Origin of the sequence: Mediterranea massiliensis, assembly GCF_900128475.1 — a bacterium.
In the GTDB taxonomy this organism is placed as follows: Bacteria; Bacteroidota; Bacteroidia; order Bacteroidales; family Bacteroidaceae; genus Bacteroides; species Bacteroides massiliensis_E.
Window position 1 is genome coordinate 1 of record NZ_LT635836.1, and the last position, 57671, is coordinate 57671.

The following is a 57671-nucleotide window of genomic DNA, read 5'->3' on the forward strand; positions in this document are numbered from 1 at the left end:
CGGTTGAAAAAGTCCGCCAAGCGATATGTGCTTTCCCGGGAACTACACCTTCCTATGTAATCTATCAAATCAATCATTCACTACCGTTATTTTTTTACATTTGTTTATTTGTTTGTAAGTTGCTGTATATTAGTTGTTTTAATTTGCCTTGAATTTGTTTATAAATACACCTGTAGGTATAGGATATTTCGATAACCGACACCCGGCAGGTGTGTTTCCTGATCTCTAATAGCCGCACCCTACGAATCATCCAGCGAATCAAGCGGATTTGGGATTTTAGCTTTGTGTGCATTCGATGTATGAAGATATATGGCTGTAGTCTTTATGTCGTTGTGTCCCAACAGTTCCTGTATCGTGTGCAAGTCTGTCCCTTGTTCCAAAAGGTGTGTGGCAAACGAGTGGCGGAGCATGTGTACATGCACTCGGTGCTTGATGCCCGCACGTTGTGCGGCTTCTTTCAGCACTTTCACCAATGCGCTTGCCGAGTACGGTTGTCCGGGCGTTTCGCCCTCAAACAGCCATTTCTTCGGTCGGTATTCACGGAAGTACTGCCGCAGCTCTTCCAGCAGTTTGGGCGAAAGCAGCGAGTAGCGGCATTTCTTGCCCTTACCCATGATACGCACGGACATCATTTCGCTGTTGATGTCTTTTGGTGTGAGGTTCAGCAATTCACTACGCCGCAATCCGGCTGAATAAACCAAGGAAATCATGCAGTGATGCTTGATGTTAGACAGTTGGTCGAGGATGCGTTTTATCTCGTTCTTGCTCAATACTTCCGGGACGGTCTTGTATTCTTTGGCTCGTGTGATGCCGCCGTAATACTGCCGTTTCCCGCCTTTCACCTGCTCGTAGTAGAACTTGATGGCGTTGATGCGCATATTCTGCTGTGAAACAGAAATTTTCTTTTCGTTTACAAGATAAAGAATGTACCTGTTGATGTCCGCCACTTTCAGGCGGTCGATGTTGCGCCCTTTGTGGTACTCCACGAAGTCGCTGAAATAAGCCCGGTAGGTCTTTATGGTGGATGGGCTGTAGCGTTTCTGTTCCAGCAGTTCCAGATAGCCTTCCGGCAGCGTGTATTCCCTCTTGGGTCTGGGATGCCGCACATATACCCGGCTGTAATCAATATAGGCATGGGGAGAATAGCGGTCGTAGAAATCCGACAGCTTGAAAACAGCAGCCGCCATGCAAGCGGAATCCTTGCCGGTCATTTCCACGCCTGTATCCTGGGCGAGCAGCAGGGGGATTGCCCCGTTTCCTGCATACTCTATCCGGACATAATCCACACCATCCTTTTCTTCCTTGTGAAGAACGATGCTTCCTCTTTGCCTCTGAGCCTTGTCCATGTCGTCGAAAGATTAATCATAAGCGCAAATATAGGAAAAGGATTGCAAAAACAAACCAGTTGGTCTGTTTTATTGTGTTAAAACACCTAATTTTAGATGATATGCGGGTGTGAGCGGGCGGAAAATCGGTTTCAGGCTTTCAACAAGGAGTAAATAAAATGCAGTTTCTTCCTCAGTTGTTTGATATTCAGACCTTGAAAAAATGATTGTTCAAAAGAGGTGCCGAAAAAGACTTGCCAGAACATTGAGGCCGTTTCTTCCACATCCAGGTCCTGACGCATTTCCCCGTTTTCTTTTGCCTTTTGGATGGCGGTCTCCCACAGCTGGAGATTCTGCTCGAATATGTTGGCCAGCTTTTTCTCTACATTCGGATAATTTAATCGCACTTGCATCAGCAGATGGTAGTAGTAGAAATTGAAGCAGCACCCGTTGGGATTGTTGCCGTCGTTAAGCATGTGCACAAGGCGGTTCATGGTATTTTCCACACCTTCTACATATTGGTCGATAAACTCCGAAAACGAACCTCCCGTGAATTTGAACTTGTTTTCCAACTGCTGGGTGTTGAATACGTATTTGTCCACTACTGCAACAAACAGGTCAAGTTTGAGAGGGAAATAATAAATCAGTCCGGCTTTTGACAACCCACAGGCTTTGGCTATTTCCATTTGGCTTGCTTTTTCGTAATTCATTTTGGCGAATACCCGTAATGCATTTTCCAATACTTCTTCCTTGTTGGTAAACATACTTCTTCTGTTATTTTGCTTTCTGTAACAAAGATATGTATTTGAAACCATCTCACAATGGTTTTAATCTTTTTTTTGTATGGCTGATTATCGTTTTTTTTGGGAGTATGATTAAAAAAAAGTCTCGGCACACATCTTTCTATTTGCAAAACTCGAATCTGCCTTTCGATATGCGGAGTAATGATAGTTGGCCCGCTCATGACAGTTTTCCCATGATTCTGGAAAATAGAAACAAACTGGATGTGGACGGATATTGTTTCCCCCGATTTCCTTCCGGTTCAAAGATATGGAGGCTGCGGGTATGATAAGAAAAGAGGGAACAGAATATTTGCACCTCCACAGGAAGAAAAAGATGGTAATCCCATCATGCTGTCCATCCATTGATGGATAGGCAAACATATTCATCATGTTCACATTCTTTTGTATAGTAATGAATTAAACAGATATGGCGCATTTTGTATTGAATCAAACGTTTAAACGGTTAAAGTCAGCATACTTTTTTGTGGAATAATAATAAAGTAGTACCTTTGCATAAAATATACGATTATGGCCATAACGATTAAGAACATCCCGGTTTTGGAAGGTGCTACGGCAGAGGATTTTGTGCGTAGTGCTGACAAGAATGCTGTAAAGGCAACGCCCCGTTTGTCGGCTACAGCCAAGAAACGGTTACAGAAAGTATTAGAGAAATCCCGTTCATTCCGTTTCAATTAAGCATGGACGAGATTTCCTTGTATGATGATTGCGTCATGCTTGCCTGCAATAAAGAGGTGCGTGATAATTGTCTCTCTTTCAGTTGTGGCGTGGACGACCTTGATGATTTTTTCATCAATGATGCCGATTTGTATGCGGAAGAATTGTTGGGGAAGACTTATTGTTGGGTGACGACGGAAGCCCCGCACCGTATTGTGGCGTTGTTCACATTGTCGAATGACAGTATCAAGACCAAGCTGATGCCCTCCAATGACAAAAACCGCTTCCAACGCAACATCGTCAATCCCAAGAGAGGACGCAGCTACCCGGCCGTGTTGATTGGCAGATTGGGGGTTAATCGTGATTTTCAAAACTCACCGAGCCATGTCGGTCGACAGTTGATGTCTTTTATCAAGGACTGGTTCCGACATGAGGACAACAAGACCGGATGCCGCTTTATCGTGGTGGATGCCTACAATGAGGACAAGGTGCTTCGCTATTATGAAAAAAATGGCTTTGTCCCCCTGTACAAGACAGAGGAAATAGAAAAGCAATACTATGATATTCCGCAGGACGAACATCTGAAAACCCGCTTGCTGTATTTTGATTTGAAAAAGAAATAGAGCACCTTGGCGGATATGGTTTCCGATGTCCTTACTGGAAAAAGGTTTCAGCGACACGCCTATTTCTCAAAAAGCAGCATATATTCCACCTTCCTTCTTTTCTCTATGCTCGGAATTACCCGGCCTTTGTAACACCGGAAAGAAATGTACTCCTTGTAAATGTCCCTGTTCCCAGCCTCCAGTTTTTGTATGAGCCTGCTTTTGGGCAGGTCTTTGCTGCCTAACAGACGGTAGGCTCCCACCTGGTAGGCGAGGCAGGAAAGCAGCGTCGAATCACGCCCGAACCGGCGGAACAGGCGGCACAGCTTCATCAGGTCGGCCCGCAGGATGGAATCGCCCTGCGCCCGGGTGATGTTGTTGGTAAGCCGCTCGCCGGGGAGCACATGGTGTCCCCAGCCCACATAGGGCCAGTGCTTCTTCTCGCCATGCCAGCCTTCATGGTATTTCGTGCATAGGATGGCCCTCTCCAGCGGAGGAAGCCGGTACAGGGACAGAGCGGCGGATGGTGTTCCTCCTCCGTGCTTTCCCTGCCCGTACAGGGCCGCCGCTGCGCACAGGAGCAGCACGACGGCCGTTGTCGTTCTTGCATGTCTCATTTCGCCCCCCGTTTGTTCAACACGTCCTTTATCATCTCCTTTACGTCCTGGCCTACCTGCACGAAGTTCTTGTACAGGATGCGCTCCCGTTCCTCCCTCGACGGGAAGGTGTAGAACTTCGGCAGGGGCACATACCCGGCTTCCTCTTTCTTTATCTCCCTCATGTCGAAATCGGTCTTGCAGAAGAATTTCGTGGTCTTGAACTCCTCCGCTTCCTGTATGTTCATCGAGCCGCCTGCACCGGTCTTGGTCTTGGTGAAGTCCCTCGCCGTCTGGCCGCAGATCCAGCCGGTTGCCATGTCGGAGATTTTCGAGGCGGGAACCAGGCTGTCCATGTTCTCGTTGAGATTGATGGAGGTCTTGTCGCGGTCTATGGTTACGCCCTTCTTTATCTGTACCACCTTGCCGAAGATGTCGTTGCTCAGCCATTCCAGGGTCTCCTTGCTTCGGGCAGAACCGCTCACCACGTTGCCTACGGTAGTGATGATTTTCTCCATGCCCACCTTGCCGTAGTCGGCTTCCAGCTGCGGCAGTTCCTGAAAGCCCAATGCCACGCTCACCTTGTTGCTTCGGGCCGTTCCTATCAGGCGGTCTATCTTGTGGAAGTACAGGGTCGGAAGCTCGTCCACGATGATGCTCACGGGGATGTTCTTGCCTTGTCCGGTGTTCACACGGGTTACAAGGCGGTTCAGGATAAGGGCGTTCAGGGCGCCGATGATGCTCTCCATTTCCGGGTCGTTGGCGATGAGCAGGTAGCTCGGATTCTTCGGGTCGCTCACTTTCAGGTCGAAGTCGTCACCGTCCTTGTGGAATATCCAGTACGATTCCTTGGTCGCCAGGCGCGAGGTATAGACACGCAACGTTCCAATCATACCTTCCAACTGTTCCATCGCTTTGTTCTTGAAGGCGGTCTGGAACGGACCGAGCAGCGGTGCCACCTCGTTGTCGGTCTCCAATACTTCGAAGATGGTCTGGTAGCTCTCATTCAGGAACGACAGGATGTGCGGCATGTCGCTGTACTTGCCCAACCAGTAGGCGGGTTCCACAATGTTCCCGTCCTTGCGGTCGCGCACTACGCCCGTCGGCTTCCAGAACTTCGTCTCCGGGTCCTGCCGCTTCTCCGCATACAGCTTGTTTCCGTCCTTGTCGTAAGGCTCTTTCTCGTAGTTCACGAAGAAGTAGATACACGCGGCGAGGAAGTTCACCGCCGAAGTCTGGAAGAACTGGTCGCTGCCGCCGCCTCCCTCTTTCTTGCCTTTCTGCAGGGATTCCAGCAGGGTTTCCGCCGTCTCGCTCGCCGCTGCAAGGTTGTTGATGTACTTCGACTGGATGGGGTTCACCCTCCGGCTGTATTCCACATCCACGAAGTTGATGATGTTGAACTTGCAGCCTTGTGGCAGCTTGCCCAGCTTCTGGTTCTTCCTGTAATGATAGTACAGCTTGGTCGCCAAAGTGGGGAACTTATAGTCATACACGACCATCACGAAGCCCTTGGCGGAATGTTGCCTGATGAACGGCTCGATGATGGAGAAGGTCTTTCCGCTTCCCGGCGTGCCGACCACCCATGTACCTCTGAAAGGGTTGCTGATGTTCACCCAACCCTTACGGAACTTGCCCTTGTAGTAATAGCGCATCGGAATGTTCACGCTGTAGTTGTTCTCCACTTTTTCCTCACATTGTTCGAAGCTCTCGTTCTCGAAGTTGAAGCGGTCTTTCATCAGCCCGTCCTTGATGTATTTCGAGATATTGTCAAGTGCCACATGAACCAGTATCACGCCTGCAAGGGAGGCTGCCATATAGAGGATGATGTGTACGGGCAGCGTGTACAGCTGCATCCCCATCGGGTGGCCGAACAGCCATACGGAGAGGACGAGCAGTGCAAGGCCCGCCGTCAGGGGCAGGACGACCTGACGCTTGGCGTTGAACTCCAGATGTTTCTTGTTCCGCGTGCCGATACAGGTGATGCAGATCAGCAGGACGGTCGCCAGCTTGCTGTACACGAGATGCCCGTCGCTGTATATCGCCCACCGCTTGATACGTCCGTGCAGGTCGGCGAGGATGCCGCCCCAGTCCCCGAATACGGAGGGGTCGAAGGCATACTCGAAAAACTCCAGCAGCACGGACACATAGACCGCCGCGCGGAATATCCGGTAAAATCCCTGTAACTCCTTGCTTTCTTCCATAAGCCTGTCTGTCTTTTAGTCCGTTTTTCTGCGATACCAGCGGTTATCCACCCGGATAACGTCCATGTCAAGATATGCGCCGTTCTCGTTCAGTTTGGTCTTTATCCGCTCGACGGTTGCCGGGCCGATTCCCCATATTTCCATGAGGTACTGCTCGTCACGACGCACCAGGTCGCCTACATATCTTAACCCGTATGCGGTGAGGTGGTTCTGCGCCGATGGCTGGATGCCCAAGCTGAATAGCGGCTGCGAGAGGTAAGGTATTTCTTCCGCCGGTTTGTTCTCCACGGCAATCTCCAAGCCTTCCTTGATTCTTCTCAGGGTGTCGATGCGCTGCTCCAGCTCGACGACGGCCTGTCCGTCCTGCACTATGGCATTCCGCAGGCGGGCTGCCTTCTCCGTCAGGTCGGCATTGCTCCGCATCAGTTCGTCGTGGGTTCTCGCCAGGGACAGGTTCTCCCGGTCAAGCTCGTCCCGTCTGTATTCCAGCGAATCGACGGTATCCTGCAGTTGCCCTGCACGGTATTGCAGGGCGGAACATTTTTCATTGTCGGAGGCTATTTCACCCGACAGGGTTTCCAATCTCCTGACCTGAAGCTCAAGGCTGTCGTGGATAGAAAGAAGTGTATCCGCAAGTTCGTTCATCCGCTGGCGGCGGGATTTTCCCCGTGCGCATCGGTAAAGGATGACCAGTGCCGATACCATCAGCACCAGTCCGATAAGCATAGTAATATCCAATGTTTCCATATTGTTGTTATTTTTAGTTGTTCAAGGTAATGATGGGCCTTATCCGGTGTGCCTGTGTCTTCGGGGTCTCCTGCATGGCTCCGCTGCCTATCGAGTAGAGCCACGCTTTGGCGGTCTGTTGCCCCTCTACTTCCGTCGAGGTCCAGTACCAGCAGTCGCCTGTGCTGTCTGTGGGCAAGATGTCTCCGCCGCATTTTTCCAGTACGGGATTGACGACCTCCCGTGCCGCATACAGCAGGCGCATCTCCGCCACCGAGGGGATGTATGCGCTCTGTCCGTAGCACCACAGGTCGAATACCGCTTCCGCCATCGGCGAGGCGGTCTCCCGGGTGTCATATAGGGCAAAGGTGTTCGTGTTCCCGTCGAATGCTTCCGTGTCGGCGGATGTTCCTTGCTCCACGCCCAGAGTGTCCGCAAAGGCTTTGGGAGCGATGTCCCACAGATAGACGGCACGACCGTTCTCTTCTGTGTCGCCGTGCTTGCCGGTGTCGAATACGATGGCCACGGCCCGCTTGCCGGAAGTTTGGTACAACTCGTAGGAAAGGACCGTGCCGTCGTCGCAGAGGACATGTCCGGGCCGTACCGTCATGTCCGGAGTCTCGATGTGTGCGTCGCAGGCGGCCAGAGTTAAGACTGCCGCCACCGCAATGATGATATGTATCTTGTTTATTGTCATCTGTTCATATTTTTATTTTCCCTCATTTCATCAGTTATTTTACCGGCAGTTTCACGCCGAGCACGACACCTGCCCGCAGCAGGTCGGCTCCCTTTATCATCACGTCGCCCTTCGCCTGCCAGAAGAACACCCATCCCGACCGCAGCACATAGTTGTGTTCGTAGCCGAGGTGGATGCCGCCGAGGAATCTCTTCGTGTCACTGCCGCCCGATGCCCCGATGCGCAGGTTGCCGTAGTGGTTCCTGCCGCGTACCACGCAGGGCTTGTAGGCCACGCCGAAGCCGTAGGTGCGGTAGTTCCGCCAGAACGATTCCGGGCAGATATGCCCGCACGTCTCACAGTCTTTCCATTGCAGGTAGCCGTTAGCGAAGAACTCCCAGGCATTGTTGTAGTTCGTCTCATGTTCGTAGGCAAGGGTCAGATCCATGCCGTTCCGGTACAGCAGCCCGGCTCCGAGCGAGAGCCGTCCGGTGTTCCGCTGTGCCGAAGCTGTTACAGACAAGGTGAACACGGCCACCGCCAAGGCAAGCAGTCTGTTTCTTGTCCTTCCCTTATTTTTCAATGCTTCACTCATCATTTCCAATTCTTAATTCGTCACTCTTAATTCTTCATTGACATCATTCCTCCTCCAATAGCGATTGGTCAAACGAATCGGCGGCAAGCACGTCCTCGTAGTCGATGTGCAGGCTGATGTTGCGCCCGCTGATCTGTTTCTCCGTCATCTCGATGGTCAGCACCTTGTCGTTGGGGAAGGTCATCTTCTTGACGACTATCACATTGCGGTAGCCCCGCTTGAATGATTTTCCCGGTTCCAGCACCATTGCCGGAGTCAGCTCAATGACCTGCGAATTGGTTGCTTTCGACACCTTCTTGTCAGCGAGCTTCACACGGATTTCATCGATGTCAAACCGGATATGGGTCTTGTTCTCTATCGAGAAGTCGATGAAGAAGTAGTCGCCGGCCGCATAGATGTTGTTCAGCCGCATGGTCAGGCGGTGTGCCTTGCTCGCCACGTTCCGTATCTTGGCCGGGGAGTTCCAGATGCGTCTGGCCAGTCCGGTCATCTCCGCTGTGGACATGGAGACGGTGGGATTGTGGTAGGCTTCCCGTTCCGCAGGCAGTATCTCCTTGTCGGTCACGGCTTCCTTCAGCCGGGTAGTATAGAGTAGCGCGTACTGCGTGCGGTAGCGTTCCGTCACGATGGTGACGATGGCGAGCACTTCGCCGTCCTCGTGTCCGGCCTCCTTGGGCTTCAGGCGGATAATGTTGTCCAATGGCTGGTCACCCGCCACCTTGTCGGTGGAGATGTCCACCAGTCGGACGGGTTCCGATGCCGTGATGACGGTCGTCACCTGCTCGTTCACGGTGAGCAGCTCCATTTCCTCGTAGGTTTTCTGGGCTTTTGCCTCGTATGCGGCGCACAGTCCGGCCGCAAGGAGAAACAGGCCCGTCATTCGATGTCTGTTCATGTCTATGCTTTTTTATTGTTTATTCCCGTTGTTCATTCTTTCCCTCTGTTCGCCTTCCTCCCGTATTCGCTGCTCGGCAATTTCGCAATAACTCTTGTCGATTTCGAAGCCGATGTAGTGCCGGCCTGTCCGCAGGGCGGCGATGGCGGTCGTCCCGGAGCCGATGCAGTTGTCCAACACGAGGTCGCCCTCGTCTGTGTAGGTCCGTATCAGGTATTCTATCAGGGCTACTGGCTTCTGTGTGGGGTGGTAGAAGGCTCCCTTGCAGTGTTCCTTGGGTACGGATACTACCGATGTCGGGTATTTGTCATCGGCTATGCGCACTGGGGCGAGCTTCATGCCACCGTAGCAGCGGTTGGTGAAACCTTCCGTCTTGCGGCGGTCATGGTTCCGTTTTTCGGGCGGGCACGGGGTCATCTGTGGGTGGTACACCGGCAGTTTCCGGTAGAACACCACGATGTCCTCATGCTGGCGCATGGGCATCCGGTTGGCGTTCAGGTGGCCGCTCACCCTGTCCTTGTGCCAGACGAGGTTGTATCTCCACAGCTTGGGCTGTGACAATACCAGTTCCGCCGTGAACATGCCTTGTGCGAACAGGATGATGGGGCTGTCCGGCTTGGTGATTCTCAGGTACTGCTCCCATAAGGGTGCAAGCGGGATTTTTTGGTCCCACCGGGCAGCCCCGTTCTGCCGGTTCAGCACGCCGTAAGGCAGATCCGCAATCACGGCATCGACGCTTCGGTCGGCTATCTGCTTCATCCCTTCCAGGCAGTCCATGTGGTATATCTTGTCTTGCTCCATTTTCGTCTTGTCTATTGTTTCTGGTTTCCGTTTACTAAATACACGAAGGTGCCGTACTTCAGTTTGACCTTGTTCTTCTTGATGGCCTTGCTGATGGCGTTGCTCGTTTTCTGGTAGGCGTTCTGCACGGCCTGCATTCCCCATTGGGCGAGGTTGTTGCCATAGCCGCCGGTGTTCATGCTCAGGTTGCCCGACATGGCGCTGCTGGCCACGTCCTTGCTCGTCTCCCGGAACTGGCTTTCCGGCACATACAGTCCTTCCAGCCCGTCGGTGTCGTACAGCGAGAGGCTGACCTTGACCAGCTTGTCACCCACGAGGATGCTGCTGATGCTGCCTTTCACCCTTCCGGAGGAAAAGCCGCTGACCGTGGCATACAGGTAGGTGCCCTTTCGGAGGGTGCTTCCGTCTATCTCCACATCGTCCAGCAGGCGCAGCCGCACACGCGAGCCGTCCACGGCCTTGATGTCCTCGTCGATGATGGCCTGGATGAGCTTCGGCTCATCGCTGCTGCGGTCGAGCGTGTGGAAGTAGTCCGAGGATGCCTTGGCTTTCTTCACCACCTCGCTGGCCTTGTCATTCTCACCGGGAGTTTTCACGGCACGGCTGTCCTCGTCGATGCGGCCCTCTGCCTGCGGTTCCACTGGTGGTACCTCTGTTTGGGCCGTGTCCTCTTTTGCCGGCGGGGTCACTTCCTGCTGTCCGCGCAGCCTGGCTTCGGCAAGGGCTTTCTCCAGTTCCGCGAGGGCTTCTTCTTCCCGTTTCTTGGCGTCGGCAGCTTCCGCCGCCATACTCTTTTCCTGTTCGACTTCTCCGAGCAGGGCGATGTCGTCATCGGTGTATTTCGATTCATATTCTTCCTTGTTTTCATCGGGTTCGTCCCTTTCAATGTTGTCCACGGCGGTATAGTCCTGTATCCGGCCCCATGATTTTGTCATGTTCTCGTACTTGCTGCCTATGCCGTCCCCGTTCTTAAGGGTGGCTTCCGGAAGTTCCGGGTTCAGGAACTCGGTGGTCTGCAGCGTGGTGTCCTGCACTTCGGCCTTTTCGGTGCGGAACAGGTCGAAGATGAAGTACGACGCGCCGAGCAGCGGCAGGTAGAGGATGGCCGGAAGCATGTACTTCGGTTGCCTGAAATTGATTTTCTCCAATATGCTCATCGTCATTGTTCTTTTGGTGGTTGTACATACAGCTCGGATGACCGGTGCCTTTCCCGCAGGATGCTGTCCTGCATCTCGGTGGCTGTCCGCTTTACGGGTTGACGGTGGTACACGACGGTCAGCCGGTAGATGTTCCATGCCAGCCCTGCGGCGACGAAGGCAAATACGATGACAAGGAACAGGGTGCGGTGCACGTTGGCAAAGCCCTGCACCTTGGCGGCCGCCTTGTCTATCCGGGTCGCCTTGGCGAACCTGCGCCCGGCATTCACCTCCCGCTCGTAGCGTTCCTTGTATTTCGGGTCGTTCCTGTCCGGCATCTTCTCGCCGAGCAGCATGCGTCTGAATCCTTTGATGTTCATGGTCGTTCCTCCTTTAATAGTTGTTCTTTGTCTTCTGCTCGATGTCCTTGTTCAGCAGCGTGCGCCAGTTCACGATGAGCAGCCCGTGCGGGTTGTTCTCCGTGCGCGGCACCCGTTTGAGCTGTCCGGCTGTGACCAGTTCGCGCATCAGGATGTTGCTCCGGCGTTCGATGCGCTGCCGTCCGTAGTAGGTGAACTCCATTTTGGCTGCATCGAATCGGATGCTGTCGCAGAAGATGGAGAACACCGCGCTCGTTCCGAGAATGTTGCTGTAGAAACCTTTCTCTTTGAGCGTATTATATTGTGCCAGTCCGGTCTCGTCCACCAGGTACATGGCCTTCTCCATCGTGTAACGGATGTACTTGTCATCCGGCGCAAGGGTGAAAAAGTAATGGTGGAACATTTCGACATGGCTCTTGGCCTCGACATCGAGCGTTTCGTCCATCGTGGTCTGGCTGACTAATATCGGCACGTTGCCGTCCAGCACATAGACTTTCTTGTGCGCGTCCGCGACCATTGTCCGGGCAGTCCAGATGCTCGACACGCTGATGATGACGCATCCCACAAGGAAAGCCGTGCAGACGATGCCTGTCAGCCTGATTTTGTTCTCCAGATTCTTTATGACCATTGCCTGCCTCTTTTTTCGCTGTTCAACCTACGTACATATTCGTCATGCAGCATGGGGATGATGCAGTCCTGCAGCTCGTCCAGCAGAGGGTCGAAATGTTCGGAGAAGACATGGGTGTAATGCCCCTGCATGAACACATGCACGAACACCCACCAGATGCCGCGTCTGCGCTTGTGCGGGTTCCTGCAAAGCCTTGCCAGATGCAGGCGGTAGGCGAGGTATTCCACAAGGGGCGAGATGTACCGGTCGTCACACTCGAAACCTTCGTCGAGTTCCTCGTACTTCCGGTCAAGCGTATGGTTCTCCGGCACTTCCGTAATCTCTTCCTGCATCCGTTTCTCGGCATACCGGCGGAAATTCTCGTCCGCCAGCCATTTCTCGATTCTTTTCTTGGTTTTCATATCCTTTTTGTTTTATGATTGATGATAGTTCTTAATGGGTCAGAGTTTCCTTATCGCGTCATGGTTCCGATGGCGCCCGTGGCTGTCATCTTCGCCTGTTGTGCCACGCCCTCACCGAAGTTACGGGTCGAGAAGGCGGTGTCTCCCTCCGGTATCATCCATGCGGCCAAATCCGGCACAAGGTTCAGGCATTTCAATGCCACGATGCTCGCCGCCATCAGGTAGCCGGCGGAGAAGAACGAGTTCTGCAGGTAGGCGGCCATCGTCTGCTCGCTCGCCGTTATCGCCGTCAGGTTCTCCACCTGGATGCACAGCACGATGTCGAACAGGAGCAATACGTAGAAGCCCACGAAGTAGAGCATCGCCCCGTAGAAGTGTACCGTCAGATACCTCGTGAGCCACTTCGCCCACGCGCCTTCCCATTTGGGCAGCAGGCTGAAAGCCCACTGTATTGGCCCGAATATCGTCAGCATCCCCAGCAGGATCTGCTGGCAGTATATCGTCGCCCACCACCCGATACGGAACACCACAAGGGCGATGAGCATGATGATTTTGTCGATGCCCACGACGATGCCGGAGGTCAGCGAGGTGAACCACAGCTTGGCCGCGTCTTTCTCCATGCTGGTCACTTCGTCCACGCCGGTCTGTTCCATCGTGGCCTCTATCAGGTTCGGGTCGGATGTTCCGGTATGGGCCACGTCCGCCTGCGCCTGTAGGCTGGTGTACATCGTGTCCCTGACAAAGATGAGTTCCTGCGCTTCCTCGAACTTGTCGCTGATTTGCGCGGCTTCCGCCTGGTAGAGGTCGTGGGTGTACGAGCCGATGCAGTTGGGGATGTAGGACAGGAAGTCCAGGAAGCACCAGTTGCTGCCGCTGCCTGCCATGCCCGTGTCTGCCGGGGGATACCACCAGCAGAGGACCAATGACACGGCCAGCGGCCTGAACAGTTTCATCACGTCCAGAGGCTCGTGCTTGACCATCATCTTGTAGGCCATGCCCGCCGTCATGATGATGGCGAACAGGGCGGCGAGTGCCATGCACATCTGCAGGATCCACCAGAATGGCCCTTGCGCCCCGGTAAACGTGGCATCGGTCAGAAACTCGTTGGTCTGAAAGATGACATCATCTATTTCCTCTTCCAGAAGGTCTATGCCGAAATTCGATAGGATATTTCCGTCTGCCATTTCCGTTTCTTTTTTAGTTCCTGTTCACGGTTTCTTCTCCGTCGCTTCCTCCGCTGCCGCCACCCGTCTGCGAGCCACGCACGGCAAACCGGGATTCGTTCCACCGCTCCACGGCATCGCGCAGGATGCTTCCTTTGTCGATAGGCTGTGCTTCTTCTGCGTTCAGCAGTCCCTCCGTCACGGTGGCGTTCTGTTTCCGGGCGAGGTAGAGGACAAGCGTCCCGTTCTGCCGGGCCACATCCTCGCTGATGCGCAGGTACTCTTTCTTCCGCTGGGCGTTGGGCATGTAGGCATCCTTGGTGGCGTTGATGGCGCACTGGTACACCTGATAATATTCTTCCCAACGTTCCCGTTCGTCCGGCGTGCCGCCACACAGGAGGATGCGGTCGATGTTGCGCCGGAAGCGTTCCATCTGTCCGTTCACCTTGTCGCCCTCAGCGAGCCAGGCCAGATCCACCTGCCTGTCGGCCACGTTCAATGCCTCGACAGCGGCCCGTTTGACCAGTGCCGAGTCGATGGCTTCCGCCTCGTCCGTCTGGTTGTAGAGGTTCACTCCGGCCAGCGTCCGGAACGACAGCTTGTTCTTCGCCGCCGCCGTCTTCTTGTACTTGTTGTGCAGCAGCGTGTAGTAGATTTCCGGGGTGAATGCCCCGGTGCCGGTTTCCATCACGGTAATCTGGTTCTGCTTGGGCGAGTCGTGGTTGTAGGTCACATACTGCGCATGGGCGGCATGTGCCGTCAGGACTGCCGCCGCAAGAAGTGTCATTGTTCGTTTCATGTGCATATCCTTTTTCTTTTTTCGTTAATAATCCAGTCTTCCGGCACCGCGCCAGCGGCCAAAGGCTCCGTCGATGATTTCCTGACGGCTGCGTGCCTGGTATATCTTTTCTTTCCAGTAGCCGATGCGTACCTGTATGTATCGCCATGTCTCCATATAGGCACGGTTCAGGTGCCGCTCGATGTCGTCGAGAGAGCCGTTGATGGCTTCCATGACCATCAGCAGGTCGGAAGTCGAGCAGGCAGCCGCTCCGGTGGCGTACAGCACAAGGTCGTTGAGCGACTTGTACAACTGTTCCCCGTCATTGGCGATGTCTTCTATCGCTTTCTTGTTTATCGTGAGTATCAGGAGGTCTTCCGGCTCGGCCTTTCCGCGCTTCAGCACCTTGTCGTTGAACTCGGTCAGCATCTCCTTGTAATCGCCGATGCGGTCGCTCACAGTCGTATAGGTGTCCTTGGCGTTCAGCACCGTCCGCAGGGACTGGTACATCACGTCGATGACATCAAAGGCGCGTGTGTACCGGTCAAGGTCCACGTTCAGCTCCTTGTATTCCACGGTAGCGTCCTTGCTGTACTCGTGCAGCAGCTTGTTGCTGTATTCCAGGGTGGAACGTGCCAGCAGCAGGCTGCGCTGTTTCTTGTGGTCGTTGATGTAGGCTTCCACCGATACGATGTCGAAAGTCCATTGGGCTTTGGCGACATACGGCAGAAGAGCCAGCAGCAGGAAGGTCAAAGTCAGTCTCTGTCTCATCTTACGTCCTCCTTTCTGCCGTTCCCGTTGCGCAGGTTACGGGCATTTTCCACCCACCGTTCGTGGCATTCTTCCACAAGCGTGAGCCTGCGTCCTTCATCCGTGTCCAGTTCGGGCAGCACATCCTTCAACAGGTCGATGATGCTGTACTTGTAATGCATCATCTTCTCCAGCGACACGAGGTCGGCGTAGATTCTCGTGAGGCGGGTGTCCACCTCACGGGCGATTTCAAGGCGGTCGCTCGACCATAGCAGGTGGTACACATCGCCCGTAGGCGTGTCTTCCATCGGCGGCGTACTGGCATATTCGGTAGTAATCTTGCAGGAGGGGTATTCCCTCGCTATCTCCGCGATACGGTCGTTCACTTGCTTGGCCTTTTCCGCGTCCGACAGGTTCGGGTCGAGCGTCAGAACATCGGCCACATGGGTGTCGGTGTATTCCGTGGTCAGTTCCCATGTTATCTGCAGGATGGCACGGTGTATCTTGATGCCGAGGAAGTATTTGGGCTTCCTCGCGATCGAAAGGGTCGCCTTGAAGGTGATGACGCCGTTGATGTCCGTCATGGTGGCCTTGCGCACGAAGGTGTAACCGTTCCATGCTCCGCCGTCCTGCCACGTCAGGTTGTAGGCGGTCTTGCAGTCCTGCATGATGGCCGGGATGCGGTAGTAGTCGTCCGTCGCCACGGCATTGTCGCCGGCAGCCTCCGATTTTGCGTTTTCGTAGTCTGCCAGTTTTTGCTGCCACTCAGCCAATTCGCTCTTCAGTTCCTGTATCCGGGTCTGGTTGGCGTTGTACTGCTGCCGGTAAACGGCGGCGTCTTCCACGCTCGATTCGGAAATCTTCTTCAGCAGGGCGGCGTTCTCATCCTCCAGAGCCTTTATCTGCGACTGGAGGGCGGCGACCTGGTTCTCGGCTTCCTGTACCATCCCGTCCAGTTCCGAGGTGTCCAGTTCATTGTCCGTCACGGTGGTCTGCATGGCGCAGTCTTTTGAATGGCTGTTCAGCGAACTGCCGCACTTGCGGCATTTGTATTGGGTCGAACCCTGTCCGAGGGTCGCGCCGTCGGAACAGGTCACGCTGATGGTCACGCTCTCACAGCCCTGCAGTTTGGCGGCGTCCGTCGCCTGGTAGTAGTTCCGGGCGTCGGAGGCGATGTAATAGGTATAGCCTTCCTCGTTCTCGTTGATTTCCGACAGGCGGGCGTTGAGCTGCGCCTTGAAGGTGTTCAGGTCCATCGAATAAGAGTCAAATACATCCTCATAGATGACTTCCTCCCGGTTCCAGCTCTGGGTCACGTGGATTTCGTAGGCGTATGCCTTCTTAGTCTGTTTCCCGCCACGGCTGATGACATAGGCCTTCTGGCTGTAACGGATGGAGTAAGTGAAGCCGTCGTTTTGGTTGTTCAACTGCTGCACCCGGTCGCGCGACCATCCGGCATACCGCTCCGAGTTGGAGAGGGCCTGCTCGCGCTGCGAGGCGTTGGGATAGAACCCGGCGTCGGTGGTCTCGAAACGGGTCCATTCGCCGCCGTTCAGGATGCTGTTGTCGTCCGTGGGCGGATAATAGTCGCACAGCGACACGCTGCCTTGTTCCCGGCGGGCGATGTACCACCGCTGGGTGTAGTAATTCCCGGCGGCTTCGTCCATGTAGTCGGTAATCCACGAGGTCAGGTCGTAGTTGCTGAAGTCGAACAGCCCGGCCACATTCTCCGGACCGCCCACCATGTCGAGCAGGAGCCGTCCGGCATCCTGTTCCGCAGCTTCGTACAAGTAGCTGTAATGGTCATACAGGTGGAATATCTCTTCCACCTTGCCGTTCATCAGGTCATGGAACGAGCTGGTCTGCAGCAGGGCGTCGCCGATATTCCCGATGCCCGCCGTGGCCAGCCCCACACCCATGTTGTACAAATTGTCGAGGTCGCTCTGCAGGTTTTCTTTCGTGAAGTTGCCCGGTATGCGGGCCAGGTCGTCCAGCATCCGCTGCCAGTCAATGTTTCCCAGTTCGCTGAGCCGCAGCAGGGAGGCGAACTCTTCCTTGATTTCGAGAAAAGCCACGTCGGAAAAAGTCAGCGTGCTGTTGGTCACGATGCTCTCGAACTGCATGCACAGGCTCTTGGTGTCGTCGCACACTTTCATCAGGTAGCTGCCCCAGTAGAGGGCTGTCTGCGGGGATTGCAGCATCATCTTGGCCACCACCCAGATCTTCGGTATGATTTTCCGGGCGACCATGTTGTAGATACGGCGGTAATAGTAGTTTTCCGTGCTGCTGCTCCAGATACCGAGTTCGGACAGGGCCTTGTGTTCAAGGAATTTCGACGAGAAGATGCCGGCGGCGGCGACCTCCGCAGCCGTGTAGTGCTTGAGGATGTCGTCCACCTGCTCCCGGTAATAACTCTCGGCGACCGTCTCCGTACCGAAGGCGGCGGCCATCGCCGCCACGGTGCGTGTGTCGTAGTTCACGCTGTAATACTGGGCGTGGACATGCTGCACGGTGGCGAGCGACAAGAGCATTAGTATGAACGACAGCCGTTTCATGGTCATTTATTGCTGATTGTTTTTATCCCTCTTTTTCAGATTCAACACATGCCCCGCTGCATTCACCTTCTGGGCGAAAGGCAGGGACTTGCTTATGCCGCTGACATCCCAGTCGTGGCAGTAGGCTTCGATGGCTTCCTGGTGGCTGCAACGGAGTTCTTTCTTGTACAGTTTCAACGCTTCCTTCTCCGCGCGTTCGGTGGTGTAGGTCATATAGCATTCGTGCGGCTCCTCCACGCCGTACACGCCGCTGGTCGAACCACGCCGGATGAAAACCTCGCGGAAGAAGCTGCGCCCTTCCTTGTTCTCCAGACGGTTGATGGTGAATATCTTCTTGCAGTCCACGTCGGTCAGGCCCAATATGGCCTTGATGCTGTCGAACCGTTCCTTGAACTTGCTCTGGTCGAGCAGCATCACCACATCGGAGTTGTTGATGATGGCTTCCTTTACTATCTCGCTGCCGATGATGTCCTGTATCTCCTGCGTCACCACGCCCACCGAGGCCCAGAACTTTCTTGCGGTCTTGTACATGAACTTGATGTATTCGGCCATGAGCGGCGAGGCGATGGCCTTCCACGCTTCCTCTATCACAAGGACTTTCCGGTTCTTCTTGATGCGCATCTTCTGCAGGAACACGTCCATGATGATAAGCGTTACGATGGGAAACAGTTTCTTGTTTTCCTTGATGGCATCTACTTCGAAGACGATGAACGTTTCCGAGAACAGGGTAGTGTCCACGTTCTCGTTCAATATTTTGTCGTAGTTGCCGCCTTTGTAGAACGGCTGTATCATGTAGGTATATTTGTCGTAGTCTATCTCCGTGATGTTGTTTTCCAAACAGATAAGTTCCAACCGTTCACAAGAGTATTCATAGAAGGTATTGAACGACAGCGAGTTTACTTTCAAGGCTTTCCGCCGTTCCTCCAGCAGGCGTATCTTGCCGTCCACCTTTTGTTCCAGTTCCGGCAGGTTCTCTGCATTCCATCTGCCTTTCCGCTTCTCGGCGGCTATCAAGGTCTTGTGCAGGTTCTCGCGCTGCACGGGGTCGTAACCGTCGAAGCCGTGGAAGTAAACGTCGTAATAGTCCGTCACCATCTGCTCTACGATGCGGAACTCCAGTTCCGTGATTTTCGTGTCCGAACCTTTCCATATCAGCAGGATCAGATTTTTCAGGAAGTCTATCTTCTCGATGTTGAGTTCTGCCTGCGTGATGTTGAACGGATTCATGGTGATGGGCTTTTCCTCCGTGTAGCTGATGTACTTGCCGCCCAGGTATTCGCACAATCCTTCGTAGGAATTACCCGTATCGACCATCACCACGTCCGTGCCCTGCTCATGGAGCTGGCGCACCACGCTGTTCATGTGGAAGCTCTTTCCGCTGCCCGAAGGCCCCAGGCAAAAGAAGTTCGAGTTGTCCGTCAGCTTGTTCTTTCCCTCTTTTCCGGTGATGTCGATGGCCACAGGGACACCCTGACGGTCGGTGTAGTAGATTTTCAGCGGCGTATCCTCGCTGTGCTGGATATGTTCCTTATACATCAGGCACATGGCTGCGTCGCTCAGGGTCAGGAAACGGTCGTAGTCCTCGTTCAGGGCATAGCAGTTGCCTGGAAAAGAGGCGACGAACAGTTCCAGTTGGTTATAGGCGTGCTTGCTGATGTGGATGCCCATGCGACCGAAGGCATTCTCCAGATAATTGGTGCATTTCTGTATGTCTGTGTCGGCAGATACCCCTACAACAAGATTGAAATGACTGTACACGAGCATCTTGCTCTCCCTGGCAACTATCTCCTGCACACGCTTGATGTCCTCCACGGCCATCTGGTTGCCGGGATTGGGGATACTTGCGTGACGGTTCTTCTTTTTGTCGAGTGCCGCCAGTTCTCGCTTTTGGTTGGGCAGGAAGATAATCTGGTTATAGACCACTGTCTCGGCTTCCGGTATGCTGTCGATGACGGACAGCAGGTCAACGGGCATCTCCGCATTGTTCACCTCTATATTGGTATAGGGCCTGACAAGCGAAGGCAGCGCGGCACAGTCCACGTCCACGAGGCTGTACACCTTGCAACGCTTGCCGCCCATCGAGACCGTCTCATCGTCCACCTTGAAATTGGTCATCGAGACAATCCTGTCCTTGAAGTTCATGGCGAAGTAGCGGTCAACGAACGCATTCGCCTGGGGCTTATCCAGGAACTCCGCTTGTATGCCCGCGTCATGGAGCTGGTCATGCACCTTGCGTATCTTCACGAGGAAGTCGCGCCACTTCTTGCCGTCGAAAGAGAACAGGCTGCTTTTTCTTGATTCCTGCGTAATGGTCAGGTAGCATACGCTGTCCGTGTACATCCGGCCTTTGAAGTACCGGAAATAGGCGGAGGATAGGAACTCGTGCCGGTCGCCCGTCACATCCTCGAACTGCTTGCGCACGAACACGTCCTGCTTGTGTATCGCATAGCCTTCGCCCAGCGTCTGTGCGACGGCGGTGAGCAGGCTTGTGAAATCGTAGTAGCTGTCGATGTTGGCCGAATACTTCTGCACAGGGTTCTCCATCCGCAGGACGGCCGAGTATTCCCCGGTCTTGGTGTACAGCACCCCGATGCCGTCCACGTCCTCCACGGTGAAATAGATGTCCTGGAAGATGCGCTTGCGCTTGCCGCCCGTGCCGAAGGCATGGACCGAAATGGCCATGCCCGCACAGAGGGCGATGAAAATCAGTATGATGTACAGTGTCATTGTCGGTTGCTTTCTGCTTAAGTAAGGGCAGACTCGCCTGTTCCAAAGCGGGCCTGCCCGGGTTCAACATTCAATAGGCCACGCGCTCTCCGTCATGGCTTTTTTTTTCATTTCTTCTTCGAGCGGGCATAGACATACACTCCTTTCTGGTTCTTCTTGGTGTGAAGGCCTTTCCTTTGCTTGAGGATGATGAGCGAGATGCCCGCAGACAGGATGACGGCCAATACCACCAGTCCGGCCACGAAACCGGCAAGGCAGTAGGCAATGACGAAACCGACAATGGCTCCGCCTGCCGAACCCGCCGCCCAGTAGATATACCGTCCTTGTATGCCCATGAACTCAAGGGGCCGCTGAAGCCCCTTGAACAACGGGTAGTCCGGATAGCGTTCGTCCCTGCCTTTCATCGCATCTCCTTTTTAGCCGCCGATACCGAAAAACAGCGGAAGTGCCTGTGCCGCCGCAATCAGGAAGATGCAGGCGCCCACGACCATCATGATTTTCTTCTTGACATCCTGCTCTTCGTTGTTCATCGCGATATAGACGCTGATGGCGCCCACGATGGCCACGACTCCGGCGATGGCATAGCACAGCTTCACCATGATGGGTACATACTTGGCGATTTCCTCCGCCACGGTGGTCAGGGCGTTGGTTCCGGCCGTGTAGTCGCCTGCGGTGTTCTGCGCCATCAGTGCGGCAGGCCCAGACACCAACAGAATGGCGAGCATCGCAACCTTGTACAATACTGCGCCTACGATTCTTTTCATTGCATTCTTTAACTTCTTCATTCTCGTTACTTTTAGTGATTACTATCATTGATATTCTGAATCTCTTTTCTATATGCGGTAGCCGAAAAAGGCCGGGAATACGATGGAGGCGCCTATGATGAACATGCATGCCCCGAACAGCATCAGGATGGATTTCACGATGCCGTCCTCTCCCGTGTTCCATTTGATATAGATCTGGAGCGCGGATATGACGGCCAGCACGGAGGCGACCGCATAACAGATGTAAAGGACGTACATCATCATCGTCACCACGAAGTCGTGCATGGTGGCAAGCGCATCCGCTCCCCATGAATAGTTTACGGCTCCGCTCTTGGCGAAGGCGAAGCAGGGAACCGTGAGCATCAGCAAGGCGCATACTGTCTTCTTCGTTTTCATCGCTAAATTTTGTCCATCGGTTTCCACGCCATTGCGGGACGGTTCTCCAGACGGCCGCCGGAAACCATCGCCTTGTACATATCGTCCGCTGTGAATGCCTCTGACAAGTAAGGGGTACTGTCCTCCATTTTCGCCTCGGCTTCGGCCTTCATACGGGCAAACCGCTCTTCGGCCGATTCCTTGTCTGTGTCTGCCGCGCCGTCCTGTATGGAAGTGCCGGAATTATCAAATGCGGTCTCGTACTTCTCCGTCCCGACGTTGAATCCGGTCTCGCTTTCCGTCACCGCCACGCTGTCCTGCCCGTCATCGGGGTCGAGTTCAAAGACTTCCTCGTCCGTCCTGCCCTGGCTTCTCTTTCGGTACAGGTCCCTGGCGATGTTGGCCGCATAGTAAACGACGTAGATTGCCGTCAGAATGATTGCGAATATAAAGTATGATTTCATATCCTAATATGAATTTTATTTTGTATTCAAAATTTGATTTGCAAAGAAAATCCATCTGTTCTATATTAAGAAATAATTGAAATACAAATTGCTGCTTCCTTAATAAGATTTATGGTATTTCTAAAAATCATACTCTAAAATCATATTCTGAGATCTGTTTCATACTTGAAAATGCGCATTGGCAGACAAAAAAAGAAGCCCTCCGTCAGGAGAGCTTCATAAATTCCGACACACTGAACGGGTCAGCGTCTTTTGCCTCTTAAATAGTCGTTCAGGTCTTTGTAGCCGTCGTACCGGTAGGCTTCGTTGTTGACTTTCCCGGTGAACAGCATGGCGATGGTTTCCACAGTTTTCTGTCCGGCAAGGTCATTGTCGAGGTAGCAATGGATGAACGGATATTCTTGCAAGTGTCCCAATGCCTTTTTAAGGTTGTTTACGGAGTTCATCACGAGATGGTCGCAAGGAACTTCAAGGCATATCTCCCTGTCTCCGGCCTGCCGCAGGGTCATATAGGAGAGAAAGTCCATGAATCCTTCGAAGACGCACACGTGGCCCTGCGTCTCGCCGTGCGTATGGCTTATCAGCGAAACATCCTTATTCTTCAGGCAGCCCTTGTAGTAAGGGTTGCGCACTTCATAGCCTCCTGACAGATTACAGAATGCCAGTCCGAAATAGTGTCGCTTGCGCAACTCATAATGCACTTCCTTGCAGAATATCTTTCCGATGTCGGCATCGATCATCCGGGAATGGAGGTACGACAGCAGCGCATGGTGTCGTAGCGGCACCACCCTTATATCCTTCATTTCCGCTTCCACCGGCCGGAGCATCACCGCCGGAAGCCGAACCCTCGGCAGTTCATTGGTTCCGGCGTGCCGTTCGATGCAGGCCAGCACCTCGCTTACACTGTCCGTTCCGTACATGTGCTTTCCCAGTTCCACGAGGTCGCCCCCGGTAGCCGCCCCGAAGTCATACCATTCATTGAGCCGGTCGTTCACCTTGAACGATGGTGTGTCCTCCTGCCGGAATGGTGAGAGGTACCAGTATTGTTTCGATTTCACATACTGCGCATGGTGTCCGAGCTGTGCCAGGAAATCCACGATGCGTATCTGTTTTGCTTCCGATATGTTCATGTCGTTTTTCTTTCACTTGTTTTCATCAAACCGGTTTAGTTTAGTTTGTTTCCCTATATATATATGTACTAAATTAAACTGAATTATAGATGCCCGCGCCCGCCGTCATTCCTCGTCGAAAAGCATGGCTTCTGCCGGACTCATGTCATAATAGAATAGCTTATCCCGTTTGCGTATCAGCTTCAGGTTGTCGGTCAGGTAAAGTAGCAGCTTGACCATCACGTTCCTGCCGCGTTTGAAACCGATTGCCTCGTAGGAGGTCATGAGTGCCTGGAGCATGTTCTCGAATCCCTTAATGGGCTTGTCGCCAAAAGCAGCGGCAAGGGCTTCCCGGTGTTGCTCGATACTCAGGTCTGTAAAACTGGTCCGTGCTTTCGGTCTGGGGTGTTCGCTCACGGCATGACTTTCCGCAATGATGGGAAGCCCGGCTTCGTCTATCGTGAAAGCGAACGGCTTGAACTCCTTTTCTCGAATATGCAGGGCGTGCACCTCACTGATGCTGGGGTTCTCGTTGTCTTTGTTGATGACCAGCACCGTTTCCGCCTTGTTGCTCATCTCTGTACCGATATGCCCACGCACGTTATTGTCCCCTTTGTTCAGGTGCAACACGCAGTGGATATGCAGGTCGTATTTCGACGACCATTCCATCATTTTATTGATGACTTCCACGGATTCACTGGTACTGTTGATATCAAGCATCAGGTCGCGTATTCCGTCAATGACCACCAGCCCGTAGCCTTTGCTACGTCTTAGTGCATAGTCAATGACCTCTATGCGGATGGCAGGAGAATATTCGCGCAGGCAGATGAAGTCGAGCCTGTCGTTGTCCGTTGTGTCCGGAAGCCCTGCCAACTTGAGGATGCGCTCCAATACATTGTGGCAGTGGAAACGGCTCTGCTCCGTGTCCACATACAGGATCCTCTGCTTCCCTTCGGGCAAATGTGCCCGGTAGTTCAACACCTGTTTACCCGCCAGGGAAGCGGCGACAATGGCCGACACGTTAAAGGTCTTCTTCGATTTCGCCTTGCCTGTCGATGCGCTGAAGTTGCCGAGCGTGGCGATGGTCGAATTGTCAATCCAGATAATCTGCGGCGGTGTTTCGTAAGTGTCCGTCACCTTTATTTGCGAGGCGGACAGGATGTCCGAAAGGCGGCTGTCATCAAGTTCCGCCCCGATAATGTTAGTCCTTCTTTCGCTTTCCATTTTGTCTCCGATTAAAGAATGGTTCAACGGTTGCGGATTCGGCGGCCATCCGGGTCGCGTCGTCTATGGCTGGCTCGCAGTTCTGCAAGAGCCATTCATCCAGCTCCTCCTTGGCAAAATAAACCATCTTGCCTCTCGGCTTGTAGTGTGGAATCTCCTTGTTGGCGGTGAGCTTGTACAACATGCTTTCCGATACGCCGATATACACGCACGCCTCCTGGAATGTGAATACTTTCTTGGTGGAATAAAAAGACTCCTCAAGCATCTCCAGCCTTTTCAGCAGGTTTTCGACCGGTTCCAGTTTCTTCAGTACCGATTCGACTGTGGTGAGCCTTTCGCTCAGCCGTTCCATGAATGTTGTTCTGTTCTGCATTATGTGTATGATTAAATTTGACAATGAAAAAGCAAGCCTCCGTTGGGCATTGCGCTGACGGAGGCCAAAGTTATGCGATGTGTCCGCTATATCCGGACGAGAGACAATGACACTAAGCAAGTGTCATGGCAACTCTCACGCTTTTACTTTTCACATGTTTGGTTTCTTGGCAGTTTCTTTCATTCATCCAGTTCGCTCACGGCTTTTCGGATGCCGTATGCCACCGAGGTCATTTTATTTCTTGTTGCAGACAAAGCCGATGACAGACTGGTAGCCGAGACGGTACGTTTCCCGTCTTTCGACAGCAGGAACCCTCCGCGAGCGAGAACAGACTGCCAGTGCGCCTGTATGTATGACCTCTCAAGAAGGGCATCGAAGAGTACGGCCACATGGCGGATGTTGTTCACCCGGATTTGAAATCCCCTCTTGCAAGCAAAAAGAGCTTCCATATCCTCCATGCGGACTGTAGAAACGCAAAACAGATGATAAGTATTGGCGCAAGCCACGATACCTGTCATCTGTTCTTTGGTCAAATCACAGCCAAAAGAAATGGGTGGAGCATTCAGGGAAAAGCCGGTTTCATCCCGGTCGGCGGGAGAGCCGGGGTCTGAAATGTCATACATCCTTTTCAGTTCCATGCAGTTCTCGAATGAAAAGGTGTCCGCCACGAATAAAAGGCGGGTGCGTTCAGCCAGGTCGGTCAGAAGGACCTTGGCAATGTGAAGGTTCATTGCGTGGCAGTTCCGGCAGACTACGTTGCCACAATCAATGTACCGGTGACTGTTGATGAAGTCATCCACAAAGCGGCCATACCGTTTGCCGCCTGCCACGACATCATGTAGATAGATTTCCCTCGCTTCAGCGAGCAGTGCGAAAAGTTCTTCCGCTACATCCTGTTCTGCCGCGATGTGACGGCAGTGTTGCTTCCCTCCAAAAAGAGAGAAGACCATTTTCTGGTCTGTTCATGTCGAATTACTTTTAATTGATTGATAAATTATGATAATAGGATGTACTTCGATTGCATGGACAACCGAAGCTACACCCAATAAATATGTCCGCAAATTTGACATGATAATGGATCTGTTGTCAGTCGAATAAACCGTTTACAAGATTGACTGCCTCGTCTTTCTTCTTGTTGATAATCTTTGCATATACCTGGGTCATTTTTACATCCGCATGGCCGAGCAACTTCGAGGTAGTGTAAAGGTCTGCACCGAGGGTCAGCATCATCGTGGCGAAGGTGTGCCGACTTGTGTGAAATGAAAATCGCTTGTTGATGCCGGCAGCCTTGGCCCACGGTTTCAACAGGCGGTTTATCTCATTTCCGCTTGGCAAATCGAACACGAGGTCGTCCGGAGCCTTGTCTCCACGCTCCGGCATCCATTTCAAGGCTTCGGATGAAAGCGGCAGGTAAATCGGTTCCTTGGTCTTCTTCATGGATACCGCCAGACGGTACTGCCCCTTGTCGATAAAGACATCCTTCCATTGCAGCCTCTTGACATCACTGATGCGCAGGCCGCAGAAGCAGGAGAACAGATAGGCACACTTTATCTCCTCATATTTCATAGGCGTTGCGATGAGTGCCTTCACCTCCTCGATGGTCATGTAGGAGCGTTTGCTTTCCGGCAGCCGGATTTTGTCCGACTTGTCTATTTTGTCAAAGGGATTCGACCTCATGAGTTCCGCACGGACAGCCGCGTTCAAGGCGCTGTTCAGCACCCGGTAATAATTCTTGAGCGTGAAGTTCGACACTCGCTTGCCTCTCGGACGGTATTCCATCATCAGATAGTCGATATAGCCCTGGCAGAACGCCTTGTCTATCTGGTCAAGCGTAACCTTTTTCCCCGCATAGTCCTCGATAATGCGGATGGCCACCTTAATCTGGTTCTCGTCTTTCTTTCCCCTCTTTTCCTGATTCTCCTTGTAGGTTTGCATCCAGTCCAGCAGAAAGACTTTCTCCTTTTCGTTCTCAATACCGGCCTCACCGTTGGTCATTTCGATAATGCGTTTCGACTTGATGGCATTGGCGGCATTCATTGTCGCTTTATTCCGCCTGCGTGCATTCTCATCGGTTTCCGGGATGAGATACATCTTCAGATATTCATAGGTCCGTTTGCCGTTACGGTATATGTCCAGATACAGGCTCTTGCTCCCGTCGCTCAAGTCCTTCATCCGAAGGCGGACAGGCTCCTTCACTTTTTTAGGTTGTCTTATTCGTGCCATAGGAAATCCCTCTTTGTTTCTTCTGCCACAAAGGTACGAATAATAATCCAAAACAAGGAACAAACAAGAAACAAAAATGCACCAAAAAAGAACCAAACAACTGCAAACAATGAAAACAACTGCAAATAACAATACCCTTATAAATCCCTGTAATAAAGCCGTTTTCTTTGCACTTGTTTGGATGTTGTTTTCATTTCACACCTTTACATTATAAATCTGTGGAATTCTGTGTAATCTGTGGTGAGAAAGAATTCCCCCATTCCATATCGCAATGTGACAAACATCAAGAAAAACAATCTGTGCTGAAAACAGCAGGAAAAAGTTTGTTTGTTTCCTTGTTTTTTCATTACCTTTGCAGCCGCAAACAGCAGGAGAACCGAAGAAAAACGGGAAACCTGATGTAAAGAAACAGAAATTTCAGCACAGATAAGGACAGACTAACGATACACAAAATTATGGAAAAGAGAAACGTAGCCCTGATTACGGGCATCACAGGACAGGACGGATCGTTCCTGGCTGAATTCTTACTGAACAAGGGATATGACGTACACGGCACCATCCGACGCTCGTCGGTGGACTACCGCGAACGCATCGCGCACCTGGAGGGACTGCCGAACTTCCACCTGCACTATGCGGACCTGACGGACTCGATGAGCATGCTACAGGTGATGAGCGAAGTGAGACCGACGGAGGTGTACAACCTGGCGGCACAGAGCCACGTGCAGGTGAGCTTCGACTCGCCGGAGTTTACGGCAAACGTGGACGCTACGGGCGTGCTGCGCGTGCTGGAGGCCGTGAGACTCTGCGGACTGACGGACACGTGCCGCATCTACCAGGCTTCGACCTCGGAGCTGTACGGAAAGGTGGAGGAGGTGCCGCAGAACGAGCTGACGCCGTTCCACCCCTACTCGCCCTATGCGGTGGCAAAGCTGTATGGATACTGGATCGTGAAGGAATACCGCGAGGCGTACAACATGTACTGCTGCTCGGGCATCCTGTTCAACCACGAGAGCGAACGGCGCGGAGAGACCTTCGTGACACGCAAGATAACGCTGGCGGCGGCACGCATCGCACAGGGCAAGCAGGACAAGCTGTACCTGGGCAACCTGGACTCGCTGCGCGACTGGGGCTATGCGAAGGACTACGTGGAGTGCATGTGGCTGATCCTGCAACAGGAGAAGCCGGAGGACTTCGTGATTGCGACGGGCGTGCAGCACTCAGTAAGGGAGTTCTGCTACCTGGCCTTCAAGCACGCGGGCATCGAACTGGAGTTCCAGGGCGAGGGCATCGACGAGAAGGGCTACGACAAGGCCACGGGCAAGTGCCTGGTGGAGGTGAGCAAGGACTTCTACCGCCCGACGGACGTGGTGAACCTGTGGGGTGACCCGACGAAGGCGAAGGAGAAGCTGGGATGGAACCCGCAATCGACGTCGTTCGAGGAGCTGGTGCGCATCATGGTGGCGCACGACATGCAGAAGGTGGCGGCGGACCATGTGGCCAGCGTGATGAGGACGAACCTGGCGGAGTATCTGGAGAAGGGAATCGTGAAATAAATATCAAATATCAGATTTCAAATATCAGATATGAGGTATTGATATTCAATTCTAATCTGTGAAACTCTGTGTAATCTGTGGTAAAAAATAAAATGGAAAAGACAGCAAAAATATATGTGGCCGGACACCGGGGAATGGTGGGATCGGCCATCGTAAGGGAACTGCAACGGCAGGGATATACGAACATCGTGACACGCACGCACAAGGAACTGGACCTGACGCGACAGGACCAGGTGGAGAAGTTTTTCGCGGAGGAACGGCCGGAATATGTGTTCCTGGCAGCGGCCAAGGTGGGTGGCATCGTGGCCAACCAGGAAGCGCTGGCGGACTTCATGTACGAGAACATGATACTGGAGATGAACGTGATACACTCGGCCTGGCAGAACGGATGCAAGAAGCTGGAATTCCTGGGCTCGTCGTGCATCTATCCGCGCATGGCTCCGCAACCGATGAAGGAGAGCTGCCTGCTGACGTCGGAACTGGAGAAGACGAACGAGGCGTATGCGCTGGCGAAAATCAGCGGACTGAAATACTGTGAGTTCCTGAACCGTCAGTACGGGACGGACTACATCAGCGTGATGCCGACGAACCTGTACGGACCGAACGACAACTATCACCCGGAACACAGCCACGTGCTGCCGGCCCTGATACGACGCTTCCACGAGGCGAAGGTGCAGGGGCTGAAGCAGGTGACGTGCTGGGGCGACGGAAGTCCGCTGCGTGAATTCCTGTACGTGGACGACCTGGCAAACCTGTGCGTGTTCCTGATGAACCACTACAGCGGCAACGAGACGGTGAACGCGGGTACAGGCAAGGAACTGACCATCAAGGAGCTGACGGAGAAGGTGGCGAAGATCATCGGCTACGAAGGGGAAATCCTGTGGGACCCCACCCGACCGAACGGCACGCCGCGCAAGCTGCTGGACGTGAGCAAGGCGAAGGCCATGGGATGGGAAGCCAAGACGAGCCTGGACGAGGGCATCCGCCTGGCGTACGAGAACTTCCTGCACAACCCGATGAGAGCGGAACGATAAGAAAAAAGAAACGGACATCGTTATACTGCAAACAACAAGAAAAAACTGCTGCAAAACATAAAAAAAGCAGTTTTTTCTTTGTTTATACTGAACAAAGTTTGTAATTTCGCACCGATTTTAGGAGAGAAACAGAAGCCTGATCGAGTAAAGACTTGTGACAGGCAAGGGCGTAGCCGTATCCGGACGGCTGAAAAAGACAATCCATCCATTCTCCCTTCCCCCCTCCCCGCAAACAAAAACAGAATTTCCTCACCGAACATGTGCGCAACGCGGATGAAAACGACGGCAGGACTGCTGTTAGGGTTATGCCTGGCATTGGGAACAACTGCAAAAGCACAGTATGCCATGGGCAACACGGGACTGATGAACATCCCGACCGCCGACATGCAGGAGGACGGAACGTTCCTCTTCGGAGGAAACTACGTGCCGAACGGCATGACTCCCTTCAACTTCAATACGGGCAACTACTTTGCCAACATCACTTTCCTGAACTTCGTGGAACTGAGCTACCGATCGACCTTGCTGAAAACTACGCGCTACGACGGCAAACGGGGATACTTCCAGCAGGACCGCTCGATGACCGCACGCATCCGTCCGCTGAAGGAAGGGAAATATACACCGGCCGTGGTCATCGGCACCAACGACCCCTTCAGAAACACGGGAAACAATTATTACGGCTCGATTTACGGCGTACTGACCAAAGGGTTCAGCCTGACGGGAGAGGACCGGCTGGCCGTGACGGCGGGATACTTCTTCCCCACCAACGACCACTGCGTGCAGAAAGGAGTGTTCGGAGGAGTGAGCTACCAGCCGGGATTCTGCAAGGACCTGCTGGTGACGGCGGAATATGACACGGAGGGGGTGAACGTGGGAGCAGCCGTCAGGCTGTGGAAACACGTGTCGCTGCACGCCTTCACCCGGGAATTCAAGAGCGTGGCAGGAGGCATCCGATACGAATGCGTACTGCTGCATTAACCCATTCACCATTCACCATTAACCATTAACCATTCACCATTCGCCATGACCATAGCCATTGACTTTGACGGCACCATCGTGGAACACCGGTATCCGAAAATAGGACCGGAAATCCCGTTTGCGACCGAAACACTGAAGATGCTGATCCAACAACACCACAGACTGATATTGTGGACCGTGAGGGAAGGCGAACTGCTGAAGGAGGCGGTGGAATGGTGCCGCGAAAGAGGCGTGGAATTCTATGCCGTGAACCAGGACTACCCGGAAGAGGAAAAGGAACACCGGGGCTTCTCGAGAAAGCTGAAGGCGGACCTCTTCATCGACGACCGGAACCTGGGAGGACTGCCCGACTGGGGAGACATCTACCGCATGATCGAAAAGGGAATGACCTTCGAGGAGCTCTACAGGAACACGGACAAACAGGAAAAGTCCAACCGAAAGAAAAAGGGGCTTTTCGGACTGCTGAAACAATGAAAATGACGGAGAACAACCATAGCGGACACTGGAGAAAACTGGCGGGAACGCTCTTCCTGCTGATGGCCACCACTGCCGCAACCGCCTATGCACAGGTGGGCACGAAACTGGCCGAAGTGGGCATGGAGAACATCCGCACGGCTCAGACCGAGACGGGAACGACCGTGGCCTTTGAGGACCGGGCCTACCGAAGCTCACTGACCGGACTGGGAATGGCCATCGAAACGGCCCTGAACGCCCTTGAAAACCCCGGCGGACTGACACTGGTGGTGACGGACCGGAACGGAATGCCGCAACTGAGGGTGGACATCGCACCCGAACTGGCAGAAGCCTACCGGAACGGAACGGCAGACCTGAAAACGGTGTTCGCACAGATGGAACTGAACCGGAATGCGGACGGAGCCCTGAAGGAACTGGAAGGGACACGGACAGAGGCACGAAGCGCCTGGAGACCGGACCTGACGGTGTATCCGCAGGTGTTCCTCGAAAATACGAGCCTGAACAAGCTGTATACCTTTGCCGTAGGTCTGGCGCCTACCCTGGAAATGCCGCTGTGGAAAGGCGGGGAACTGACCGCACAGGTGATTCTGCCCATCGCCTGGAACCTGAACGGGGAACAGTCGCAGATAAGGCCGGGATGCGTGACGCTGAGCCAGAGCTTCTACCTGAAAAGGAAATGGACCCTGACAATGGCCGCCGGACAATTTACCAACCACCGGATGGGCGCACAGGCAGATGCCCTCTGGAGAACGGACGACGGCAGGTGGGAACTGGGAGCCAAGGCGGGAGTGACGGTGTACTCGCTCTTCGCGGACAAGGAATGGACCGTGACCCGACAGCCCAAACTGAACGCATCGGTCTGCGGAAGGACGTACATCCCCCAATGGAACCTCGAAGTGGAAGGTGAAGCTGCACGCTTCGTGTACGGCGACTACGGCGTGAAAGGAAGCGCCGTCAGACACTTCGGAGAATATACGGTGGGGGTATTTGCCATGGTGGCAGGAGGAAAACTGAACGGAGGATTCAACTTTGCCATCCCACTGCCCGGGAAAAAATACAAACGGTGGAAGGGTATGAGAATCAAACCGGCCGACTACTTCGCCTTCCAGTATAACATGGTGGCACACGGGGAATACATCGACCGGAAACTGGGAAGGGAATACAACACGGTGCCGGGAAGCAACCGAAGCCAGGGATTCTACCAACCCGACTACATCCGCTACTACCTGACCAGGCATTGTGACAAAATAATCGGAGAGAATCAAACTAAATAAGAACCAACATTTAAACGTTTAAACAGCAAAATGAAAACATCCAAATTCTTAGTTATGGCCCTGTTGCTGGCTGCTACCGGCATGGGCATGGGAGCCTGCTCGGACGATGAAAAGACTCCCGAACAAGTGGAAGACCCCATCACGAGCAATGTAGAGTATTACATTGAAGGAGTAGTGAGCGACGGCAATGCCGGGGTGGAAGGTGTAACGGTGAGCACAACCGGATATGACGCCGTGACAACAAAAGCCGACGGAACGTTCCAACTGATTGTGGACAAGGCTTCTGAATATACCGTCGAATTTGCCAAGGACGGATACCTGAACACAACGGCTACCGCCAACTTGACAGGATTGACGAACCGCTCTGGAGTGGCCATTACAATTAACATGACACAAAAGGCAGAAGCTGTGGCTATTCCGGCCAACGCCAATGTCATCATCGAACCGGAAAAGGTAACCGAAGCGAGCAACGATGAAGCAATATCCGACATTGAGGAAATAGGTGCCTACATCCCGAACGAAGCTGTAGGAGAAGGAACGAAAGTGTCCATGACTTCCTACATCCCCGAAAGCAACATCAGCTCGACCACGCAGGGTAATGTGTCGTCTTCGGTTTCTGCCATCTACGTGGAAACAAGCAACGGCGAAATCACCGCTACGGAAGAGAATCCGATCATCCTGGCCGTGAACAACCCCAGCAATACAGAGACCAGATTCAGCAAGATGACTGTTTACAAAGTCGGTACAACGGCAACCAGAGCCAACAACCTGCAGAGCCTGGGAGACGCTACCTATGATGCTGCGACCAACAGCTATCAGCTGGTACTGACTTCGGGCAAACTGGAAGGCTCGTATGAGTTCCACGTCAACTCGAACCGTACACTGGGACAGAAAGGCACGGAAGTACTCAACGAAGGTACTGTGGACAACAGCGGAAGCTACGAGGCCATGAACAACATTCCCCTGACCTACGAAGCCAGAATGGGCTGGAGCTTCAACGCCACCATCGACTCGGAACTGGCATCGCTCATCAAAAAAGCCATCGAGTCCAATGAAGGAAGCGAAAACATGTTCACCGTCAGCCGCAACCTCACGACCAACCTCGGTGGAAGAAGCATCCTGTACTGGAAAGCAGTGGGCAACTATCAGAACATCTCGTATACGTTCCAACTGAACACTGGAAACTATACGGTGGAACTGACCAAATATACCGGCGTAGACTTTTCCTATGTTGTCGTTGACGCCAACGAGCACTCGGGAGGTACAAGCGGCTCGGATATGTAAAAAACAGAAACACAAAATCTATCGGAGTAACATCCCATACGTATCCCAATGGTCCCGATCCGGAAACAAGCACGTTCCGGACCGGGACTTTTCTTTTTCCAACGGGACGAACCGACAAGGGACGGAAAGGATTTTTCCGGACGGAAAAGGCGCGTAATCCGTGCCTTCTTTGTACCTTTGCGTATCATCCATCTGAAGACTGACTATGGAACTACTTGTCTACAAAGCATCGGCCGGATCGGGAAAGACGTTCACCCTGGCCGTGGAATATATCAAACACCTCATCGCCAACCCGAGGGCGTACCGGCAGATCCTGGCCGTGACCTTCACCAACAAGGCGACGGGGGAGATGAAGGAACGCATCGTGCAACAGCTGTACGGCATCTGGAAGGGCGACCGGGACTCGGAAGCGTACCTGAACCGCATCCGCGAGGATCTGAAGGACCGCATCCCCACCGAGGAACTGAGACGGAGGGCGGGAACGGCCCTGCTGTACATGCTGCACGACTACAGCCGCTTCCGGGTGGAGACGATCGACTCGTTCTTCCAGTCGGTGATGAGGAACCTGGCCCGCGAACTGGAGCTGAGCCCGAACCTGAACATCGAACTGAACAACGCGGAGGTGCTGGACGAGGCGGTGGACAGCCTCATCGAGAAGCTGACGCCGGACGCACCGGTGATGGGCTGGCTGCTGGACTACATCAACGAACGCATCGCCGACGACAAGCGCTGGAACGTGTCGGACGAAATCAAGAGCTTCGGACGGAACATCTTCGACGAGAGTTACCTGGAGAAGGGAGACCGACTGAGGGAATGCCTGGGCGAACCGCAGATGATGAAGCTGTACAAGGAGGCGCTGAAGGAACTGGAAACGGAGGCGCTGGAGCAGATGAAGGCGTTCGGGGAACAGTTTGAAGGGGAACTGGAGGGACACGGACTGATGCCGGAGGACCTGAAGGGGGGAGCCCGGGGCATCGGGAGCTACTTCCGCAAACTGAAGGACGGAAAGCTGACGGACAAGGACGTGGTGAACGCCACCCTGAAGGGATGCCTGGCCAGCGCGGACAACTGGAGCGCGAAGACGTCGAAGCAGCGGAAGGAGATTACGGACCTGGCGGAAAGGAACCTGATGCCGCTGCTGCAGGAGGCGGAACGCCTGAGACCGCAACGGAACCGGACGGTGAACAGCTGCCGCCTGACACGGCAGCACCTGAACAAGCTGCAACTGCTGAACCACATAGACGAGGAGGTGAAGACGCTGAACCGGGAACAGAACCGCTTCCTGCTGTCGGACACGAACGCCCTGCTGCACCGGCTGGTGAAGGAGGGGGACCCGTCGTTCGTCTTCGAAAAGATTGGTACGACCATCCGCAACGTGATGATTGACGAGTTCCAGGACACGAGCCGCATGCAATGGGACAACTTCCGCCTGCTGTTGCTGGAAGGACTGGCTCAGGGCGAGGACAGCCTGATCGTGGGCGACGTGAAGCAGTCCATCTACCGCTGGAGAAACGGCGACTGGCGCATCCTGAACGGGCTGGACCGGAAGCTGGACCACTTCCCCATCCGACTGGAGACGCTGAAGGTGAACCGACGGAGCGAGACGAACGTGATAGACTTCAACAACCGGGTGTTCAAGGAGGCGGTGGAGTACCTGAACGGCAAGCACCTGGAGGAACTGCAGACGGAATGCACGGAACTGAAGGTGGCCTACAGCGACGTGGCTCAGGAATCGCCCAAGGAGACGGCCAGGGGCTACGTGCGCGTGGACTTCCTGGAACCGGACGAGGAGAACGACTATGCGACAGTGACGCTGGAGGCACTGGGCGAAGCGGTGAAGGAGCTGCTGGCCGGAGGGGTGAAGATGAACGACCTGGCCATCCTGGTGCGCAAGAACCGGAACATCGCCACGATAGCGGACTACTTTGACCGGGAGCTGAAGGTGCCGGTGGTGTCGGACGAGGCGTTCAGGCTGGATGCTTCGCAGGCGGTGTGCATGCTGGTGGACGCCCTGCGCTACCTGACGGACGAGACGGACAGCGTGGCCCTGGCCGCCCTGGTGATGAACTACCGGACGGGGGTGAAGGGAATCGCGGAAAGCCCGGACTACCTGACGGCGGAACGGCTGACAGACTACCTGCCCGGGGAGCTGGCCACCCGCCGCGAGGAACTGAGGCTGATGCCGCTGTACGAACTGCTGGAGGAGCTGTTCGGGCTGCTGGAAATGAAGAGGCTGGAGAAGCAGGATGCGTACCTGTTTGCCTTCTTTGACGCAGTGACGGACTACCTGCAGAGCCACTCGTCGGACCTGGACGGATTTCTGCACTACTGGGACGAAACGCTGTGCATGAAGACCATCCCGAGCGGAGAGCTGGAGGGCATCCGCATCCTGTCCATCCACAAGTCGAAGGGACTGGAGTTCCACACGGTGCTGATCCCCTTCTGCGACTGGAAGACGGAGAACGAGACGAACAGCCAGCTGGTGTGGTGCTCGCCGAAGGAGGGACCGTACAACCGGCTGGGACTGGTGCCGGTGAACTACTCGCCGGCGATGGCGGAATCGGTGTACCGGGAGGACTACCTGGAGGAACGGCTGCAGCTGTGGGTGGACAACCTGAACCTGCTGTACGTAGCCTTTACGCGAGCGGGAAAGAACCTGCTGGTGTGGAGCCGGAAGGACCAGCGGGGGACGATGGCGGAACTGCTGGGCTATGCCCTGCCCCGCCTGGCAGCCGGAGGACACGGGACCTGGGACGAGGATGCGGGACGCTACGAACGGGGCGAGCTGTGTGCCTCGGAAGAGAAGGCGGAACGGGAGGTGACGAACCGGCTGGCCCGGAAGGCCACGAAGCGGCCGGTGGTGATGGAGAGCCTGAAGCACGAGGTGGAGTTCAGACAGTCCAACCGCTCGGCGGACTTCATCGCGGGCGTAGACGAGGAGGAATCGGAACAACGGTTCATCGACCGCGGACGGCTGCTGCACACGCTGTTCTCGGCCATCCGCACGGAAGCGGACATCGACGAGGCCATCAGCCGCCTGGTGTTCGAGGGGGTGATAGGACGACAGGAGACGGAGGAGGAAATACGGGCACTGACGCAACGGGCCTTCGAACTGCCGCAGGTGAAGGAGTGGTACGACGGGACGTGGCGGCTGTTCAACGAATGTGACATCATCTGGACGGAGAACGGGGAGCTGAGGAACCGGCGTCCGGACCGCGTGATGATGAAGGACGGACGGCTGGTGGTGGTGGACTTCAAGTTCGGCAAGCCCAGCAAACAGTACATCCGGCAGGTGAAGGACTACATGCAGCTGCTGACGCGCATGGGGTATGACCCGAAACAGATGGAAGGATATCTGTGGTATGTGACGGAGGGAAGGACAGAGAAGATTTAAGTATTAAATATTAAATATCAAATATCAAATATCAGATATTAATTCTCAATTCTCCATTTTCAATTATCAATTCTCAATTCTCAATATGGAAACATTTCTGCAACTGGTAGCACAGGATTTATATAAGAAGGTGGGAAACGACCTGAGCCGTACGGTGGTGGTATTCCCCAACAAACGCGCGAGCCTGTTCTTCAACGAACAGCTGGCGGCACAGAGCGACCGGCCGCTGTGGTCGCCTGCGTACGTGAGCATCAGCGACCTGTTCAGGCAGCTGTCGCCGTGGAAGGCGGGAGACCCCATCCGGCTGGTGTGCGAGCTGTACCGGGTGTTCCGCGAGGAGACGAAGAGCGAGGAGACGCTGGACGACTTCTACTTCTGGGGCGAACTGCTGATCAGCGACTTTGACGACGTGGACAAGAACCTGGTGGACGCGGACCGGCTCTTCAGCAACCTGCAGGACCTGAAGAACATCCTGGACATACCCGACTACCTGGAACCGGAACAGGAGGAGGCGATACGGGAGTTCTTCGAGAACTTCTCCATCGAACGGCGGACGGAGCTGAAGGAACGCTTCATCAGCCTGTGGGACAAGCTGGGCGACATCTACCGCCACTACCGCAGCCGGCTGGAGGAACTGGGCATCGCCTACGAGGGCATGATGTACCGCCGGGTGATGGAGGAGCTGGACACGGACCGGCTGGCGTATGACCGGTATGTGTTCGTGGGCTTCAACGTGCTGAACCGCGTGGAGCAGGCCTTCTTCCAACGGCTGCAGGAAGCCGGAAAGGCGTGGTTCTACTGGGACTACGACGTGTTCTACACCCGGCGTCCGGCCGAAGCTGACCCGCCCTACCGGCACGAGGCGGGGGAATTCATCCTGCGCAACCTGAAGCTGTTTCCCAACCAGCTGCCGGAGAGCTGCCTGGACGTGATGAGCCGGCCCAAGCGGATCCGCTTCCTCTCGGCACCGACGGAGAACGCACAGGCCCGCTTCCTGCCCCGCTGGATGGAAGAGCTGGACCTGCCGGAAGGAGCCCGACAGAAGGAGAACGCCGTGGTGCTGTGCAACGAGGCCCTGCTGGTGCCGGTGCTGCACACCCTGCCCGAAGAGGTGAAGGACGTGAACATCACCATGGGATTCCCGCTGGCACAGACACCGGTGTACAGCTACATCAACGCCCTGACGGAACTGCAGACGGACGGATACCGGGCGGACAGCGGACGCTATACCTACGAGGCGGTGACGGCCGTGCTGAAACATCCGTACGTGAGGCAGCTGTCGGCCGAAGCGGAACGGCTGGAACGGAGGCTGACGCAGGACAACCGCTTCTATCCCCTACCCTCGGAACTGAAGGCGGACGCCTTCCTGGAGCAGGTATTCACCCCGCAGAACGGCATAGAAGCCCTGTGCGCCTGGCTGACGGAACGCATCAAGGATGTGTCGGTCCTGTACCGGAAACCGCAGGAAGAGGACGAAAAGGACATCTTCGGGCAGCTGTACCGGGAGTCGCTGTTCAAGGGATATACGCTGGTGAACCGATTGCTGAACCTGATGGAAACAGGCGAACTGGCAGGCATACGGACGGACACGCTGAAGCGGCTGATGAACCGCCTGCTGACGGCGGCCAACATCCCCTTCCACGGCGAACCGGCCATCGGCATGCAGGTGATGGGCGTGCTGGAGACGAGAAACCTGGACTTCAGGAACCTGATAGTGATGTCGCTCAACGAGGGGCAGCTGCCCAAGGCGGGAGGAGAGTCGTCGTTCATCCCCTACAACCTGCGCAAGGCGTTCGGGATGACGACCATCGAGCACAAGAACGCGGTGTATGCCTACTACTTCTACCGCCTGATGCAGCGGGCGGAGAACGTGACACTGATGTACAACACCTCGACCGACGGGCTGAACCGGGGAGAGATGTCGCGCTTCATGCTGCAGTTTCTGGTGGAATGGCCGCACGACATCCGGCTGGAGTATCTGGAGGCCGGACAGTCGCCCCAGACGGAACGGACCATCTGCGTGGAGAAGACACCGGAGACGGTGGAGCGGATGTGCCGGAAATACGACATCGGCCGGCATCCGAAGGCCTTCTTCTCGCCCTCGGCCCTGAATGCCTACCTGGACTGCCGCCTGCGCTTCTACTACCGCTACGTGGCGGGCCTGAAGCTGCCCGACGAGGTGACGGCGGAGATTGACTCGGCCCTGTTCGGCACCATCTTCCACCGATCGGCGGAACTGGTGTACACCGACCTGACGGAACACGGGAAGGAAGTGCGCAAGGAGGACCTGGAGCGGCTGCTGAAGAACGAGGTGAAGCTGCAGGGATACGTGGACCGGGCCTTCAAGGAGGAATTCTTCCACGTGAAGGAGGACGAGCAACCGGAATACAACGGGACGCAGCTGATACACGCAAAGGTCATCGGCTCGTACCTGCGCCAGCTGCTGCGCAACGACCTGCACTATGCCCCCTTCTGCATGGAAGGCATGGAACAGGAGGTGAGGGAAGCCCTGGACGTGGATACGCCGGAAGGCAGACTGACGATGCAGATAGGGGGTACCATCGACCGCATGGACAGCAAGGACGACACCCTGCGCATCGTGGACTACAAGACGGGAGGACAGCCCAAGACACCGGAAGGCATCGGGCAACTGTTCACCCCGGCGGAAGGAAGGCCCAACTACATCTTCCAGACCTTCCTGTATGCGGCCATGATGTGCCGCAAGCAGCCGAAGAAGGTGGCCCCTGCCCTGCTCTACATCCACCGCGCGGCACAGGACACGTACTCACCCGTCATCGAGATGGGAGCGGCCCGACAACCCAAGCTGCCGGTGACCAACTTCGCCCTGTACGAGGACGAGTTCCGCGAACGGCTTCAGGCGCTGCTGCAGGAGATATTCGACCCGAAGGTGCCCTTCAGCCAGACGGAACAGACGCGGACCTGCGAGTACTGCGACTTCAGGAGGCTGTGCGGGAGGTAACAAGTCGACGGGCATACAGCCATACGACCACATAGGCTACCAACGGGACGGAAAAAGACAGGACCATCGAAGAATGATCGGCCACAAACCCCATGAGCAGCGGACCTACCACACCACCTACCGGAGACATCATCAGGAAAGAGGAAGCACGCTTGGTGTGACTGCCCAAGCCCCGTAACGAAAGGGCGAAGATTGTGGGAAACATGATGGCCTCGAACGCATAGCCACACAGCAAGGCAACCAGGGAGACATAACCCACATCGAGCAAAACAACCGCCGTCGTAATGACCGTACCGGTGGCGCAGACGAACAGCATCTTCTCGGCCCGAACACGCCGCATGATCCAACTGCCGGCAAAACGCCCCAGCATGAAAAGCGTCAGTCCGCCGAACGACAGCACGAAGGAAGCGTCACGCGCATTCATCCAACCTTGCTCCACCACGTAGTTGATGAAGAAGCTGTTGATGGAAATCTCACCGATTTCGTAGGCGAACAAAGCAACCAGACCAAAAACAAAAAGAGGATGCTTCCACAGGCCGACCTTATGTCCCTCGGCATCGACTTCATCGACATGCTCTATCTCGGGCAACTTGACGCGGGAAAAGACAATGGCCACCAGCAGCACCACGATGCCCATACAGGCGTAAGGCAATGCGACATTGCCCGAACCGCTGCTGCCGTCGTCGGAAAACAGCAGCAACCCCGTCAGAATGGGAGCACAGATGCACCCCAGGCCGTTGAAAGACTGGGCAAAGTTCAGACGACTGGCAGCCGTCTCACGCGGCCCCAACTCCGTGGCATAGGGATTGGCGGCCGTTTCCAGAAACGTCAGTCCGCAACCGATGACAAACAGGGCAAAGAGGAACATGCGGTAGGACATCCATTCCTGCCCGGGAATGAAGAGCAGCGAACCGATACCGTAAAGTACCAGTCCGAACACCACTCCCCGACGATAGCCGAAACGGTTGATGAACAGTCCGGCCGGAATGGCCATGACAAAATAGCCCATGTACATCATAGCCTGTATCAAGGCCGACACCGACCGGTTGATGTGCAGGAGTTCCTGAAAATGTTTGTTCAGTACGTCCAATATGGCATGGGCAAAGCCCCACAGAAAAAACAACGAGATTATCAGTACGAAAGGCACCAGATATTGTTCCCCCACCAGGGCGGCCCTTCCTGTCATTTTTGTATGATTCATTGATATATGGTTTTCTTGATCCGTTCCTCTTATTTGCTTATTATATTTTCGATCTCGGCCAATTCGTCCTCACTGAAGTCCGTACAACGCAAGGCTGCCAGGTTGTCGTCCAACTGTGCGACGGAGCTGACACCAACGATGACCGACGTTACCAGACGGTCCTTCAGCAGCCAGGCCAGTGCCATCTCGGCCAATGTCTGTCCGCGCCGGCGGGCCACTTCGTTCAAAGCCCTCACCCGTCCCATCACCTCGCCGGTCAACGCCTCGGCCTTGAGAAAACCGCCGCGTGCCACACGTGAATCCGCAGGAATTCCGTCCAAATAACGCCCGGACAACAGCCCCTGGGCCAACGGAGAGAAAGCGATGAAACCGGTACCGTTGGCCTCGGCCTGTTGCAACAGGCCCTTTTCCTCGACAGAACGGTCCAGTAAATTGTACCGGCCCTGATAAAGCAGGCTGGGGACATCATGAGCCTTGAGGTAATCGTAGGCCTGCTGTGCCACCTCGGGAGGATATTTGGATATGCCCACATAGAGAGCCTTGCCCTGGCGGACCACATCAACCAAAGCCTGCATGGTCTCTTCGAGTGGTGTTTCGGGATCGTACCGATGGGAATAGAAAATATCCACATACTCCAGATGCATGCGTCGCAGGCTCTGGTCCAGACTGGCCATCAGTGACTTGCGGGAGCCCCACGTTCCGTACGGACCGGGCCACATGTCGTGTCCGGCCTTGGTCGAGATGAACAGCTCGTCGCGATAGGGAGCAAAGGAATGTTTCATAATCTGCCCAAAGGTTTCTTCCGCACTGCCGGCCGAAGGACCGTAATTGTTGGCCAAATCAAAGTGGGTGATGCCGCAATCGAACGCATGATGCAGCTTGCGGCGGCTTTCGGCCAACGTGTCCACATCACCGAAATTATGCCACAATCCCAGTGAAATTTCGGGCAGCAAAATGCCGCTACGTCCTGCCCTCCGATATTTCATTCCTGCCTCGTAGCGACCGGAGGCAGCTTGATAGACTTCTTCCATTTACACTTCATTGTCTTGCAATCCGGGATACGCACCATCCGTTTCATGAATACAGCTGTGCCCCAGCTCTGCATTTTAACGGGTGCAAAGGTAATGATAAGCATCCACAAATAAAATACCACCAGCCATTTGCAAAGATATTTATCAGCCCCCTTAGGCTTATTTCACCATTATTTTTCAGTCTGTCGATAATCGGCCACCAGCTCCAGCAATTCCTCTCCATACTTTTCCACAGCCTTTTTCCCCACGTAAGGAATGGTGAGCAGAAAGTCCGGCGAATCGGGCAGCAGGTTGGCAATGCCCAACAAGGCTTTCTGCTGAAGGATGGTATAGGCCGGCAATCCCAGCTCGGCAGCCTTGGCGGCACGCCAGGAACGCAACGCTTCAACGAGTTCGGGATGGAGAATATCCTGAGGAACTTCAGCCTTCTTTTCCTTCACGGATTTCTTCCGCGCAGTCTTGGATGTTTCGGAAAGTTCGATGGTCAGACGGTTCTTGCAGGTCAGGTAATCGGCCACGACAAAGTCATGGCCTTCCGTCCATGCCAGGAGGCCGCTCTTCAGACGCAGCTCCATGAGCAACTCGGCAGCGGCCTCGTCCAAGCGTTTCTTGAGTGTCTTGTTGTCGGTCGTCACCGGATGGTCTTCAAACAGCGAAAGCAATGCGGCAACCGGCTTGTGCAGATAGACGGCCGCTGCATGAAAACGCTGTTGCAGATAAGCATCGTGGGTATAGTCGGCACTGGCCGCTATTAGCCGATGGCATTGGGACACGAACTTCTGCCCCACTTCACCCAGTTCCTTGACCGGACCTTCGGCCTGTGTTTTCAACGCACTGAGCAACTGCGGATAGAGGCGGTACAAGTGTTCGTCCACCAGACGGAGATAGACATGGAAGAGACGAACCAGGCGGGAGAAGCCGAAAAGGCCCGACACCTGATCTTCAAAATACGCCTGCTCCAGGGTGGATATACGGGCGGCATTGGGAATCTGTTCGGGTATGTGGTGTACAAAGTCGGTGACTACGGTATCGGAAATGACCGATGACGGCCGGACCGGCTCGCTCAGCACCAACCCCTCCAGACTGCGACAACGGCTGAGGGCCACATAAGCCTGGCCGGGAGCAAAGGCCTGGCCGACGTCAATGATGGCTTTGTCGAACGTCAGTCCCTGGCTCTTATGAATGGTAATGGCCCACGCCAAGCGCAAAGGGAATTGTTGGAAGGTGCCCAACAGAGTTTCCGTAATTTCTTTGGTTTCGGGGTCCAGAGAATACTTGCAGTTGGTCCACTCTTCACGGTCGAGGGCTATCAGCTGTCCGTCTTCGGTTTCTACCTCCAACGGTCCTTCCTCGGAAAGCGACACGATTCGTCCCAGCATACCGTTATAATACCGGTGCTGCCCGGAAAGGTCGTTCTTGACAAACATCACCTGGGCACCGACTTTCAGCACCAGCTCCTCTTCCGTAGGATACATGTAGGCAGGGAAATCATCCGTTATCACAGCACGAAATGCCCGTTCGGCTCCAGGGAGTTGCTTCAAGCGGGAAGCATTCAGGTCGTTGGCCTTCTGATTATGAGTTGTCAGATAGATATAGCCACGCGGCTGGCGGGAAGCAAAATCGGGCAGGCAACGGCGGTTGAGACACTCCAGTACCGAAGCATCCACCCGATTGTCGCGAATGCAGTTCAGCAGATCGAGAAACTCGGCATTGTTCTGGCGATAGACCTTGGTCAGCTCCACCGTCACATAACCGGCCTGCTCCAGCGCATGACTGCCGAAGAAATAAAAGTGAGGATAATAGGGCGAAAGCAGTTGCTGGTCCTGCTCCTTGACGACAGGCGACAGCTGCTGCAAGTCGCCTATCAGGAGCAACTGCACTCCGCCGAAAGGCTTGTGACGGTCACGGTACCGGCGCAGCACGTCGTCGACGGCATCGAGCAGATCGGCCCGCACCATACTGATTTCGTCAATGACCAGCAGGTCGATACTACGCATGATGTTGACTTTCTCCTTGCTGAAGCGATACTGGTATCGGGCCTCTCCTCCGAAATGGGACTCGGGGACGAAGGGCGCGAAAGGCAACTGGAAAAAGGAATGGATGGTGACGCCTCCCGCATTCATGGCCGCCACACCGGTGGGAGCCAGTACAATCATACGCTTGGTAGACCGCTCACGGAGACTGCGCAGAAAAGTCGTCTTTCCACTACCGGCCTTGCCGGTCAGAAACAGATTGACGCCCGTATACTCCGCCAGCTTCCAGGCCAGTTCCAGTTCGGGATTAGATTCTATCGAAACCTCAGACGCCTGAGGAGCCATTCCGGTATCCAGTTTGTTCGCATCCATATCCATACATTTATATCATATATCATGCATTACCTGTACATATGAAAAAACGGCACAGAGAACAGGGATTTGTCTTGTGGGAAAAAAGAACCTCCACAACCATCCGCATTCTCTGTGCCAGAAAATATCTACCGAAAGCTGCGTTTATTTCTTCCGGTTATAGTTGTCCAGTCCGGTCTGGAGGAAGTCGATGTAGAGATCGATGTCCTCGTCGTAGGAATAGGACTTGTTGAGGGGCTTGCCTTCGTTGTCGATAAGGACGTAGAAGGGCTGGGCGTTGGCACCGAACTTGACGCGCTGCAGGTAGCTCCACTTGTCGCCTACGGTGCGGAGGGTACGCTCCTTGCCGTTTTCCATGACCTTGATGGGTTCAGGCAGGCGGGTCTTGTTGTCCACATAAAGCGTGATGAGCACGTAGTCGTTGTTGATGAGGTCGGCCACCTGCGTATCCGTCCAGACGGAGAGCTCCATCTTGCGGCAGTTGACGCAACCATAGCCGGTGAAGTCCAGCATCACGGGCTTGCCGTGCTCGCGGGCATACTTCATACCGGCATCGTAGTCGTCGAACTGGGCATGCACCTCGTTGTTGTAAAGGTTGAAGTCCTGCGTCTGCATGGGCGGAGCAAAGGCACTGACCGCCTTCAGCGGAGCACCCCACAGGCCGGGAACCATGTAGACGGCAAAAGCCAGCGAAGCCAGCGCCAGGAAGAAACGGGGCACGCTGACCTTGGTATTGTCGTCGTCGTGGGGAAACTTGATCTTGCCCAGCAGGTAGAAGCCCAGCAGGGCGAAGAGCACAATCCAGAGGGCGAGGAAGGTCTCACGGTCGAGGATGCGCCAACCGTAGGCCAGGTCGGCCACGGAGAGGAACTTCAGCGCGAATGCCAGTTCGAGGAAGCCCAGCGTCACCTTGATGACGTTCATCCATCCGCCCGACTTGGGCATGGACTTGAGCCACGAGGGGAAGAGGGCGAAAAGCGTGAAAGGCAGGGCCAGGGCGATGGCAAAGCCCAGCATACCGATGGCCGGAGCCACCACATTGCCCGTAGTGGATACCTGTACCAGCAGGAAGCCGATGATGGGACCCGTACAAGAGAAGGATACCAGCGACAGGGTGAAGGCCATGAGGAAGATGCTCAGCAGGCCCGTAGTAGCCTCGGCCTTGCTGTCGACGGCATTGCTCCAACGGGAAGGCAGGGTAATCTCGAACGCACCGAAGAACGACGCGGCAAACACCACCAGCATGAGGCAGAAGAAGATGTTGAAGATGGCGTTGGTGGAAAGGGCGTTGAGCGCATTGGCTCCGAAGATGGCGGTAATGGCCACACCCAGCGCTACGTAGATGACCACGATGGAGGCACCGTAGGTCCAGGCATCGCGGACGCCTTTCTTCTTGTCCTTGCTGCGCTTCAGGAAGAAGCTGACGGTCATGGGGATGATGGGCCACACGCAGGGAGTGAACAGGGCCAGCAGACCGCCCACAAAACCGGTGATGAAAATGTAGAGCCAGGACATGTCTTCCTGTGAAACAGGCTCGCCCAGGGCACTCAGCTCATCGATGACGGGGCTCCACCAGCCGTTGTCGGAAACCTGGATGGAGGTGGAACCGTCGGCACCGCCGATGACGCCAATTGTGGCAGCAGCTGTAGCCGTATCGACGGGCGTTGCGGACGGAGCAGCGGCATCACCGGCCGGAGTGGCGGCAGCAGCACCATCGGCCTTACCGGAAAAGCTGAACTCCACCTGTGTAGGCGGCAGACAGTTCTCGTCGTTGCAGGCACCATATTCCAGATAGCCCGTCACCTGGTAGTCGCCACCGGTAAGGCGGAGCTTCTGGACGAACTGGGCCGTATGCTCGAAGTAGCGCACATTCATCTCAAAGAGTTTGTCGAACGACGACACTTCCTTGCCCACGGGACGGAGCTTGCCCGAAAGCTCGGCTCCGACCAGCTTGTCGGTATTGAACGTGGCCGAAATGGGACCTCCGTCGCCCAAGTCGGTAGAATAGACATGCCAGCCGGGATCGATGGTGGCGGTAAACACGACTTCCACCTCGGTGGCGGAAACATTTTTCCACTCAGTCTTGAACTTCACCGGCTCCTGAATCTGGGCATGCACGGCGAAGGCCAGAAAAGAGATAATCAGAGAAAACCAAATTTTCTTCATTAGTTGAAAACGATATTAGTTCAAGTTAGCAAGTCATTATAATTCATAATCGACGCAGGCACGGCTCTCGCGAACCTCAGCCAGCAGCTTTCCGGCGGCCACGTGGTCGGGATGAACGGCATAGCGACGGACGTCGTCGAGGCTGTCGAACTCGCTGTAGAGGGCGATGCTCCACGTCTCGGCAGGATTGATGTTCAGCCCCACTTCTATGCTACGGATAAAAGGTATCTTGGCCGGAAGTGCCTCGATGGCAGCCTTGAAGGCGTTCATAGCGGCCAGGCGTGCTTCGGCCGGAGCTTCGTCTTTCAACTTAAACAATACAATGTGTTTGACCATAACTTTGTCATTTTAATGATTTATACTATATTTGCTGCCAGATGTGCAGTCCTATTATGTGATTGCAAAAGTACTCGTTTTGTTTCAAAAATACATGTAAACGGATGTTAATTATAGGAATTGCAGGCGGTACAGGGTCGGGAAAGACCACCGTCGTCAAGAAAATCATCGAAAGCCTGCCCGCAGGCAAAGTCGTATTGCTGCCCCAGGACTCGTACTACAAGGACAGCAGCCACGTGCCGGTGGAAGAACGGCAGAACATCAACTTCGACCACCCCGACGCCTTCGAATGGAGCCTCCTGTCCAAACACGTGGCCATGCTGCGCGAGGGCAAGAGCATCGAACAGCCTACCTACTCGTACCTGACCTGCACGCGCCAGCCGGAAACCATCCACATCGAACCGCGGGACGTGATCATCATCGAAGGTATCCTGGCTCTGTGTGACGAAGAACTACGCAACATGATGGACCTGAAGGTATTTGTAGACGCCGACCCGGACGAGCGGCTGATACGCGTCATCCAGCGCGACGTAGTGGAGCGTGGACGTACGGCCGAAGCAGTGATGGAACGGTATACGCGCATCTTAAAGCCCATGCACCAGCAATTCATCGAACCGTGCAAGCGCTATGCCGACCTCATCGTGCCCGAAGGCGGAAACAACCAGGTGGCCATCGACATCCTGACGATGTATATCAAGAAGCATATTCATGATAATGGTTAATGGTAAATGGGGAAGGGCGGACTGACATCTATTTTGGGAACGATGCTGCTGTGCCTGCTGGTCACTGCGGGCTGCCGCGGTAACCGCACGGACAGCAGAGAAGAACGTGCGCACGACCTGCAGCAGATCAAGGACAGCGGCGAACTGGTGGTGCTCACTCTCTACAGTTCAACGTCGTACTTCAACTACCGCGGACAGGACATGGGTTTCCAGTACGAACTGAGCGAACAGTTTGCCAAAAGCCTGGGCGTGAAGCTGAAGGTGAAAGTAGCCCGAAACGTCAAGGACCTCATCCGCAAGCTGGAGGCCGGCGAAGGCGACCTGATAGCCTATACCCTGCCCGTCACCAAGGAATGGAAAGACAGCCTGCTGTACTGCGGCGAAGACGTCATCACCCACCAGGTAGTGGTCCAACGCAAAAATGGACGCCACAAACCTCTTAAAGATGTCACCGAACTGATTGGCAAGGATATCTATGTCAATCCGGGAAAATACTACGAACGGCTGGTCAACCTGGACAAGGAGCTGGGAGGAGGCATCCGCATCCACCTCGTCCGGAGTGACAGCATCAGTGCCGAGGACCTTATCACCCAGTTGGCACAAGGCAAGATATCTTATACGGTGGCCGACAATGACATCGCACGCCTGAACCGCACCTACTACCCCAACCTGGATATCAACTTGAAAATCAGCTTCGACCAGCGTTCATCATGGGCTGTCCGCAAGGATTGTCCCCAACTGGCACGTGCCGCCAGCGAGTGGCACAAAGCCAACCTGACCTCTCCTGACTATAAGGCCAGTACCAAGCGTTATTTCGAAATCAGCAAAGCTACCCCCCACACCCCTATTCTATCACTGCGCGAGGGGAAAATCTCTCATTACGACGCCCTGTTCAAGAAGTACGCGAAAGAAATCGGATGGGACTGGCGGCTGCTGGCTTCACTGGCCTATACGGAGTCCAACTTCGACACCACCGCCGTGTCGTGGGCCGGCGCACGCGGCCTGATGCAGCTGATGCCGTCTACCGCCCGTGCCATGGGACTGCCCGACGGGAAGGAACAGAACGCGGAAGAAAGTATCAAGGCGGCCGTGAAATACATCGGCATGACAGCCCAAAGTTTCAGTGAACTCCCGAAGGAAGAACAGGTGAACTTTGTCCTGGCATCCTACAACTCGGGCATCGGACACGTACAGGACGCCATGGCTCTGGCAGAAAAGTATGGCAAGGACCCGCATGTGTGGAAAGACAATGTAGAGAAATACATCGTGCTGAAAGCCAACGAAGAGTACTTCACCGACCCTGTCTGCAAGAATGGTTACTTCCGCGGCACGGAGACCTACAACTTCGTACGCGAGATTACCGGACGCTACGAACAGTACAAGAAGAAAATCAAGGGATAAAAGATTTTCTCTTTCATTAGACAGGAATGGCATGGATTACAAAAGCAATCCAGCCATCATATATCTGTTAGGATTTGCACTTTAAAAATTCTGTCATCAGCCTCCGAACAAGTCGAGACGGTTTCGGCGCGCTTCATCGAGGGAAACCGGCTTTTCCTGAGGACGGGCGGCACTGCGTGCCACTTGTGACCGGTGTTCCTCGTCCAGCTCGCGGACAAAAGACTCCTTCTGGCGGGGATTCATCAGGCGGGCAGCCACAGCGGCATTCTGCGAAGCATCCTTCAGGTAGACCACCGGCGCATGGTACACAGGAACAATCTTCAAGGCCGTATGCAGGGCCGAAGTCGTAGCACCGCCTATCAGCAGAGGAATGTCCAGCCCCGCCTTCTCCAGTTCCGAAGCCACATGCACCATCTCGTCCAGCGAGGGAGTAATAAGGCCGCTCAGCCCAATCATGTCAACCTTCTCGGCGATGGCACGCTGCACGATGGTTTCGGCAGGCACCATCACGCCCAAATCGATCACCTCATAGCCGTTGCAGGCCATCACGACAGAAACAATGTTCTTGCCGATGTCGTGCACGTCGCCCTTCACCGTGGCCAGCAGCACACGTCCCGCCGAAGCCATACCCTCCGGTTTTTCGGCCTCAATGGCCGGTTGCAGAATGGCGACGGCCTTCTTCATGGTGCGGGCCGTCTTCACCACCTGGGGAAGGAACATCTTGCCGGCTCCGAAGAGGTCGCCCACATGGTTCATGCCCGCCATCAGCGGACCTTCGATGATGTCCACCGCCTTCGGATACTTTGCCAACGCCTCTGCCAGATCCTCTTCCAGGTAGTCGGCAATGCCTTTGGTCAAGGCATAGGTGAGGCGCTCTTCCAGCGTACCGTCCCTCCAGGCCAGATGGGCGGAAGCAGTGGCAGCACCACCGGCTGCCTTCTCGGCCTCCTTCTCAGCCTTCAGGCGTTCGGCCATCTCAATCAGCCGTTCGGCCGCGTCGGGACGACGGTTGAGCACCACGTCTTCGATGCGTTCCAGTACATCGGCAGGCAGGTCTGTATAGAGCACAGACGAGGCAGGATTGACAATGCCCATGTCCATCCCCTCACGGATGGCGTGATAGAGGAAGACGGCGTGCATGGCCTCGCGGATATAGTTGTTGCCGCGGAAAGAGAACGACAGGTTGCTGACGCCCCCGCTGACGTGGGCACCGGGCAGGTTGCGGCGTATCCAGCCGGTGGCACGGATGAAGTCGACCGCATAGTTGTTGTGCTCCTCCATGCCGGTGGCCACCGCCAGCACATTGGGGTCGAAGATGATGTCCGAAGGACGGAAACCCACCTCGTCGACCAACAGACGATAGGCCCGCTGGCAGACGGCGATGCGGCGTTCGTAGGTATCGGCCTGTCCCTGCTCGTCGAAAGCCATCACCACCACGGCAACGCCCAGGCGACGGATGAGGCGGGCATGCTCCAGGAAAAGGGCCTCCCCCTCCTTCAGCGAAATGGAGTTGACAATGGCCTTGCCCTGCACGCACTTCAATCCGGCCACGATGACGTCCCACTTCGAGGAATCGATCATCACCGGCACACGGGCAATCTCGGGTTCGGAAGCAATCAGGTTAAGGAAGGTCGTCATCTCCTGGCGGGTATCGAGCAGACCATCGTCCATGTTGATGTCAATCACCTGCGCCCCGTCTTCCACCTGACGGCGGGCAATGCCGAGAGCTTCCTCGTAATTCTTTTCATTGATCAGCCGCAGGAACTTGCGCGAACCGGCCACGTTGCAGCGTTCGCCCACGTTGATAAAGTTGTTCTCGGGCTTCACCTCCAGCAGTTCGAGGCCGGAGAGCCAAAGGTGTTCCGACGGAGCTACCGGAACGTGGGGAGCCACGCCTTCCACCAGGGCCGGAAAGCGGGCAATGTATTCTTCGGTCGTACCGCAACAGCCGCCGATGATGTTCACCAGCCCTTCGCTCACATACTCGCCCACCTCGCGGGCCATCTCGTCGGGTGTCTGGTCGTACTGGCCCAGGCTGTTGGGCAGGCCGGCATTGGGATAGGCGCTGATGTAATAAGGGGCACGGGCGGCCAGCTGCTCCAGGAAGGGTTTCAGCTGGCGGGCACCGAACGAGCAGTTCAGGCCCACGGAGAAGATGTCGGCATGCTGAACCGAAGCCAGGAAAGCATCCAGCGTCTGGCCGGACAGGGTACGGCCGGCCGTATCGGAAACGGTGACGGAGAGCATCAGCGGCACGCGGCGGCCCGTGTCGTCCATCGCCTGCCCGGCCGCATAGAGGGCGGCTTTGGCATTGAGCGTGTCGAAGATGGTCTCGATGAGCAGCGCATCGACTCCACCCTCCAGCAGGGCTGCCATCTGCTCACGGTAGGCATCGGCCAGGTCGTCGAAGGTCAGGGCACGGTAAGCGGGATTGCTCACGTCGGGGCTCATGGAGCAGGTCTTGTTGGTAGGACCTACGGAACCGGCCACGAAGCGGGGCTTTTCGGCTGTCGAGAAGGCATCGGCTGCCTCACGGGCCAGACGGGCAGCGGCCAGGTTGACATCGCGCACGCAATGCTCCACATGGTAGTCGGCCTGGCTGACGCGCGTGGCGTTGAACGAATTGGTTTCGATGATGTCGGCACCGGCAGCCAGATACTTGCGGTGGATGTCCGACACGATGTCGGGACGGGTGAGGCACAACAGGTCGTTGTCGCCCTTCAGCTGTCCGGGTATATCTTGGAAAATCTCGCCGCGAAAATCGGCTTCTGTCAAGTTGTATTGCTGTATCATGGTGCCCATCGCACCGTCCAGGATCAGGATGCGCCGGCGCACCAGCTCTTGCAAGGTCATTGTATTTGAGTTTTTGAGGTTGTAAGTTTTAACTCTTGAGCACTATCGCTTGAACATGCGTGCCATGTCACGCTTGTCGGCTTTCTCCTTCAGCGCTTCGCGTTTGTCGTATTGCTTCTTGCCTTTGGCCAGGGCCACCACCAGCTTGGCCAGCCCCTTTTCGTTGATGAAGAGGCGGACGGGAACAATGGTGAAACCCGGGTCCTTGGAGGTGCGCTCCAGCTTCTCCAGCTCCTTGCGGGTGAGGAGCAGCTTGCGTTCGCGGCGGGCGCTGTGGTTGTTGTACGAGCCATAGAAGTACTCGGCCACGTACATGTTCTTCACCCAGAGTTCGCCACCCGAGAAATAACAGAAAGTGTCCACCAGGCTGGCCTTGCCGAGGCGGATGGACTTGATTTCCGTCCCCGTCAGCACGATGCCGGCCGTATAGGTGTCTATCAGTTCGTAGTCGAACGTTGCACGCTTGTTCTTGATGTTTACAGGAGCCTGTTTCATCTTTGCGTATTTTTGAGTTGATGACTTTTTTTAAGTTCTTGAGTTCGGTTGCCTGCCGTCAGTTCAGCACCACCGTGAGTTCATTGAAAATCCACTCGATCACCATCGGGCAGACGATGAGCACGACGGATGTCATTAGGGTGAAGCGCAGGCGGCTGGCATCAGTCACCCGAAGCAGGCGGGCACTGCCCTCCCACACGATGTAGACGGTGTAGAACTGCAGCAGGATGGCGATGATCTGGAAATCGGGCAGGATGCCCAAAACAATGCGCAGCAGGAAGACCACCACCAGCGCATAGCCGGCAAACTGCTGCACCAGCGGGAGTTGGTCGGGCATCCTCATCCAGCGCACCCCCATCACGTTAATCAGATAGGCCGCCAGGAAGTAACCGCCGAACAGGGCCACCGCCACGGCACAGCACCGCGTCATGGCGTACTGAAAACTCTGCGGGCCGCCCCACCCCATCGTCAGCAACGAGCCGATGAAGACCGACAACCCGCATAAACCAATCATAGGATAGACAAAAGCCGTGAAGACTTTCCGCCTATCCTCTTCCAAACGAATTTCCTCCCAGGCTTGCGCCGGGGAGGAAATCAGTCGCAGGGTGATATGTATCAGTTCTTTATAGTCCAACGCTTAGTTCTTCTTATAATTGATGGTATAATCCGTCCGTGAAGAAGGCATGGCGCCCATAGAGCTGATGTCCTCATACAAGGAAATCTTAACGGTAGAAGGCTGGTGCCCGGTTATGCGTTCGAAATCGGCCAGGGCATTGCTCACCTTGAAACAGTACCAGTTCTGATACATGGCGCCTGTTCCCTCGTCACCGCCGTTGGAATGGCAGAGGTAGAAACGAAGCTCAGTGGAACCGGATGTGATTTCATCATAGGCATACACCAGGCGGATGTTGTGCTTCTTGAACTCTTCTTGTCCGTTGGTCAGGAACCACTGAAGATACGTGTAAATCATGCTTTCATCATAAAAGTCGAATCTTACATCATTGTTGTCATTTCCCTTCATCCGAGAAATGCCGATCGGCGATGTCTCGTACTCATTGTCTTTCAGTTCGGTAGCGGTTTCCACTCTTTCGGCATCAGTCGTAGGAGCCGTCTGGATGGCTACCAGTTCGATTTGGTACGTCTGGGGAGTCGTGGCGTTCTGCTGGGGCGGAGTAATCTGGTTGCCCAGTTCATCGACCGAGAACTTGAAATAGATGTACGCCACTTCTACACCTGTAAAGCTATATCCTCCCGTTTCCAGCTGGGTGACGGACTTATAGCTGGCTTCATAGCGGTTGCCGCCAGCATCCTCGAAAATAGCACCGCCATAGAGTCCACCGGCACTTACTACTTTTGCCAGAAAGGCACCATCAAATGCCGCTCCGTTCCCTTCGGAATTCAAACAAGAAGTCATCATGATGCCCATCACCAGTGTCAGGGCAGCTACCATCAAAGTTTTAATTTGTCTCATTTTTTAAGATTTCTGTTATTAGGTTTTGCAAAATTAAGTATAAAGAATGGAGTAGCACTTCTCTCCCTCCCTTTTTTCAGTGTTTTTAAGGTAAATGCCAAGAAAGCTAAAATACTGCGTCCGGCCGTGGTCATTTAACGTTTGTTCAGAAGTTCGGGCCGAAGCCTCCCCTCACTACACCACCTTGGCAAACAGCTCCAGATGCTCGTCCACATATTCAGCCACCTGCGCCGTGAACATCTCTTCTTTCTCCAGAAACTCATCCTCCAGGTCGTCGAAGGCCTCGTACTGCTCGTACATGGCCATGAACTCTTCGTCCGTACGTTCGCGTTCCAGGTCCTCCCGGTGTTCCTCGTAGATCTTGCGGGCCGCATAGACCAGCTTGGCCAGGTCGGCCACTCCCCACAGGCGCATGACGCGGGCAAAGGGGTTGTCGAAGATGTAGCCGCCGTACCCGTTCTGGATGAGCTGGCAGAAGCCCCCTTCCATCACCTCGTCGCGGAAAATCCGGTAGGCCAGCAGGCTGTGCTGCTCGCCCGTGAGCAACGGCATGGTTTCGGCCGTCAACTGCCCCCCTGTCTCGGCCAGGTAGGCGTCTGTAAATACTTCTATAAAGGCGTCCATGCCTTCGCCTGCGGCCCGGCGCAAGGCTTCGTCACTGATTTCTATCATTTCGGTTGTCTGTTTGGAAAAACGATGGTGCAAAGCTATAAAATAAAAGAAAAAGAACGAAACTTCCACATAGAAAAAGAAAAACTACACCTCGAAGAAACGGTTTTTGCCTACTTTTGCCAGCAATTAACCAACTATTAAAGAATATATCTACACACATCATGAAAAAGCAAATCGCACACACCGCACTCTTTCTGCTTCTGCTGACGGCGGCCTGCCACTCGCCCGCCACCGCCACCGAAGACCCCATTCCCCCGGTCACCACCCCCGAAACGCCCGACGAAGAAGAACCCTCGGACACGCCCGACGAAAGCGTCGACGTAACGGCCCCCGCCTTTCCCGGCGCCGAAGGCTATGCACGCCTCACCACCACCGGCGGACGGGGCGGAACCGTCTACCACGTGACCAACCTGAACGACGACGGCGAAGGCTCGCTCCGCGCCGGCCTCAGGCAGACAGGGCCCCGCATCATCGTGTTCGACGTCTCGGGCATCATCGAGCTGGAGAAGACACTTGAGATAAAGAACGGCGACGTCACCATCGCCGGACAGACCGCCCCCGGCGACGGCATCTGCCTGAAGAACTACTCGTTCGTGGTGAAAGCCGACAACGTCATCATCCGCTTCATCCGCAGCCGCATGGGCGACGAGCGCAAGACCGAAGACGACGCCATGTGGGGACGCAACCAGCAGAACGTCATCATCGACCATTGCAGCATGAGCTGGAGCACGGACGAATGCTCGTCCTTCTACGGCAACAAGAACTTCACCATGCAGTGGTGCATCCTCAGCGAAAGCCTCACCAACTCCGTCCACGGCAAGGGCAGCCACGGCTACGGAGGCATCTGGGGAGGCGAAGGCGCCAGCTTCCACCACAACCTCATGGCCCACCACAAGAGCCGTACGCCCCGCCTCTGCGGCAGCCGCTTCTCGGGCCGTCCGGACGACGAACGGGTGGACCTGCGCAACAACGTCTTCTACAACTGGGGCCCCACCAACGGAGGCTATGCCGGCGAAGGAGGCAGCTACAACTTCGTGAACAACTACTACAAGCCCGGTCCGTCGACCGCCACCAAGGAAAGCCTGGTGAACCGCATCTTCCAGCCCAATGCCGACGACGGTTCGCAAAAGAACGTCAAGGGCATCTGGGGAACCTTCTACGTCAGCGGCAACCACTTCGACAACACCTGCCCCGCCATCCAGAACCATACCAAGAAGAGCAAGGTGCTCGGCCTGATCGAAGCCGTCAACGCCGACAACTGGGAGGGCATCCAGCCCAACACCAACAACGGCGACCTGCCCGACGGCCGGATTGACAACATCCGCAGCAACACCGAATTTGCGGTAGAAGCCGTAGGCACACACACCGCAGCCGACGCCTACGACCGCGTACTGGCCTATGCCGGCGCCAGCCTGAAGCGCGACGCCGTCGACACCCGCATCGTGGGCGACGTGCAGAACGGCACCTACGAATACGAAGGCAGCAACGGGAGCAGCAACGGCCTCATAGACTCGCAGGCCGACGCAGGCGGATGGCCCGCCTACCAGAGCGCCACCAAGCCGCAGGACAGCGACAACGACGGCATCCCCGACGAATGGGCCGCCCGCAACCTGCCCGAAGGCAAGACCTACCGCGACCTGGACCCCGCCAGCGGATATTCCTACCTGGAGCTCTACATCAACAGCCTCGTGGCCGACATCATGAAAGGCGGATGCGAAGGCAGCAGCGGTTCGCCCTGCTCCCAGGATTTCTAAAGCCACTTCCCGCCCGATACCATCGAACAGGAAAGGCCGGTCGTTTGCAATGTCTACATAGCAAACGGCCGGCCTTCTGTCGTGCCATTACCTATTTTTAATAAAAAAGTCAAATTGAAGGGTTGGCAGGATGAAAGAAAACGGTTAACTTTGCCATCGGTTTTACGATGTGGAACTACGTTTTTTTAATTATAACTAACTAAAAAGAGCTAATTATGACTTATTCACACGAAGTGGAACACATGTGTGTTGTAAAGAAAGGTCCCAACCACGGACCGGCTCCTATTCCCGAAGAAGGTAAATGGGTAAAAGCAAAAGAAATCGTTGACATCTCTGGTTTGACACACGGTATCGGCTGGTGCGCTCCCCAACAGGGTGCCTGCAAGCTGACCTTGAACGTTAAGCAAGGTGTTATCGAAGAGTGTCTGGTAGAAACCATCGGCTGCTCCGGTATGACTCACTCTGCCGCCATGGCTTCCGAAATCCTGCCGGGCAAGACTATCCTGGAAGCGCTGAACACCGACTTGGTTTGCGACGCCATCAACACAGCCATGCGTGAATTGTTCCTGCAGATTGTATACGGCCGCACACAGTCGGCTTTCTCTGAAGGAGGTCTGATGATTGGTGCAGGTCTGGAAGACTTGGGTAAAGGTCTCCGCAGCCAGACCGGTACACTCTATGGCACGAAGGCCAAAGGTACCCGTTACCTGGAATTGACCGAAGGCTACATCACCCGTATGGCCCTGGACAAGGACAACGAAGTAATCGGTTACGAATTTGTTCACATGGGCAAGTTCATGGAACAGATCAAGAAGGGTGTAGATGCTAACGAAGCATTGAAGGCAGTTACCGGCACTTACGGTCGCTTCAAACCCGAACAAGGCGCAGTTAAATATATTGACCCACGTAAAGAATAATAAGGAGGATACAGATTATGATTAGACCAGTACAGTTTGAAAGTCAGGACCGTCGTATCAAGCAGATTTTGGCTGCTTTGAATGAGAACGGTATCAAAGACATTGAAGAAGCTAATGCAATCTGCGACGCAGCCGGCCTTGATCCGTATCTGACTTGTCAGGAAACTCAGGGTATCTGCTTCGAGAACGCCAAATGGGCTTACGTAGTAGGTTGCGCCATCGCACTGAAGAAAGGCTGTAAGAACGCCGCCGACGCTGCCGAAGCCATCGGTATCGGTTTGCAGGCATTCTGCATCCCCGGTTCAGTAGCCGACGACCGCAAGGTAGGTCTGGGCCACGGTAACCTGGCAGCCCGTCTGCTCCGCGAAGAGACTCAGTGCTTCGCCTTCCTGGCCGGCCACGAGTCGTTCGC

The 57671-nt window shown here is 54.8% G+C and carries 52 protein-coding genes (1 of these 52 running past the window's edge); 15 read left to right on the plus strand and 37 right to left on the minus strand.

All coding sequences use genetic code 11. From position 1 onward, the window contains the following. Positions 1-239: 239 nt before the first annotated feature. Both BQ7483_RS04585 and BQ7483_RS04590 read right to left on the minus strand, forming a co-directional pair. Positions 240-1346, minus strand: coding sequence for a tyrosine-type recombinase/integrase (locus tag BQ7483_RS04585; RefSeq protein WP_072545023.1), 1107 nt, complete (start codon positions 1344-1346; stop codon positions 240-242). Positions 1347-1477: 131 nt separating this feature from the next. Then, the gene (locus BQ7483_RS04590; protein WP_072545025.1) at positions 1478-2089 is read right to left on the minus strand and encodes a TetR/AcrR family transcriptional regulator; all 612 of its coding nucleotides are present in this window, start codon (positions 2087-2089) and stop codon (positions 1478-1480) included. Positions 2090-2635: 546 nt separating this feature from the next. On the opposite strand from BQ7483_RS04590, the gene BQ7483_RS17865 reads away from it, so the two are divergent. After that, positions 2636-2803 carry a hypothetical protein gene (locus tag BQ7483_RS17865; RefSeq protein WP_013616539.1) on the plus strand — a complete coding sequence of 56 codons (168 nt, stop codon included), beginning with the start codon at positions 2636-2638 and terminating at the stop codon, positions 2801-2803. Between the two features lie 2 nt (positions 2804-2805). Then, positions 2806-3405: a GNAT family N-acetyltransferase gene (locus tag BQ7483_RS04595; protein ID WP_072545027.1), complete on the plus strand. Its 600-nt coding sequence runs from the start codon at positions 2806-2808 to the stop codon at positions 3403-3405. A 59-nt stretch (positions 3406-3464) separates the two neighbouring features. Here BQ7483_RS04595 and BQ7483_RS04600 read toward each other — a convergent pair whose 3' ends face one another. From BQ7483_RS04600 to BQ7483_RS04720, 25 genes are all read right to left on the minus strand, one after another. Continuing rightward, complete coding sequence (locus BQ7483_RS04600; protein WP_072545029.1) at positions 3465-4001, minus strand: glycoside hydrolase family protein; 537 nt, start codon at positions 3999-4001, stop codon at positions 3465-3467. Further along, the gene (locus BQ7483_RS04605) at positions 3998-6184 is read right to left on the minus strand and encodes a type IV secretory system conjugative DNA transfer family protein (protein WP_013616542.1); all 2187 of its coding nucleotides are present in this window, start codon (positions 6182-6184) and stop codon (positions 3998-4000) included. The genes BQ7483_RS04600 and BQ7483_RS04605 overlap by 4 nt, the downstream gene beginning before the upstream one ends. 15 nt (positions 6185-6199) lie before the next feature. Continuing rightward, positions 6200-6931, minus strand: coding sequence for a DNA-directed RNA polymerase subunit alpha C-terminal domain-containing protein (locus tag BQ7483_RS04610; RefSeq protein WP_072545031.1), 732 nt, complete (start codon positions 6929-6931; stop codon positions 6200-6202). A gap of 13 nt (positions 6932-6944) precedes the next feature. After that, complete coding sequence (locus BQ7483_RS04615) at positions 6945-7607, minus strand: Lcl C-terminal domain-containing protein (RefSeq protein WP_013616544.1); 663 nt, start codon at positions 7605-7607, stop codon at positions 6945-6947. 34 nt (positions 7608-7641) lie between these two features. Continuing rightward, positions 7642-8181 carry a hypothetical protein gene (locus BQ7483_RS04620; protein ID WP_013616545.1) on the minus strand — a complete coding sequence of 180 codons (540 nt, stop codon included), beginning with the start codon at positions 8179-8181 and terminating at the stop codon, positions 7642-7644. 43 nt (positions 8182-8224) lie between these two features. After that, positions 8225-9061: a conjugative transposon protein TraN gene (gene traN / locus BQ7483_RS04625; protein ID WP_418793546.1), complete on the minus strand. Its 837-nt coding sequence runs from the start codon at positions 9059-9061 to the stop codon at positions 8225-8227. A gap of 27 nt (positions 9062-9088) precedes the next feature. Continuing rightward, on the minus strand, positions 9089-9877 hold the full coding sequence (locus BQ7483_RS04630) for a DNA-methyltransferase (RefSeq protein ID WP_072545033.1): 789 nt from the start codon (positions 9875-9877) through the stop codon (positions 9089-9091). An 11-nt stretch (positions 9878-9888) separates the two neighbouring features. Continuing rightward, complete coding sequence (gene traM / locus BQ7483_RS04635; protein ID WP_072545035.1) at positions 9889-11034, minus strand: conjugative transposon protein TraM; 1146 nt, start codon at positions 11032-11034, stop codon at positions 9889-9891. A 2-nt stretch (positions 11035-11036) separates the two neighbouring features. Beyond that, positions 11037-11393, minus strand: coding sequence for a hypothetical protein (locus tag BQ7483_RS04640; protein ID WP_072545037.1), 357 nt, complete (start codon positions 11391-11393; stop codon positions 11037-11039). 13 nt (positions 11394-11406) lie between these two features. Beyond that, positions 11407-12021: a conjugative transposon protein TraK gene (traK, locus tag BQ7483_RS04645; RefSeq protein ID WP_013616550.1), complete on the minus strand. Its 615-nt coding sequence runs from the start codon at positions 12019-12021 to the stop codon at positions 11407-11409. After that, entirely contained in the window at positions 12012-12422 is a 411-nt protein-coding gene (locus BQ7483_RS04650; RefSeq protein WP_013616551.1) for a hypothetical protein, read from the minus strand. The genes traK and BQ7483_RS04650 overlap by 10 nt, the downstream gene beginning before the upstream one ends. Before the next feature lie 50 nt (positions 12423-12472). After that, positions 12473-13606: a hypothetical protein gene (locus BQ7483_RS04655; protein WP_072545039.1), complete on the minus strand. Its 1134-nt coding sequence runs from the start codon at positions 13604-13606 to the stop codon at positions 12473-12475. A gap of 13 nt (positions 13607-13619) precedes the next feature. Further along, entirely contained in the window at positions 13620-14384 is a 765-nt protein-coding gene (locus BQ7483_RS04660) for a DUF5045 domain-containing protein (RefSeq protein ID WP_072545426.1), read from the minus strand. Positions 14385-14408: 24 nt separating this feature from the next. Continuing rightward, complete coding sequence (locus tag BQ7483_RS04665) at positions 14409-15134, minus strand: hypothetical protein (RefSeq protein ID WP_072545041.1); 726 nt, start codon at positions 15132-15134, stop codon at positions 14409-14411. After that, positions 15131-17668, minus strand: coding sequence for a hypothetical protein (locus BQ7483_RS04670; protein ID WP_204246002.1), 2538 nt, complete (start codon positions 17666-17668; stop codon positions 15131-15133). The genes BQ7483_RS04665 and BQ7483_RS04670 overlap by 4 nt, the downstream gene beginning before the upstream one ends. Before the next feature lie 6 nt (positions 17669-17674). Next, positions 17675-20395, minus strand: a complete 2721-nt coding sequence (locus BQ7483_RS04675) for a TraG/VirB4 family ATPase (RefSeq protein ID WP_072545045.1) — start codon at positions 20393-20395, stop codon at positions 17675-17677. 107 nt (positions 20396-20502) lie between these two features. Further along, positions 20503-20799, minus strand: a complete 297-nt coding sequence (locus tag BQ7483_RS04680) for a DUF4133 domain-containing protein (RefSeq protein WP_013616557.1) — start codon at positions 20797-20799, stop codon at positions 20503-20505. Between the two features lie 12 nt (positions 20800-20811). After that, complete coding sequence (locus tag BQ7483_RS04685; protein WP_371325555.1) at positions 20812-21120, minus strand: DUF4134 domain-containing protein; 309 nt, start codon at positions 21118-21120, stop codon at positions 20812-20814. A 108-nt stretch (positions 21121-21228) separates the two neighbouring features. After that, on the minus strand, positions 21229-21555 hold the full coding sequence (locus BQ7483_RS04690; protein WP_013616559.1) for a DUF4134 domain-containing protein: 327 nt from the start codon (positions 21553-21555) through the stop codon (positions 21229-21231). Positions 21556-21557: 2 nt separating this feature from the next. Further along, positions 21558-21998 (minus strand): hypothetical protein, encoded by a 441-nt coding sequence (locus BQ7483_RS04695; RefSeq protein WP_013616560.1) that lies wholly within the window; start codon positions 21996-21998, stop codon positions 21558-21560. A gap of 242 nt (positions 21999-22240) precedes the next feature. Continuing rightward, on the minus strand, positions 22241-23128 hold the full coding sequence (locus tag BQ7483_RS04700) for a toprim domain-containing protein (protein ID WP_072545047.1): 888 nt from the start codon (positions 23126-23128) through the stop codon (positions 22241-22243). A 105-nt stretch (positions 23129-23233) separates the two neighbouring features. Next, complete coding sequence (locus BQ7483_RS04705; protein WP_072545049.1) at positions 23234-24331, minus strand: AAA family ATPase; 1098 nt, start codon at positions 24329-24331, stop codon at positions 23234-23236. Beyond that, positions 24309-24683: a helix-turn-helix domain-containing protein gene (locus tag BQ7483_RS04710; RefSeq protein WP_174490725.1), complete on the minus strand. Its 375-nt coding sequence runs from the start codon at positions 24681-24683 to the stop codon at positions 24309-24311. The genes BQ7483_RS04705 and BQ7483_RS04710 overlap by 23 nt, the downstream gene beginning before the upstream one ends. Positions 24684-24883: 200 nt before the next feature. After that, positions 24884-25654, minus strand: coding sequence for a hypothetical protein (locus tag BQ7483_RS04715; RefSeq protein WP_072545051.1), 771 nt, complete (start codon positions 25652-25654; stop codon positions 24884-24886). A 136-nt stretch (positions 25655-25790) separates the two neighbouring features. After that, entirely contained in the window at positions 25791-26927 is a 1137-nt protein-coding gene (locus BQ7483_RS04720; protein WP_072545052.1) for a site-specific integrase, read from the minus strand. 455 nt (positions 26928-27382) lie between these two features. Between BQ7483_RS04720 and gmd the strand changes: the two genes are divergently transcribed. The 8 genes from gmd to BQ7483_RS04760 all read left to right on the plus strand — a co-directional run bounded on the left by gmd (position 27383) and on the right by BQ7483_RS04760 (position 39895). Then, positions 27383-28480, plus strand: coding sequence for a GDP-mannose 4,6-dehydratase (gene gmd / locus BQ7483_RS04725; protein ID WP_072545054.1), 1098 nt, complete (start codon positions 27383-27385; stop codon positions 28478-28480). Between the two features lie 92 nt (positions 28481-28572). Next, positions 28573-29514 carry a GDP-L-fucose synthase family protein gene (locus tag BQ7483_RS04730; protein WP_072545056.1) on the plus strand — a complete coding sequence of 314 codons (942 nt, stop codon included), beginning with the start codon at positions 28573-28575 and terminating at the stop codon, positions 29512-29514. A 273-nt stretch (positions 29515-29787) separates the two neighbouring features. Then, positions 29788-30489, plus strand: coding sequence for a YjbH domain-containing protein (locus tag BQ7483_RS04735; protein ID WP_235847306.1), 702 nt, complete (start codon positions 29788-29790; stop codon positions 30487-30489). Positions 30490-30534: 45 nt separating this feature from the next. Next, positions 30535-30963, plus strand: a complete 429-nt coding sequence (locus BQ7483_RS04740; RefSeq protein ID WP_072545060.1) for a BT0820 family HAD-type phosphatase — start codon at positions 30535-30537, stop codon at positions 30961-30963. A gap of 2 nt (positions 30964-30965) precedes the next feature. Then, positions 30966-32237 (plus strand): TolC family protein, encoded by a 1272-nt coding sequence (locus BQ7483_RS04745; RefSeq protein ID WP_162274244.1) that lies wholly within the window; start codon positions 30966-30968, stop codon positions 32235-32237. 30 nt (positions 32238-32267) lie between these two features. Beyond that, positions 32268-33521: a carboxypeptidase-like regulatory domain-containing protein gene (locus BQ7483_RS04750; RefSeq protein ID WP_139247535.1), complete on the plus strand. Its 1254-nt coding sequence runs from the start codon at positions 32268-32270 to the stop codon at positions 33519-33521. Between the two features lie 205 nt (positions 33522-33726). After that, positions 33727-36915, plus strand: a complete 3189-nt coding sequence (locus BQ7483_RS04755) for a UvrD-helicase domain-containing protein (RefSeq protein WP_072545064.1) — start codon at positions 33727-33729, stop codon at positions 36913-36915. An 85-nt stretch (positions 36916-37000) separates the two neighbouring features. Further along, positions 37001-39895: a PD-(D/E)XK nuclease family protein gene (locus BQ7483_RS04760; protein WP_072545066.1), complete on the plus strand. Its 2895-nt coding sequence runs from the start codon at positions 37001-37003 to the stop codon at positions 39893-39895. Here the strand turns inward: BQ7483_RS04760 and BQ7483_RS04765 are convergent. From BQ7483_RS04765 to BQ7483_RS04785, 5 genes are all read right to left on the minus strand, one after another. Next, positions 39873-41096, minus strand: coding sequence for a sugar MFS transporter (locus BQ7483_RS04765; RefSeq protein ID WP_072545068.1), 1224 nt, complete (start codon positions 41094-41096; stop codon positions 39873-39875). The two genes, BQ7483_RS04760 and BQ7483_RS04765, sit on opposite strands and share 23 nt — an antisense overlap. A 29-nt stretch (positions 41097-41125) precedes the next feature. Next, a complete protein-coding gene (locus BQ7483_RS04770; RefSeq protein ID WP_072545069.1) occupies positions 41126-42127 on the minus strand; it encodes an aldo/keto reductase in 1002 nt (333 codons plus the stop codon). 170 nt (positions 42128-42297) lie between these two features. After that, positions 42298-44418, minus strand: coding sequence for an HRDC domain-containing protein (locus BQ7483_RS04775; RefSeq protein ID WP_072545428.1), 2121 nt, complete (start codon positions 44416-44418; stop codon positions 42298-42300). 198 nt (positions 44419-44616) lie between these two features. Next, a complete protein-coding gene (locus tag BQ7483_RS04780; RefSeq protein ID WP_022021472.1) occupies positions 44617-46638 on the minus strand; it encodes a protein-disulfide reductase DsbD family protein in 2022 nt (673 codons plus the stop codon). Between the two features lie 36 nt (positions 46639-46674). Continuing rightward, a complete protein-coding gene (locus BQ7483_RS04785; protein ID WP_022021473.1) occupies positions 46675-46974 on the minus strand; it encodes a Dabb family protein in 300 nt (99 codons plus the stop codon). Between the two features lie 104 nt (positions 46975-47078). On the opposite strand from BQ7483_RS04785, the gene udk reads away from it, so the two are divergent. After that, positions 47079-47696, plus strand: a complete 618-nt coding sequence (gene udk, locus BQ7483_RS04790; protein WP_072545071.1) for a uridine kinase — start codon at positions 47079-47081, stop codon at positions 47694-47696. Positions 47697-47738: 42 nt separating this feature from the next. Further along, positions 47739-49097: an MltF family protein gene (locus BQ7483_RS04795; protein ID WP_072545429.1), complete on the plus strand. Its 1359-nt coding sequence runs from the start codon at positions 47739-47741 to the stop codon at positions 49095-49097. A 96-nt stretch (positions 49098-49193) separates the two neighbouring features. On the opposite strand, the gene metH is transcribed toward BQ7483_RS04795, so the two are convergent. The 5 genes from metH to BQ7483_RS04820 all read right to left on the minus strand — a co-directional run bounded on the left by metH (position 49194) and on the right by BQ7483_RS04820 (position 54588). Continuing rightward, the gene (gene metH / locus BQ7483_RS04800) at positions 49194-51950 is read right to left on the minus strand and encodes a methionine synthase (protein WP_072545073.1); all 2757 of its coding nucleotides are present in this window, start codon (positions 51948-51950) and stop codon (positions 49194-49196) included. A gap of 42 nt (positions 51951-51992) precedes the next feature. Then, the gene (smpB, locus tag BQ7483_RS04805; protein ID WP_022021477.1) at positions 51993-52445 is read right to left on the minus strand and encodes an SsrA-binding protein; all 453 of its coding nucleotides are present in this window, start codon (positions 52443-52445) and stop codon (positions 51993-51995) included. Positions 52446-52503: 58 nt separating this feature from the next. Further along, positions 52504-53079, minus strand: coding sequence for a Yip1 family protein (locus tag BQ7483_RS04810; protein WP_072545075.1), 576 nt, complete (start codon positions 53077-53079; stop codon positions 52504-52506). A gap of 3 nt (positions 53080-53082) precedes the next feature. Beyond that, positions 53083-53916 carry a hypothetical protein gene (locus BQ7483_RS04815; RefSeq protein ID WP_139247536.1) on the minus strand — a complete coding sequence of 278 codons (834 nt, stop codon included), beginning with the start codon at positions 53914-53916 and terminating at the stop codon, positions 53083-53085. Between the two features lie 174 nt (positions 53917-54090). After that, positions 54091-54588, minus strand: a complete 498-nt coding sequence (locus tag BQ7483_RS04820) for a DMP19 family protein (RefSeq protein WP_072545079.1) — start codon at positions 54586-54588, stop codon at positions 54091-54093. Between the two features lie 161 nt (positions 54589-54749). Here BQ7483_RS04820 and BQ7483_RS04825 point away from each other — a divergent pair, with 161 nt between their 5' ends. From BQ7483_RS04825 to BQ7483_RS04835, 3 genes are all read left to right on the plus strand, one after another. Next, a complete protein-coding gene (locus tag BQ7483_RS04825) occupies positions 54750-56342 on the plus strand; it encodes a pectate lyase family protein (RefSeq protein WP_083535656.1) in 1593 nt (530 codons plus the stop codon). 215 nt (positions 56343-56557) lie between these two features. After that, on the plus strand, positions 56558-57259 hold the full coding sequence (locus tag BQ7483_RS04830; protein ID WP_022021482.1) for an iron-sulfur cluster assembly scaffold protein: 702 nt from the start codon (positions 56558-56560) through the stop codon (positions 57257-57259). Between the two features lie 17 nt (positions 57260-57276). Next, on the plus strand, positions 57277-57671 hold the start of the coding sequence (locus BQ7483_RS04835; protein WP_072545081.1) for a GGGtGRT protein. The gene runs 616 nt beyond the window's last position; only the first 395 of its 1011 coding nucleotides appear in the window; the start codon lies at positions 57277-57279; the stop codon falls past the right edge of the window.

Excerpts from the sequence above, each read along its gene's own strand:
- BQ7483_RS04585 (WP_072545023.1), bottom strand. The coding sequence starts at position 1,346 with ATGGACAAGGCTCAGAGGCAAAGAGGAAGCATCGTTCTTCACAAGGAA.
- BQ7483_RS04590 (WP_072545025.1), bottom strand. The coding sequence starts at position 2,089 with ATGTTTACCAACAAGGAAGAAGTATTGGAAAATGCATTACGGGTATTC.
- BQ7483_RS17865 (WP_013616539.1), top strand. The coding sequence starts at position 2,636 with ATGGCCATAACGATTAAGAACATCCCGGTTTTGGAAGGTGCTACGGCA.
- BQ7483_RS04595 (WP_072545027.1), top strand. The coding sequence starts at position 2,806 with ATGGACGAGATTTCCTTGTATGATGATTGCGTCATGCTTGCCTGCAAT.
- BQ7483_RS04600 (WP_072545029.1), bottom strand. The coding sequence starts at position 4,001 with ATGAGACATGCAAGAACGACAACGGCCGTCGTGCTGCTCCTGTGCGCA.
- BQ7483_RS04605 (WP_013616542.1), bottom strand. The coding sequence starts at position 6,184 with ATGGAAGAAAGCAAGGAGTTACAGGGATTTTACCGGATATTCCGCGCG.
- BQ7483_RS04610 (WP_072545031.1), bottom strand. The coding sequence starts at position 6,931 with ATGGAAACATTGGATATTACTATGCTTATCGGACTGGTGCTGATGGTA.
- BQ7483_RS04615 (WP_013616544.1), bottom strand. The coding sequence starts at position 7,607 with ATGACAATAAACAAGATACATATCATCATTGCGGTGGCGGCAGTCTTA.
- BQ7483_RS04620 (WP_013616545.1), bottom strand. The coding sequence starts at position 8,181 with ATGAGTGAAGCATTGAAAAATAAGGGAAGGACAAGAAACAGACTGCTT.
- traN (WP_418793546.1), bottom strand. The coding sequence starts at position 9,061 with ATGACGGGCCTGTTTCTCCTTGCGGCCGGACTGTGCGCCGCATACGAG.
- BQ7483_RS04630 (WP_072545033.1), bottom strand. The coding sequence starts at position 9,877 with ATGGAGCAAGACAAGATATACCACATGGACTGCCTGGAAGGGATGAAG.
- traM (WP_072545035.1), bottom strand. The coding sequence starts at position 11,034 with ATGAGCATATTGGAGAAAATCAATTTCAGGCAACCGAAGTACATGCTT.
- BQ7483_RS04640 (WP_072545037.1), bottom strand. The coding sequence starts at position 11,393 with ATGAACATCAAAGGATTCAGACGCATGCTGCTCGGCGAGAAGATGCCG.
- traK (WP_013616550.1), bottom strand. The coding sequence starts at position 12,021 with ATGGTCATAAAGAATCTGGAGAACAAAATCAGGCTGACAGGCATCGTC.
- BQ7483_RS04650 (WP_013616551.1), bottom strand. The coding sequence starts at position 12,422 with ATGAAAACCAAGAAAAGAATCGAGAAATGGCTGGCGGACGAGAATTTC.
- BQ7483_RS04655 (WP_072545039.1), bottom strand. The coding sequence starts at position 13,606 with ATGGCAGACGGAAATATCCTATCGAATTTCGGCATAGACCTTCTGGAA.
- BQ7483_RS04660 (WP_072545426.1), bottom strand. The coding sequence starts at position 14,384 with ATGAAACGAACAATGACACTTCTTGCGGCGGCAGTCCTGACGGCACAT.
- BQ7483_RS04665 (WP_072545041.1), bottom strand. The coding sequence starts at position 15,134 with ATGAGACAGAGACTGACTTTGACCTTCCTGCTGCTGGCTCTTCTGCCG.
- BQ7483_RS04670 (WP_204246002.1), bottom strand. The coding sequence starts at position 17,668 with ATGAAACGGCTGTCGTTCATACTAATGCTCTTGTCGCTCGCCACCGTG.
- BQ7483_RS04675 (WP_072545045.1), bottom strand. The coding sequence starts at position 20,395 with ATGACACTGTACATCATACTGATTTTCATCGCCCTCTGTGCGGGCATG.
- BQ7483_RS04680 (WP_013616557.1), bottom strand. The coding sequence starts at position 20,799 with ATGAAAGGCAGGGACGAACGCTATCCGGACTACCCGTTGTTCAAGGGG.
- BQ7483_RS04685 (WP_371325555.1), bottom strand. The coding sequence starts at position 21,120 with ATGCTCGCCATTCTGTTGGTGTCTGGGCCTGCCGCACTGATGGCGCAG.
- BQ7483_RS04690 (WP_013616559.1), bottom strand. The coding sequence starts at position 21,555 with ATGAAAACGAAGAAGACAGTATGCGCCTTGCTGATGCTCACGGTTCCC.
- BQ7483_RS04695 (WP_013616560.1), bottom strand. The coding sequence starts at position 21,998 with ATGAAATCATACTTTATATTCGCAATCATTCTGACGGCAATCTACGTC.
- BQ7483_RS04700 (WP_072545047.1), bottom strand. The coding sequence starts at position 23,128 with ATGAACATATCGGAAGCAAAACAGATACGCATCGTGGATTTCCTGGCA.
- BQ7483_RS04705 (WP_072545049.1), bottom strand. The coding sequence starts at position 24,331 with ATGGAAAGCGAAAGAAGGACTAACATTATCGGGGCGGAACTTGATGAC.
- BQ7483_RS04710 (WP_174490725.1), bottom strand. The coding sequence starts at position 24,683 with ATGGAACGGCTGAGCGAAAGGCTCACCACAGTCGAATCGGTACTGAAG.
- BQ7483_RS04715 (WP_072545051.1), bottom strand. The coding sequence starts at position 25,654 with ATGGTCTTCTCTCTTTTTGGAGGGAAGCAACACTGCCGTCACATCGCG.
- BQ7483_RS04720 (WP_072545052.1), bottom strand. The coding sequence starts at position 26,927 with ATGGCACGAATAAGACAACCTAAAAAAGTGAAGGAGCCTGTCCGCCTT.
- gmd (WP_072545054.1), top strand. The coding sequence starts at position 27,383 with ATGGAAAAGAGAAACGTAGCCCTGATTACGGGCATCACAGGACAGGAC.
- BQ7483_RS04730 (WP_072545056.1), top strand. The coding sequence starts at position 28,573 with ATGGAAAAGACAGCAAAAATATATGTGGCCGGACACCGGGGAATGGTG.
- BQ7483_RS04735 (WP_235847306.1), top strand. The coding sequence starts at position 29,788 with ATGAAAACGACGGCAGGACTGCTGTTAGGGTTATGCCTGGCATTGGGA.
- BQ7483_RS04740 (WP_072545060.1), top strand. The coding sequence starts at position 30,535 with ATGACCATAGCCATTGACTTTGACGGCACCATCGTGGAACACCGGTAT.
- BQ7483_RS04745 (WP_162274244.1), top strand. The coding sequence starts at position 30,966 with ATGACGGAGAACAACCATAGCGGACACTGGAGAAAACTGGCGGGAACG.
- BQ7483_RS04750 (WP_139247535.1), top strand. The coding sequence starts at position 32,268 with ATGAAAACATCCAAATTCTTAGTTATGGCCCTGTTGCTGGCTGCTACC.
- BQ7483_RS04755 (WP_072545064.1), top strand. The coding sequence starts at position 33,727 with ATGGAACTACTTGTCTACAAAGCATCGGCCGGATCGGGAAAGACGTTC.
- BQ7483_RS04760 (WP_072545066.1), top strand. The coding sequence starts at position 37,001 with ATGGAAACATTTCTGCAACTGGTAGCACAGGATTTATATAAGAAGGTG.
- BQ7483_RS04765 (WP_072545068.1), bottom strand. The coding sequence starts at position 41,096 with ATGAATCATACAAAAATGACAGGAAGGGCCGCCCTGGTGGGGGAACAA.
- BQ7483_RS04770 (WP_072545069.1), bottom strand. The coding sequence starts at position 42,127 with ATGGAAGAAGTCTATCAAGCTGCCTCCGGTCGCTACGAGGCAGGAATG.
- BQ7483_RS04780 (WP_022021472.1), bottom strand. The coding sequence starts at position 46,638 with ATGAAGAAAATTTGGTTTTCTCTGATTATCTCTTTTCTGGCCTTCGCC.
- BQ7483_RS04785 (WP_022021473.1), bottom strand. The coding sequence starts at position 46,974 with ATGGTCAAACACATTGTATTGTTTAAGTTGAAAGACGAAGCTCCGGCC.
- udk (WP_072545071.1), top strand. The coding sequence starts at position 47,079 with ATGTTAATTATAGGAATTGCAGGCGGTACAGGGTCGGGAAAGACCACC.
- BQ7483_RS04795 (WP_072545429.1), top strand. The coding sequence starts at position 47,739 with ATGCTGCTGTGCCTGCTGGTCACTGCGGGCTGCCGCGGTAACCGCACG.
- metH (WP_072545073.1), bottom strand. The coding sequence starts at position 51,950 with ATGACCTTGCAAGAGCTGGTGCGCCGGCGCATCCTGATCCTGGACGGT.
- smpB (WP_022021477.1), bottom strand. The coding sequence starts at position 52,445 with ATGAAACAGGCTCCTGTAAACATCAAGAACAAGCGTGCAACGTTCGAC.
- BQ7483_RS04815 (WP_139247536.1), bottom strand. The coding sequence starts at position 53,916 with ATGAGACAAATTAAAACTTTGATGGTAGCTGCCCTGACACTGGTGATG.
- BQ7483_RS04820 (WP_072545079.1), bottom strand. The coding sequence starts at position 54,588 with ATGATAGAAATCAGTGACGAAGCCTTGCGCCGGGCCGCAGGCGAAGGC.
- BQ7483_RS04825 (WP_083535656.1), top strand. The coding sequence starts at position 54,750 with ATGAAAAAGCAAATCGCACACACCGCACTCTTTCTGCTTCTGCTGACG.
- BQ7483_RS04830 (WP_022021482.1), top strand. The coding sequence starts at position 56,558 with ATGACTTATTCACACGAAGTGGAACACATGTGTGTTGTAAAGAAAGGT.